The 50349-nt window shown below is 52.5% G+C and carries 55 protein-coding genes, 1 tRNA gene and 1 riboswitch; of the genes, 44 read left to right on the top strand and 12 right to left on the bottom strand.

Going from position 1 to position 50349, the window contains the following annotated elements:
* The 3 genes from ACOJWD_RS07420 to ACOJWD_RS07410 form a co-directional block, all read right to left on the bottom strand.
* On the bottom strand, nt 1–805 hold an 805-nt coding region (locus ACOJWD_RS07420; protein WP_486992589.1), incomplete at its 3' end, for a carboxypeptidase-like regulatory domain-containing protein.
* Nucleotides 806–882: 77 nt separating this feature from the next.
* Nucleotides 883–1911, bottom strand: coding sequence for a hypothetical protein (locus ACOJWD_RS07415; protein WP_486992588.1), 1029 nt, complete (start codon nt 1909–1911; stop codon nt 883–885).
* Complete coding sequence (locus tag ACOJWD_RS07410; RefSeq protein WP_486992587.1) at nt 1895–2431, bottom strand: RNA polymerase sigma factor; 537 nt, start codon at nt 2429–2431, stop codon at nt 1895–1897. The genes ACOJWD_RS07415 and ACOJWD_RS07410 overlap by 17 nt, the downstream gene beginning before the upstream one ends.
* 569 nt (nt 2432–3000) lie before the next feature.
* On the opposite strand from ACOJWD_RS07410, the gene ACOJWD_RS07405 reads away from it, so the two are divergent.
* Genes ACOJWD_RS07405 through rsmI form a run of 6 tightly spaced genes read left to right on the top strand, consistent with a single transcriptional unit; the run spans nt 3001 to nt 7107 of the window.
* Nucleotides 3001–4356, top strand: coding sequence for an Orn/Lys/Arg family decarboxylase (locus ACOJWD_RS07405; RefSeq protein ID WP_486992586.1), 1356 nt, complete (start codon nt 3001–3003; stop codon nt 4354–4356).
* On the top strand, nt 4338–4976 hold the full coding sequence (gene tmk, locus ACOJWD_RS07400) for a dTMP kinase (RefSeq protein WP_486992585.1): 639 nt from the start codon (nt 4338–4340) through the stop codon (nt 4974–4976). Before ACOJWD_RS07405 ends, tmk begins: the two co-directional genes overlap by 19 nt.
* Nucleotides 4977–4978: 2 nt before the next feature.
* On the top strand, nt 4979–5305 hold the full coding sequence (locus ACOJWD_RS07395; RefSeq protein ID WP_486992584.1) for a cyclic-di-AMP receptor: 327 nt from the start codon (nt 4979–4981) through the stop codon (nt 5303–5305).
* On the top strand, nt 5292–6014 hold the full coding sequence (locus ACOJWD_RS07390; RefSeq protein ID WP_486992583.1) for a hypothetical protein: 723 nt from the start codon (nt 5292–5294) through the stop codon (nt 6012–6014). The genes ACOJWD_RS07395 and ACOJWD_RS07390 overlap by 14 nt, the downstream gene beginning before the upstream one ends.
* Nucleotides 6011–6262 (top strand): GIY-YIG nuclease family protein, encoded by a 252-nt coding sequence (locus tag ACOJWD_RS07385; protein ID WP_486992582.1) that lies wholly within the window; start codon nt 6011–6013, stop codon nt 6260–6262. The genes ACOJWD_RS07390 and ACOJWD_RS07385 overlap by 4 nt, the downstream gene beginning before the upstream one ends.
* Entirely contained in the window at nt 6259–7107 is an 849-nt protein-coding gene (rsmI, locus tag ACOJWD_RS07380; RefSeq protein ID WP_486992581.1) for a 16S rRNA (cytidine(1402)-2'-O)-methyltransferase, read from the top strand. Before ACOJWD_RS07385 ends, rsmI begins: the two co-directional genes overlap by 4 nt.
* Here rsmI and ACOJWD_RS07375 read toward each other — a convergent pair.
* Nucleotides 7104–7352 carry an AbrB/MazE/SpoVT family DNA-binding domain-containing protein gene (locus ACOJWD_RS07375; protein ID WP_486992580.1) on the bottom strand — a complete coding sequence of 83 codons (249 nt, stop codon included), beginning with the start codon at nt 7350–7352 and terminating at the stop codon, nt 7104–7106. The genes rsmI and ACOJWD_RS07375 overlap by 4 nt on opposite strands.
* Before the next feature lie 444 nt (nt 7353–7796).
* On the opposite strand from ACOJWD_RS07375, the gene metG reads away from it, so the two are divergent.
* From metG to spoVT, 20 genes are all read left to right on the top strand, one after another.
* Entirely contained in the window at nt 7797–9704 is a 1908-nt protein-coding gene (metG, locus tag ACOJWD_RS07370) for a methionine--tRNA ligase (protein ID WP_486992579.1), read from the top strand.
* Nucleotides 9701–10474: a TatD family hydrolase gene (locus ACOJWD_RS07365; protein WP_486992578.1), complete on the top strand. Its 774-nt coding sequence runs from the start codon at nt 9701–9703 to the stop codon at nt 10472–10474. The genes metG and ACOJWD_RS07365 overlap by 4 nt, the downstream gene beginning before the upstream one ends.
* A 69-nt stretch (nt 10475–10543) precedes the next feature.
* Nucleotides 10544–11533 (top strand): resuscitation-promoting factor, encoded by a 990-nt coding sequence (locus tag ACOJWD_RS07360; RefSeq protein ID WP_486992577.1) that lies wholly within the window; start codon nt 10544–10546, stop codon nt 11531–11533.
* Nucleotides 11534–11619: 86 nt separating this feature from the next.
* The gene (rsmA, locus tag ACOJWD_RS07355) at nt 11620–12477 is read left to right on the top strand and encodes a 16S rRNA (adenine(1518)-N(6)/adenine(1519)-N(6))-dimethyltransferase RsmA (protein WP_486992576.1); all 858 of its coding nucleotides are present in this window, start codon (nt 11620–11622) and stop codon (nt 12475–12477) included.
* Nucleotides 12437–12907 (top strand): ribonuclease H-like YkuK family protein, encoded by a 471-nt coding sequence (locus ACOJWD_RS07350; RefSeq protein WP_486992575.1) that lies wholly within the window; start codon nt 12437–12439, stop codon nt 12905–12907. Before rsmA ends, ACOJWD_RS07350 begins: the two co-directional genes overlap by 41 nt.
* A gap of 140 nt (nt 12908–13047) precedes the next feature.
* Nucleotides 13048–13302 (top strand): Veg family protein, encoded by a 255-nt coding sequence (locus tag ACOJWD_RS07345; RefSeq protein ID WP_338055175.1) that lies wholly within the window; start codon nt 13048–13050, stop codon nt 13300–13302.
* 130 nt (nt 13303–13432) lie between these two features.
* Nucleotides 13433–14251, top strand: a complete 819-nt coding sequence (locus ACOJWD_RS07340; protein WP_486992574.1) for a cyanophycinase — start codon at nt 13433–13435, stop codon at nt 14249–14251.
* Nucleotide 14252: 1 nt separating this feature from the next.
* Complete coding sequence (gene cphA, locus ACOJWD_RS07335) at nt 14253–16919, top strand: cyanophycin synthetase (RefSeq protein WP_486992573.1); 2667 nt, start codon at nt 14253–14255, stop codon at nt 16917–16919.
* 29 nt (nt 16920–16948) lie between these two features.
* Nucleotides 16949–17803, top strand: coding sequence for a 4-(cytidine 5'-diphospho)-2-C-methyl-D-erythritol kinase (gene ispE, locus ACOJWD_RS07330; RefSeq protein ID WP_486992572.1), 855 nt, complete (start codon nt 16949–16951; stop codon nt 17801–17803).
* A 16-nt stretch (nt 17804–17819) separates the two neighbouring features.
* Nucleotides 17820–18593, top strand: a complete 774-nt coding sequence (locus tag ACOJWD_RS07325; protein ID WP_486992571.1) for an NTP transferase domain-containing protein — start codon at nt 17820–17822, stop codon at nt 18591–18593.
* Nucleotides 18590–19426, top strand: a complete 837-nt coding sequence (locus ACOJWD_RS07320; protein WP_486992570.1) for a phosphoribosyltransferase family protein — start codon at nt 18590–18592, stop codon at nt 19424–19426. The genes ACOJWD_RS07325 and ACOJWD_RS07320 overlap by 4 nt, the downstream gene beginning before the upstream one ends.
* Before the next feature lies 1 nt (nt 19427).
* Nucleotides 19428–20654 carry a threonine ammonia-lyase gene (gene ilvA, locus ACOJWD_RS07315; RefSeq protein WP_486992569.1) on the top strand — a complete coding sequence of 409 codons (1227 nt, stop codon included), beginning with the start codon at nt 19428–19430 and terminating at the stop codon, nt 20652–20654.
* A 104-nt stretch (nt 20655–20758) separates the two neighbouring features.
* Nucleotides 20759–21013: a septation regulator SpoVG gene (gene spoVG, locus ACOJWD_RS07310; RefSeq protein ID WP_486992568.1), complete on the top strand. Its 255-nt coding sequence runs from the start codon at nt 20759–20761 to the stop codon at nt 21011–21013.
* A gap of 152 nt (nt 21014–21165) precedes the next feature.
* The gene (gene glmU / locus ACOJWD_RS07305) at nt 21166–22542 is read left to right on the top strand and encodes a bifunctional UDP-N-acetylglucosamine diphosphorylase/glucosamine-1-phosphate N-acetyltransferase GlmU (protein WP_486992567.1); all 1377 of its coding nucleotides are present in this window, start codon (nt 21166–21168) and stop codon (nt 22540–22542) included.
* Nucleotides 22543–22589: 47 nt separating this feature from the next.
* Nucleotides 22590–23531: a ribose-phosphate diphosphokinase gene (locus ACOJWD_RS07300; RefSeq protein ID WP_486992566.1), complete on the top strand. Its 942-nt coding sequence runs from the start codon at nt 22590–22592 to the stop codon at nt 23529–23531.
* Nucleotides 23528–24082 (top strand): aminoacyl-tRNA hydrolase, encoded by a 555-nt coding sequence (gene pth / locus ACOJWD_RS07295; protein ID WP_486992565.1) that lies wholly within the window; start codon nt 23528–23530, stop codon nt 24080–24082. Before ACOJWD_RS07300 ends, pth begins: the two co-directional genes overlap by 4 nt.
* 54 nt (nt 24083–24136) lie before the next feature.
* The gene (locus ACOJWD_RS07290) at nt 24137–24346 is read left to right on the top strand and encodes an anti-sigma-F factor Fin (protein ID WP_486992564.1); all 210 of its coding nucleotides are present in this window, start codon (nt 24137–24139) and stop codon (nt 24344–24346) included.
* Between the two features lie 64 nt (nt 24347–24410).
* Nucleotides 24411–27950: a transcription-repair coupling factor gene (gene mfd / locus ACOJWD_RS07285; protein ID WP_486992563.1), complete on the top strand. Its 3540-nt coding sequence runs from the start codon at nt 24411–24413 to the stop codon at nt 27948–27950.
* Nucleotides 27904–28833 carry a peptidylprolyl isomerase gene (locus ACOJWD_RS07280; protein WP_486992562.1) on the top strand — a complete coding sequence of 310 codons (930 nt, stop codon included), beginning with the start codon at nt 27904–27906 and terminating at the stop codon, nt 28831–28833. The genes mfd and ACOJWD_RS07280 overlap by 47 nt, the downstream gene beginning before the upstream one ends.
* A gap of 94 nt (nt 28834–28927) precedes the next feature.
* Entirely contained in the window at nt 28928–29482 is a 555-nt protein-coding gene (spoVT, locus tag ACOJWD_RS07275; RefSeq protein WP_486992561.1) for a stage V sporulation protein T, read from the top strand.
* 125 nt (nt 29483–29607) lie between these two features.
* On the opposite strand, the gene ACOJWD_RS07270 is transcribed toward spoVT, so the two are convergent.
* Complete coding sequence (locus ACOJWD_RS07270) at nt 29608–30918, bottom strand: LCP family protein (protein ID WP_486992560.1); 1311 nt, start codon at nt 30916–30918, stop codon at nt 29608–29610.
* A 329-nt stretch (nt 30919–31247) separates the two neighbouring features.
* A complete protein-coding gene (locus ACOJWD_RS07265; RefSeq protein WP_486992559.1) occupies nt 31248–32456 on the bottom strand; it encodes a D-alanyl-D-alanine carboxypeptidase family protein in 1209 nt (402 codons plus the stop codon).
* Nucleotides 32457–32644: 188 nt separating this feature from the next.
* Here ACOJWD_RS07265 and ACOJWD_RS07260 point away from each other — a divergent pair, with 188 nt between their 5' ends.
* The 14 genes from ACOJWD_RS07260 to ACOJWD_RS07195 all read left to right on the top strand — a co-directional run bounded on the left by ACOJWD_RS07260 (nt 32645) and on the right by ACOJWD_RS07195 (nt 39921).
* Nucleotides 32645–34162: a putative polysaccharide biosynthesis protein gene (locus tag ACOJWD_RS07260; protein ID WP_486992558.1), complete on the top strand. Its 1518-nt coding sequence runs from the start codon at nt 32645–32647 to the stop codon at nt 34160–34162.
* Between the two features lie 75 nt (nt 34163–34237).
* The gene (locus tag ACOJWD_RS07255; RefSeq protein ID WP_486992557.1) at nt 34238–34690 is read left to right on the top strand and encodes a MazG nucleotide pyrophosphohydrolase domain-containing protein; all 453 of its coding nucleotides are present in this window, start codon (nt 34238–34240) and stop codon (nt 34688–34690) included.
* Nucleotides 34691–34717: 27 nt separating this feature from the next.
* Nucleotides 34718–35098: a hypothetical protein gene (locus ACOJWD_RS07250; protein ID WP_486992556.1), complete on the top strand. Its 381-nt coding sequence runs from the start codon at nt 34718–34720 to the stop codon at nt 35096–35098.
* Between the two features lie 76 nt (nt 35099–35174).
* On the top strand, nt 35175–35450 hold the full coding sequence (locus ACOJWD_RS07245) for an HU family DNA-binding protein (protein ID WP_486992555.1): 276 nt from the start codon (nt 35175–35177) through the stop codon (nt 35448–35450).
* Between the two features lie 73 nt (nt 35451–35523).
* Entirely contained in the window at nt 35524–35763 is a 240-nt protein-coding gene (locus ACOJWD_RS07240; RefSeq protein WP_486992554.1) for an RNA-binding S4 domain-containing protein, read from the top strand.
* Between the two features lie 57 nt (nt 35764–35820).
* The gene (yabP, locus tag ACOJWD_RS07235) at nt 35821–36096 is read left to right on the top strand and encodes a sporulation protein YabP (protein WP_486992553.1); all 276 of its coding nucleotides are present in this window, start codon (nt 35821–35823) and stop codon (nt 36094–36096) included.
* An 11-nt stretch (nt 36097–36107) separates the two neighbouring features.
* Nucleotides 36108–36509, top strand: coding sequence for a spore cortex biosynthesis protein YabQ (gene yabQ / locus ACOJWD_RS07230; RefSeq protein ID WP_486992552.1), 402 nt, complete (start codon nt 36108–36110; stop codon nt 36507–36509).
* A gap of 100 nt (nt 36510–36609) precedes the next feature.
* Nucleotides 36610–36843: a helix-turn-helix transcriptional regulator gene (locus tag ACOJWD_RS07225; protein WP_486992551.1), complete on the top strand. Its 234-nt coding sequence runs from the start codon at nt 36610–36612 to the stop codon at nt 36841–36843.
* Nucleotides 36840–37106 (top strand): hypothetical protein, encoded by a 267-nt coding sequence (locus tag ACOJWD_RS07220; protein ID WP_486992550.1) that lies wholly within the window; start codon nt 36840–36842, stop codon nt 37104–37106. Before ACOJWD_RS07225 ends, ACOJWD_RS07220 begins: the two co-directional genes overlap by 4 nt.
* Before the next feature lie 104 nt (nt 37107–37210).
* Nucleotides 37211–37633 carry a S1 RNA-binding domain-containing protein gene (locus ACOJWD_RS07215; RefSeq protein WP_486992549.1) on the top strand — a complete coding sequence of 141 codons (423 nt, stop codon included), beginning with the start codon at nt 37211–37213 and terminating at the stop codon, nt 37631–37633.
* An 8-nt stretch (nt 37634–37641) separates the two neighbouring features.
* Nucleotides 37642–37730, top strand: a tRNA-Leu gene (locus ACOJWD_RS07210).
* Between the two features lie 395 nt (nt 37731–38125).
* Nucleotides 38126–38219: riboswitch (cyclic di-GMP riboswitch) on the top strand.
* Nucleotides 38220–38280: 61 nt separating this feature from the next.
* Nucleotides 38281–38637: a winged helix-turn-helix domain-containing protein gene (locus tag ACOJWD_RS07205; protein ID WP_486992548.1), complete on the top strand. Its 357-nt coding sequence runs from the start codon at nt 38281–38283 to the stop codon at nt 38635–38637.
* 234 nt (nt 38638–38871) lie between these two features.
* The gene (locus tag ACOJWD_RS07200; protein WP_486992547.1) at nt 38872–39504 is read left to right on the top strand and encodes a hypothetical protein; all 633 of its coding nucleotides are present in this window, start codon (nt 38872–38874) and stop codon (nt 39502–39504) included.
* A gap of 63 nt (nt 39505–39567) precedes the next feature.
* Nucleotides 39568–39921: a glutaredoxin family protein gene (locus ACOJWD_RS07195; RefSeq protein WP_486992546.1), complete on the top strand. Its 354-nt coding sequence runs from the start codon at nt 39568–39570 to the stop codon at nt 39919–39921.
* A gap of 2 nt (nt 39922–39923) precedes the next feature.
* Here ACOJWD_RS07195 and ACOJWD_RS07190 read toward each other — a convergent pair whose 3' ends face one another.
* On the bottom strand, nt 39924–40595 hold the full coding sequence (locus tag ACOJWD_RS07190; protein ID WP_486992545.1) for a hypothetical protein: 672 nt from the start codon (nt 40593–40595) through the stop codon (nt 39924–39926).
* A gap of 148 nt (nt 40596–40743) precedes the next feature.
* Between ACOJWD_RS07190 and ACOJWD_RS07185 the strand changes: the two genes are divergently transcribed.
* Nucleotides 40744–41010 (top strand): hypothetical protein, encoded by a 267-nt coding sequence (locus ACOJWD_RS07185; protein WP_486992544.1) that lies wholly within the window; start codon nt 40744–40746, stop codon nt 41008–41010.
* An 81-nt stretch (nt 41011–41091) separates the two neighbouring features.
* Here the strand turns inward: ACOJWD_RS07185 and ACOJWD_RS07180 are convergent, their stop codons facing one another.
* The 3 genes from ACOJWD_RS07180 to ACOJWD_RS07170 form a co-directional block, all read right to left on the bottom strand.
* A complete protein-coding gene (locus ACOJWD_RS07180; RefSeq protein ID WP_486992543.1) occupies nt 41092–42441 on the bottom strand; it encodes an ISL3 family transposase in 1350 nt (449 codons plus the stop codon).
* Between the two features lie 237 nt (nt 42442–42678).
* The gene (locus ACOJWD_RS07175; RefSeq protein WP_486992542.1) at nt 42679–43257 is read right to left on the bottom strand and encodes a histidine phosphatase family protein; all 579 of its coding nucleotides are present in this window, start codon (nt 43255–43257) and stop codon (nt 42679–42681) included.
* 875 nt (nt 43258–44132) lie between these two features.
* Entirely contained in the window at nt 44133–44600 is a 468-nt protein-coding gene (locus tag ACOJWD_RS07170; RefSeq protein ID WP_486992541.1) for a MarR family transcriptional regulator, read from the bottom strand.
* 214 nt (nt 44601–44814) lie between these two features.
* On the opposite strand from ACOJWD_RS07170, the gene ACOJWD_RS07165 reads away from it, so the two are divergent.
* Entirely contained in the window at nt 44815–45498 is a 684-nt protein-coding gene (locus tag ACOJWD_RS07165) for a class I SAM-dependent methyltransferase (RefSeq protein ID WP_486992540.1), read from the top strand.
* A 237-nt stretch (nt 45499–45735) separates the two neighbouring features.
* Here ACOJWD_RS07165 and ACOJWD_RS07160 read toward each other — a convergent pair whose 3' ends face one another.
* Nucleotides 45736–46011 (bottom strand): hypothetical protein, encoded by a 276-nt coding sequence (locus ACOJWD_RS07160; protein WP_486992539.1) that lies wholly within the window; start codon nt 46009–46011, stop codon nt 45736–45738.
* 206 nt (nt 46012–46217) lie between these two features.
* Here ACOJWD_RS07160 and ACOJWD_RS07155 point away from each other — a divergent pair, with 206 nt between their 5' ends.
* Nucleotides 46218–46589 carry a hypothetical protein gene (locus tag ACOJWD_RS07155; RefSeq protein WP_486992538.1) on the top strand — a complete coding sequence of 124 codons (372 nt, stop codon included), beginning with the start codon at nt 46218–46220 and terminating at the stop codon, nt 46587–46589.
* Nucleotides 46590–46804: 215 nt separating this feature from the next.
* On the opposite strand, the gene ACOJWD_RS07150 is transcribed toward ACOJWD_RS07155, so the two are convergent.
* Complete coding sequence (locus ACOJWD_RS07150; RefSeq protein ID WP_486992537.1) at nt 46805–48478, bottom strand: FAD-dependent oxidoreductase; 1674 nt, start codon at nt 48476–48478, stop codon at nt 46805–46807.
* Between the two features lie 993 nt (nt 48479–49471).
* Between ACOJWD_RS07150 and ACOJWD_RS07145 the strand changes: the two genes are divergently transcribed.
* A partial coding sequence (locus ACOJWD_RS07145) for a radical SAM protein (protein ID WP_486992536.1) occupies nt 49472–50349 on the top strand: 878 nt, incomplete at its 3' end.

Raw genomic sequence — 50349 nt, 5'->3', positions numbered from 1 at the left:
CATTATAGCTTTCACCCATAAAGAGCCCAACAGGGGAGTCTTGGTAGAAATCCAATACAAAGGGATGCCCATCCAACATTCCCGTGAAGCCTTCCACCCGGTGATAGGTTTGGGTCGAAAACGTGTCAGATGACCCGCTAGAATTGGCGACAAACCCATTTGGCAGGGCTTGAGGCGTGTGTTGCCCGGTATAACGCTGAACCTGTTGCCCAGCGAAGGGCGGGGTACTGGTTGCTGTTTGCGATGAAGGGGACGCATGCACCACCACCTGTGTTTGCCAACTGACCATCCCATCGCCCACTGTCACGAGATAATTTCCAGGTTGGGGCCATTGAGCTGTAATTTGATACTGCCCCGAAGCATTGGTATAGATTGTTTTCCCTGTGGGATCATGGGGCAGGCCCATGATAGTCATTTTGGCGTGCGGCGCGCCTTGGCCGTTCGTCAAATAGACCGTGCCCGATATCGTTGTTGTTTGTTGCGGAGTGATGGGATTCGGTTGCGCGGTCACGGTTAGCTTAGCGATTTGCTGCGGCGCTGTGGATGACGGGGCGGTGGATGGGGTGTTCGGGGACGAGCTTGCCGATACAGGGGCGTTGGAAGACGGAGAGGCAGGGGAGGAGCTTGGTGAGGTGCGGGAAGATGAGGGCGATGATGTCACGCCGTTCGTGTGCACGGTGCCGGACACCGTATAGTTTCCGTGCCCAGTTGGAGTGGCTGCCACGTGGCCGGTAACTCCGCATCCGGCTAACGCGATGGATCCCACGGTGATTCCCGATAGAATGAATAAATGTTGAATGTTCACGATATCGTCCTCCTTGAATGGAATTACACGAGAAATTTTTACCCACTTTTGCCAAACGCTGTTGACCCTCTAGTCGCCTACGATGAAGGCTGGTAGGGACGCATCGAATGGGAAATCGACAACGCGGTAATTAGGCGCTGCTGCACATCTGAATACGTTGTGACTTGATAAACCGTTGTTCCACGATTCCATGTGATGATCACCTCCGTGGCGATGCGCGGGCTCCCTTGAGCCGTGACACTGGCTGTACTGTTCACGACCAGATAGCCGCGCGTCGTCGGTTGGGGTAATGACAGGGACGTGAGATCATGGGCCAGGTTTCGCGCCTGTTGGCGTGCCAGTGTCGCAGACGGAGCATTGACGACCACCTTCCAAGAGCCCATGGTCCAGGTCAGACTGGTCGCTGGAAGGGAGTTGGCCGATTCACCACTACGGGATTCTTTGCCGATGATCCCGCGGACAATGGATATGGGGGTCGTCGGACCAGGAGTGACCGAGTATCCTGACTCGATCTTGAGCGCCGCACGAACACCCTTAATACCTTCACTGGCATAATTCGTGCCTGAGTATGCGGCGAGGCGCCTGGATGAGGGGCTCGTGATGTGTGGGTTATTGACCGGCCAGGCCTGATTGGTTTTCCAAAGCTCCACTTGATAGGTTGGTGATGTGCTGCCTCCGAACACATGGGCGGTAGCCGACAGAGCGGTTGTTGGTTGCTTCGCGTACGGAATTACTTGCGGGGCTTCGAGGGGCACGCCAAAATGCGATCCCAGTGTCTTCATGGCCGCGACGATGACAGGACTCGCTTTGGCAGCCAGAAATTCGGGACCGGGCATGACCCTGGCCGCGGGTTTGAATTGGCCATGAGCCGAATGCCACGTGAATGTTCCGATCCCCGTTGCCAGGACAAGGATCCCCGCGGCCACCCACTGCCAAGCGTAAGGCTTTTTTGTCTGCTGATGCTGGCGGTGCGCAAACTCTTGGCGCCACCGCTGTTGATCAAACTGGAAATCGTCGTCAATGGCGGGCCACTCGAGACGCCCGAACCAGTCCCGTAAGGCGTCGTCTGGCAGTTCGGGAGCATCTTTCTTATTCCAACGGGGCATCATTGTCCTCCTTCCACACGTGTGCAAACCGACGACGCGCTCGGTGCAGTCGCGAACGGACGCCTGTCTCGGATATTCCGACCATCGCGGCGATTTCTGCCACCGATAGCGATTGATAATAAAACAGCCACAAGCATTCCTGATCCTCTGGCGCCAGGTGCATTAGTGCATCTTCCACCGCGAGGCGTTGCACCACTTGCTGTTCCATCAGAGGATCGCTGTACCTAATCTCCTCAACACGCAGGCTATCGGGTGCGGCGCGGTTTTTGCGACGGGCATCAATGATGAGGTGCCGAGCTGTCGTAAAGAGCCAACCGCCATGAACAACACGGCGAGGATGGCGTTCGTGCCACTGATATAGCCGCCAAAAGGTTTCTTGAGCAATGTCCTGCGCCAACTGTCGATCGTGCGTATGCGTAAGCACAAACCGGGCGATAGTATCTCCCCACTCCGCGATCCATGGGTTAATCCAGAGGGCCTCTTCGTCTGACGGTGGCCCGGTCGGTTTTGGGGAGCGCATAGATATCCTTTCGTTTCGTATGACGTATCAAGCACCAGCAACAGCCCGGCCGGCGATCGCTGACCGGATGCTTTACTGCGCATTCATCTGGTATAACGGAAGAAACGGCACCAACGTTGCAGCGGATACACAGAAAAACTTTGCGTACCTTTCAATCGGATGTGATTACTTGGCAGACACTATCCGAGGAAGAGTAGACTGTGTCAGGACCGAGGTCGTTAATCGAGCCGCCACCGCACAACACTCGACGTATCATGCTCACTGGAGTCCCTACAACCTTCTGCATACTTCCGGAAGACCAGCCAACCGTAAATCATGTCGGGACGCCGTATCCGGATGAGACCCCGGTGCCCGCGCCATATCCACCCCGCCCTTTGGGGCGGATCTCGAGATGATCTCCGGCCCTCATCCGCAGGGTACCTGATGGCCTGAAAGTTAGTCGAAGTGATGGAAAGACCAGTTAACGCCAAAAAGTGCCCTCTTCAGTCACCATCTCCACAATAAACTTCCCGGTGGCGGGGAAAACAGGATAAAATGGAGATAAACCCCACCAAGAGGGGGAGTCTTCTTTGACTACACCGGTGCTAGACATGTTATATGAATATGCGCAACAAGAGCGCCAGCGTTGGCATATGCCCGGGCATAAGGGACTGCGCCCTCCGCTGGGGGATTTTTTGGATTGGAAGTTTGACGTGACGGAAATTAAGGCTATGAATGAGGTGCCGAATCCGGTTCAGCGCTCAGAACGTCTCATGGCAAAGACGTACGGCGCCGATCATACCTGGTATTCCGTCCAGGGCGCAACCCTGCCCATAATGGTTGCGATACTGGCCTCCAATCCATTGGGCTCTACGTTGTGGGTAGATCGGTCCATGCATCGCTCGGTGCTGAGTGCCTTGGTCATTGGTGGCTATCAGGTGCGATGGATGTATCCTCAAGTGCTGCCCTTGGGGCTAGGGTTGCCACTAACGACTTTTCCTGAGGACTTCTCGGGCGCGACAGGCATGGTGTTAACGCGACCGACCTATGATGGACTGGCACAGCATCTCGGGGATGTCATCGGAAGAGCCCACGCGGCAGGGTTGGGGGTGGTGGTCGATGAAGCGCACGGCAGTCATTGGATCGGTCCACGCTATCCGTTATCCGCAGTATATGAGGATGCCGATTTTGTGGTGCACGGTGTTCATAAAAGTGAGAATACCCTCACTCAGACGGGACTATTGCATCAACGAGGAGAGCGCATTGACCCCAGGGAGGTTGACCGGTGGTGGCGTCTTTTAGCGACCTCCAGCCCATCGTATTTGCTTTTGGGAGCGCTCGACCGTTTGCAGCAAGAGCGGCATTCACTCACCTATCAGAGTCGCTGGACGGAGTTTGGCGAACGTGTGGCAGCGATGTGGAATAGACTATCACAACAAGGGATACCGACATTACAAGAGTGGGGGCGCCGTCACGGATTTGACGTGGACCCAGCCCGTCTCACATTTTTAGGACCGGGATCGGAGATTGCCGAGTTCATGCAAGACTGGGGTGAGGTCGAAAAAGTGACTCCCGGCAGTTGTTCACTATTGTTATCACCGGATCAGGATTTGTCCTATATCATGAAGGGACTAACGGCTCGGCAATGGAGCATTGAAACCGGGGCATTTTCGCCTATGTCTTATCCACAGTTAGCGACCGCCTTCACTATTCGTGATGCGTTGTCTATGCCGGGTCGATGGGTACCTTTAGAAGCGGCAGAAGGTTTGGTGGCGAAAGATGCCCTCACACCCTATCCTCCAGGAATCCCGGTAACCGTTCCCGGAGAGGTTATCACAGCGGAGCTGATCGAGTGGCTTCAGCATTGGCTTTCGACCGTTCCTTCACCGGTTGACGGAATTACCTTTAAAGAAGGGCGGCAGTCAATATGGGTCGTGGATCAGTAACCAAGGGCCTTTTAATTTCGTTAGAAGGATTGGATGGGGTAGGAAAAACTACGCAAATTGAGCGATTGCATGCGTGGATCGCAAAGCTCGTGCCGGAAGTGTTGTCTGTGAGGGAACCCGGAGGCACCATGTTGGGTGAGGCGCTCAGAGATCTGGTCTTGCACCGAGTGGAAGCCCAAAGCGGCATGGCGGAGTTTTTGGTGTTTGCGGCTGCACGCGCGGAGTTGATGCAGGAGGTGGTGCAGCCGGCCCTGGCAAGGGGTGCGGTGGTTTTTATGGACCGTTTTATCGATTCTAGTGTCGCATATCAGGCGTTTGGTCATGGTCTTAATGTCGATGAGGTGATGACCATTAATGGCATGGTGACGCATCATCGCATGCCCGACCTTACGGTCTGGTTGCGCGGCGAGCCATTCACAGACCAAGGCGCTTTGCGTGACCGCATGGAATCACGCGATACCAGTTACTTTCGTCAAGTGGATGCAGGATATGAATGGCTTTCGCAGCAATCTTCGAACCGATGGCTTATCCTGGACAGCCGCCAAAATGCGGATATTATTTTTCAAGCGATTACGCAACGCATCCAGCACCTGCTCCCATTCAATGAGAAAGGAGATTGACGATGAAGCTCATTATTGCGATTTTGCAGGACAAAGATGCCGGGCATGCCGTAACAGAGATTAATAGACGAGGATTTCGAGCCACGAAACTAGCAAGTACTGGAGGATTTTTGCGAGAAGGAAATACCACCATCCTCGCTGGGGTGGAGGAACATGATGTGGAGCAAGTACTAGCGATATTGCGCCGCACGAGCTCTCAGCGGCATGAGACCTTGACGCCCCAGACCCCCGCTCATAGTGGAGAGCCGTATGTCCCGTTCCCGGTTGAGGTCACGGTGGGTGGGGCGACAGTGTTTGTGGTAGATGTTGACCGCTATGAAAAATTCTAGTCGCGAGAGAGCCTTTGAGACCTTGGCGGACGCCTGGCGACGAGGGCAATTGGCCCAGTCAATCATCTTAAGTGGGCCGATGGGGGCCATAGATCGCTGGGCTGAATCTATAGAACGGCTATTATTGTGTGAACGTGAGGGTGATGAGGGATGCGGGTGTCGTTCGTGTCGTGCGGGATTACTCCAGCATCCAGATCGCGTTATGTTGGAGCCCAGTCCGAAAACGATTCGCCGCGATGACACTGAACAGGCGCTTTCTTTGCTGGCGTCCCGCCCGTTATGGGCGCCCGCCAAGGTAGTGGTCATTCGACCGGCGGATACCCTGGGTCGAGAAGCGGAAAGCTATCTTCTAAAACACCTTGAAGAACCTCGCGACTATGTCTACTATTTATTGCTGACGGAGGTTCCGGAGGCGATAATGGGGACAATTCGCAGTCGGTGCCAGCATTGGCGGTTTTCTCGTGTGGAGGCGTCGGGAGGAGAAACGATTGCCGCTATCCAACAACTTCTTCAAAGTGCTCCGTCTTTGGATAGCGTGGTGACGATGACTTACTGGGTTCGGGAACAATTTCTTCAATCTCAGGACGCGCGCTGGTTGGCAGCATGGGACGTATTACAACAGGCCTATCACGATCTGGAGCGGAACGGTAACCCGGATCTTGCATTAGCTCGGATCCGGCGGGCCATTCCGCAGGGGGGCTCTCTATGACATGGTGGGTATACGTTCTTCGTTGTGGCGACGGGAGCTTTTACACCGGCATTGCCGTGGATGTCATGCGTCGTTTGCAAACCCATCGTCGAGGGCAAGGGGCTCGCTATACCCGTGGCCGTGGTCCCCTAGATTTGTGGTGGACAAGGGGCCCAATGACGCATACAGAAGCGTTGCATGAGGAACGTCGGATTAAGCGGTGGACACATGCACAAAAGCAACGATTGGGGGAGATGGCGGAGCGGTGAGTGAAAAAGAGGTAGCAGCTGGCACCTTATATTTGGTTGGCACGCCGATTGGTAATCTGAACGACTGGTCTCCCCGAGCTAAGGATATTTTGGCGTCTTGCGATGAGATTTTGGCTGAAGATACGCGAGTGACAGGATTGCTTTTATATAATGCGGGGATTCGCACGCCGTTGCGGTCGTTTCATGCCCACAATACCAGACGGCGTATTCCAGAGGTAATCGACCAGTTAAATGCGGGACAAGCGCTAGCGCTGGTCAGTGATCGTGGTATGCCCGGAATTTCCGATCCTGGACAGGAATTGGTTGACGCCTTGTGGACCCTCAATCTTCCGGTGTCGGTTATTCCTGGACCATCGGCCTTGGACACGGCGTTTGTTGCTTCAGGATTTCCCGCACCGTTGGGATTTTGGGGATTTATTTCGCGTGATAATCGCGAGAAACGACGTACGCTCGAGGAGATTGCGGCCTGGCCCCATACGGCCGTTATTTATGAATCCCCGCATCATATGGCATCGACGATAACGGATCTCATTGCGGTGCTGGGTGAGGATCAAGACATCTTTGTGGGACGGGAAATGACTAAGCAATTCGAAGAGTTTTGGAGAGGGACCCTAGGTGATTTGCAGACGATGGACAGAAATTGGCGCGGTGAGTGTGTGCTTGTGGTCGGTCCCAAAAAACAAGACACGCTAGCGGTTGAACCGAATTGGATCCAATTGTGCGCTGAGGTTGATCAGTTCGTGAAAGACGGGCTTCACCCTAACGATGCGATTCGCCGCGTATCCCGTGAAAAAGGGATCCCGCGGCGAGAATTATACGACCGAATTCATAATGTGCGAGATTAGACCGCTTCCGTGTGCAAATCTTTGAGACAGGACTGACAGACATTTTTACCACGATAGGTTTCAATACCTTCCGCGTTTCCACAGAAAATACAGGCGGGCTCGTACTTTTTCAGGACGATTTTTTCCCCGTCAACGTAAATTTCCAAGGAGTCTTTATCGCTAATATTGAGCGTACGACGCAGCTCAATGGGAAGCACGACTCGCCCTAATTCGTCCACGCGACGTACAATACCGGTTGACTTCATATCAACGCACTTCTCCTTTCGACATGTCAATGCCAGTATAATACCAGAAATTCCAAAAAATAGTCAAATATAGACGCGAATTTTGTCGAATAAACTCGGATTGTTGGTGTTAGTGTCGATTGCGTGGCGAATTATCGCGGAGACAGGTTCATTTGACAGTGCGGGGAGTTCTCTGTTAAAATCGCCAGCAAGTGAGAAGCGATGAAGGGGAAGTCCATGTATTCGAGACGAAAGCGAGTTAGGGATGGTGAAAGCCTAACGTTTCGGTACCAGTCGATATGGCCCCAGAGCTTGAAGTCTGAACATCAGTAAGACTTCCGGTAGTCCCCGATAACGGACATGCGAGAGACAATAAGGGTGGTACCGCGGCCAAAGGTCGCCCCTTCTAATGAGGGGGTTCTTTTTTTGGGGCGACGCGGACATGCCAACACAGGGGGGATTCAAATGGGCCAAGCAATTTGGTATATCACGACGCCAATTTATTATCCTAGTGACAATTTGCATGTGGGGCACGCGTATACCACAGTGGCAGCAGATGCTCTTGCTCGCTTTCATCGCTTGGAGGGCGAAAAGGTATTATTTGTCACAGGGACAGATGAGCATGGACAAAAGATACAAAAGAGCGCACAAGAAGCGGGAATTTCACCGTTAGACTTCGTAAGTAAAATTGTCGGATATATCCAGGACCCGTTGTGGAAACGCTTAGGGATTTCTTATGACGACTTCATCCGTACTACCGAGGAGCGCCATCGCCAGGTCGTTCAAGAGATATTTCGGCGGTTGCTTGCTAAGGGAGACATCTATAAAGGAGTCTATGAAGGCTGGTATTGTTTGCCGTGCGAGTCGTATTGGATTGAGTCTAAGTTAGTGCAAGGCAACTGTCCCGATTGTGGCCGTGCCGTGGAACGAGTGACTCAAGAGAGCTATTTTTTTCGGTTAAGCCGCTATCAGGCGCCACTACGACAATATATTGTTGACCATCCGGACTTTGTTCAGCCAGCGTCGCGACGCCATGAAATGCTCAATTTCATTGATGCTGGGCTGGAAGATCTTTCGGTGTCACGGACCGGTGTAGACTGGGGAATTCCTGTGCCCCAAGATCCGGACCATGTTATTTACGTCTGGTTTGATGCGCTCGCCAATTATTTAACGGCCGCAGGATATCTTCACGATGACGCGCTATTTCGTGCGGCTTGGCCTGCCAATGTGCATCTAGTCGGAAAGGAAATTGTGCGATTTCATAGTGTGATTTGGCCGATTATGCTCATGGCGCTGGATCTTCCCTTGCCAGAGCGAGTCTTTGGCCATGGTTGGGTGCTCATTGGAGACACCAAGATGGGCAAGTCGTTGGGCAACGCGGTTGACCCCGTGGCACTCCTCAACCGCTATGGTGTGGATCCGGTCCGCTACTATCTATTACGTGAGGTGCCATTTGGCGCCGATGGCAGTTATACCGAAGAGGCGCTCATCTTGCGCACCAATGTCGATTTGGCCAACGACCTGGGCAATCTGCTCAGCCGGACGACAGCGATGATTAATCGATTTTCTGAGGGACGAGTGCCTACCTTGGTTGGTGAGCAAGATGATGGAGTGCTGGCAGGTGAAGCCGCCATTGTCTATCGTGATGTGCGAGAAGCCATGCATAAGTTGGCCATTTCTGACGCTCTCACGGCCATCTTTCGATTGGTGCGTGTAGCGAACAAGTACATTGAGGACCAAAAGCCATGGGATCTCTATAAAGAAGGCCATTCAGTTCGGTTGGGCAATGTGCTTTATGGACTATGGGAGTCCCTCAGGATTCTCTCGGTCCTGCTATCCCCGTTTCTTTTGGAGACGCCCGCGAGAATTCGAGAACAGCTCGGCATCGACGATCCGGTCACCAGTTATACCGAGGCGATTTTTGGTTTCGACGGCCAGGAGAGGCCCATTGCCAGAGGAGAAGCACTTTTTCCTAGGATTGAGCCGACCGTAACTGAATCGCCGCAGGAATCGCCCCCCCCAGTGGTCTCGACGGAGGAACCTGAGGAGATCGGGATTAGCATTGAGGACTTTCAAAAGATTGAATTGAAGGTGGGTACCGTGCGTAACGCAGAGATTGTGGGGGGCGCGGACCGGTTACTCAAGTTAACGGTATTTGATGGGGAAAGGGAGCGCACCATTGTCTCCGGAATTCGCATGCACTATGCTCCGACCGAACTTGTGGGACAACAAGTAGTGTTGGTGGCGAATTTAAAACCCACCAAGTTGCGAGGCATTTTGAGTGAAGGCATGCTACTGGCCGGATCAGCGGGTCAAGAGCTTTCTTTGGTAGCGCCTAGTCGACGTTTGCCGGAAGGAGCAAAGGTGAAATGACGCTGAAATTAATCGATAGTCACTGTCATTTGCAAGATGAGGATTTTCGAGATGACCGCGAGACGGTCTATGCGAACACTGTCAGCGAGCATATAGGCATGATTATCCCAGGATATACCGTCGAGAGTTCTCAAAAGGCGGTAGAGTTTTGTCGCACGCATGAGCACACCTGGGCACTGGTAGGAGTCCATCCTCACGATGCCAAAACTTGGCGAGAAGAAGACAGGGCATCTCTCGAGGAGTGGGTGAGGACCTCTCCGCGGGTGATCGGCATTGGTGAGGTAGGTCTCGATTATCACTATAATCACAGCCCGCAAGAGATGCAGCAAACGGTATTCGCCGAGCAACTGCGGTTAGCGAAGGCGCTTAATGTACCCGTGTCGGTGCACACCCGAGAAGCAGAGAACGATACGCTGGACATCATACGTTCGTTAGACTATCGCCGCGGTGTGATTCATTGTTTTACCGGTACCGAGGAATTTGCACACGCCATGCTGGAGATGGGATGGTATATTTCATTTTCTGGAGCCATTACCTTTAAGAGTGCACACGATTTGCGCCGCGTGGTGCAGAGTGTGCCACTGGAACGGATGCTCATTGAGACAGACTCTCCGTACCTTTCGCCGGTACCTTGGCGCGGGAAACGAAACGAGCCACTTCGGGTGATTCGTGTGGCGGAGATCATTGCGGCACAAAAAAATTGCTCAACCCAGCAGGTATTTGAGGCTACCTTGTCGAATACTTCAACACTGTTTTCTGTCACCGCTTGATATGGATAATGATGGAAAAACAGTAAGGATATTACAGAGGAGTGCGATGTAAATAAAGGAGGCTGCTTATTGACTAAATGGAAGACGTTAGGACTTCAAACATGGCTTCTAGGTGCTGCAGCAGTTACTGCGATGGGCGCTGGGATAGTGGGTTCGCAGTTCCGACATGTCGACATTGTGGTCCAAGGCCCCAAAGGAAAACACGACGTCTCATTATGGACATTTCGTCAAAAGGTCAAGGGGATCTTAGCTGAAGCGGGGGTTAAGGTGCATCGGCATGATGTCGTGAGCCCAGCACTGGACGCTTCTGTTGGCGCTAAGCCTGTCGTCGTCAAAGAGGCAATCCCTGTGTGGGTCAAGACCGCACATCATCATATCGAAGTCTTTACCACGCACTATTCCGTGCAAAGCGTGTTGGAGGCCGCCAAAGTAAAGCTGGAGCCGCTCGACTTAGTACGGCCTACCCTCCACGCGAAAATTTCAACTTCTACCACTATTAACGTCATTCGACGGTGGTTGGTTACAAAATCCGTAACGGAAAAAATTCCCTTTTCGGTGCAGTATCGTCCCGATGCAAACTTGTATAAGGGCCGCTCGCAAATCATGGTCAAAGGGAAAGCCGGGACACTAGTCAAAACGTTACAGATTTTGATGCAAAATGGTAAACCGATGCGTAGTACCGTGGTGAAGACAGAAGAAGTGACATCTCCAACGGCCGAGGTGATTCAATATGGTACAGCCCACCCGATTTCTCGGGGAGGTCCAGTTCTTCAGTTTTCGAACGAAGTTTCCATGTTGTCGACCGCGTATTGGCCTGACCCGGCTTGGTCGAGTGGGTATACCGCGCTGGGCTTGAAGGCACAATACGGAGTGGTGGCGGTCGATCCCAGCGTAATTCCCTTAGGGACCCGTTTGTATATTCCCGGTTATGGATTTGCCATCGCAGCCGATACGGGATCGGCGATCGTGGGCGATCGGATCGATTTGTGCTTTAATAGTGGTGCGCAGGCCATGGATTGGGGCGTGCGTCCCGTAACGGTATATATTATCGGTTCGTGACCTTGAAGTGACGGGAGGGCAAAACACTGAGCACAGAAGATTCCCGCTCACGCGTTGGATTAGAAGATGTTCTAAAAGAGCTAGGAATGGCCCCAGCACGCCACTGGGGCCAAAATTTTTTGATCAATAAGAACGTATTGGAGGAGATTGCCGTCCTCGCAGGGGCAGGCCCTGAAGTCCATATGTTGGAAATTGGTCCGGGTCTTGGAGCATTGACGTTATCGCTTTTAGAGCGCGGTGCGCGGGTCAGCGCAATCGAAGTTGATCAACGGGTCAAGGAGCAATTGGGTGACATTGCCAACCACTTCCCTGGCCAATTAGAGGTGACCTACGCTGACGCCCTGAACTGTTCATGGGACAAGGTGGTGGGGGCATTGGGCACTGCGGTTCCTGCGGTGTCCATTGTAGGGAACCTGCCTTATTATATTACGGCGCCGCTATTGGGAAAAATTCTCGAAACCTCACTCCATTGGACACGGGCCACAATTATGGTGCAAAAAGAAGTCGCCGATCGCTTAGCGACAGAACCGGGACATCGCCTTTCATCCGCCTTAGGGGTCATTTTGCGGTATCGGGCGGATGTGATCGTGGGGATCGATCGGGTCGATCCGTCCAACTTTTATCCGGCTCCGGAAGTTTTTTCAACTGTGATACAATTAGTACCACATCCTCCCTTACCGGTATCATTTGACACGTTTCGCTGGGTTGTGAGATCGGGATTTCGTCATCGCCGCAAAACACTACGCCAAGCTCTTGCACTAAGTGGTCATTCGCCCTTGAGTAAGAACCAATGGCACACTTTCTTAGAGTCAATTGGAATCGCCTCATCTCTGCGAGCGGAGGCGCTCTCCATGGAGGAGTGGTTGAGGCTCGCAGTAGCCGTAGACAAAAGGGGTGACTGGGGTGATTTTCGAAAGCCCGACCAAGGGCCGGATGAGTTTTGAAGAAATGTATGCCGATTTGTTGTTGTATTTGAATGAAGCGCCGCTTGCGCAGTATCGGTTAATCATCGGTACGGATTCTCATACACGCCACGACACCGTTTTAGTGACCGCGGTGGTGATACACCACTTAGGGAAGGGCGGTCGATACTACTTTCATCGCTCGCATCGACGGGCCATCAAAAGCTTGCGCCAAAAAATATTTTATGAAACGTCAACCAGCCTTTCGGTCGCATCGCGGCTGACGGAGATGTTAGAACAATCGGGCGTTGTGGATTTTGATGTTCAGATTCACATTGATGTCGGCAGACAGGGAGACACGAAAGACCTCATTCGTGAGATTGTGGGTATGGTGACCGGGAGTGGCTATCAAGCCGCGATCAAGCCGGACTCCTTTGGTGCCTCCAAGGTGGCGGATAAATATACTAAGTAGAGAAAATATCAGGATTTATGTCGGGGGCTATTGACCACGAGGAGCCAGCTTGCTAAAATTATCGGCCGATTTGACATTGCTAGCAACGAATGTTAAAATTTCTATTGTTGCCCTTCATCTGTGAGGAAGGAAGTGGTCTCGTGGCAGCCAAGAGTGTCTTGGATGATATAAAAAAGGAATTAGAATCGCACGTGGGTGAGAGGATTCGTGTGAAGGCCAATAAGGGCCGTAAAAAGGTCGATGAAAAAGAAGGTATTCTTGAAAAGACCTATCCGTATATTTTTGTCGTCAAGATTGAAGAGGGTCATCTTTCTGAGCGGCGTGTGTCTTATTCCTATACGGATGTATTAACGGAAACGGTAGAGTTAATCCTGCCCGAATCACTGACCAGCTAGAAATTTTGAGCCTCCACGTGGAGGTTTTCTTTTTGCATAAAGGCCATTTAAGGGGAAGAAAATAGAACGGCGTGCTAAATCAGGCACCCGTTCTTTTCCTTTTTAGGAGGCGACCTCAATCGGTCCGTTAATGATCATCGGAGGAAACGAAGACAAGGTCGGAGATCAAGTGATCTTGCGGCGAGTCGTACAGCTATCAAAATCCTCTAGAGGGAGTGCGACGCTCGGAATTGTGACCACAGCTTCCCTTGATGGAGATGGCGCATTCCATTCGTACCGGCGGATTTTTCGAGACTTGGGCTTAGAACGTGTGGTGAATATTCCTATCGAGACCCGACAGGCGGCGGATGATAGCGACTCTGTGCACCTGTTACGCGAGCTGGGCGGGCTGTTCTTTAGTGGCGGGGACCAACTGCGCATTACCAGTGTGTTAGGAGGCACTGAATTTCATCATGCGTTGCTCAGTGAACATGCCAAGGGGATGATGGTGGCGGGGACGTCGGCCGGTGCGTCCATGATGTCCGATACCATGATTGTCACCGGTGAAGCGGAGGAATCCCCTACCCGAAATACGGTACACATGGCACCGGGAATGGGTCTGTGGCTAGGGGCTGTCATTGACCAGCATTTTTCACAACGCGGGCGCATTGGACGGCTTCTTTCTGCTCTTGCTCAAAATCCTGGCATTTTAGGGGTGGGGTTGGATGAGGATACGGCCATCGAGGTGAGAATTGATGAACAAACGTTAGAGGTGTGGGGATCTCGCACAGTCACATTGTTGGACGGATCGAAAGTGACGGACACGAATGCCTCGGAGTCGCGTGCCGATCGTCCACTGGCGCTGATGGGGGTGGTGTTGCATGTGTTACCAGAGCATTTTCGGTTCGATTTGCGGACGCGAGTGCCCGAATCACCAACGGCTTCATACACACTAGGGGAGGATCGTTGACGTGGAGATTTTGGCAAGCACATTTTTTCAAGGACCCAACCGCCATGTGCTGAGACCGGCTCTAGCTGCGGAAGTGGATTTGGGACACTATGGAGAAGAGCCTTCAACCACTCGACCGTGGGTGTCGGCCCAATTGCTAGACCTGTTGCCGGGACTGTGCGAGCACCATTGTTCACGAGGCCATCGTGGCGGCTTTGTCGAGCGATTACAAGAGGGAACTTATGCGGGCCATGTGGTCGAGCATGTGGCACTTGAGACGTTGTATTTGTGTGGAGAGCGTGGTGTGTACGGAAAGACTCGCGTAGTCGCGGGATCGCGCGTATTAATTGTCTTTGAAACGGAGACGCGTGAAGGGGGGGAACACGCTCTCACCTTGGCGATGGGGCTGGTGGAGTCATTGTGGGACGGCGTGGAAACCACTATGGCTGCCGCTCTCGCTAGTCTTCGCGAGGTATTGGGGCGGCATCGTTTGGGGCCGAGTACGCGAGCACTAGTCGACGCGGCCGAAAAGTTGGACGTGCCGGTCACACGTCTAGACCATCAGAACTATCTTCGCCTGGGACAAGGCGTGCGTCAACGTCGCTTAATGGCGAGTATGACTGACGCGACCAATATCTTAGCGGTGGAAGTGGCGCAGGATAAATGTCAGACGGCCAGTGTGTTGGAATCGGCCGGCCTCCCTGTGCCATGGCATGCACACGTGCAAAACTATGGCGAAGCTCTGGAGCATCTTCAGAAGGTATCCGGACCCTTTGTCTTGAAACCGCTACGAGGACACCACGGCGAGGGGGTGGTGATGAATATCACCTCAGAAGAGGACATGGCTCACGCTTTTCATGCGGTGGGGCAATATGCGCCGGACAACCTGTTGTTGGAACAGCAGATTTCGGGAACGGCCTATCGGTTGTTGGTGGTGGGAGACGAGGTCGTGGCGGCGACCGAACGCCTCGTACCGTGTATTGTGGGAGATGGCAAACGGACGGTGAGAGAGCTAGTGGATAGCCTCAATACCGATCCGCGAAGAGGCGCCGATCATGCATACCCTATGAGCTACGTGGTGTGGGATGAAGAGATGAGGAGAACCTTGCATGCTCAAAATGTCACTTCAGAGGACGTCATCCCGGTAGGCTCTGAGGTGCGGTTGCGTTCTACGGCCAATATGTCTACTGGGGCGAGTGCCCGCGATGTTACCGATCAGATCGCCATACCCCTTGCGCGTGATGCAGTACGAGCGGCCCATGCCATAGGATTGGATATTGCGGGGATTGATTTAGTGACCACCCGGTTGGATCGCGCACTTATTGACTCGGGAGGATCCATTATCGAGGTCAATGCCGCCCCGGGATTGCGAATGCATCTTTATCCGACAGCAGGGCAGGCGCGGCCAGTAGCCGAGGCGATTGTGCGCCATCTCTACCCCCAACACAATGGACGTATTCCGGTGGCGGCTGTGACAGGAACCAATGGCAAGACCACAGTGACGCGTATGCTGGGGCATATCATGGGGCGGATGGGCTCGAGAGTGGGCATGGCGACAACCGATGGCATCACTATTGCAGGCGACACCATCAAGACGGGCGATTTTACTGGTCCGTGGTCGGCTCGTCTGATTCTGAATGATCCTACCGTTGAGGTCGCGGTACTGGAGACGGCGCGTGGTGGGATGGCACGAGCAGGACTCGGGATGGACGATGTAGATGTCGCAGTGGTTACCAACATTGGATGCGATCACCTCGGGCAGGATGGTATTGAGACATTAGAGGACTTAATTCATTTGAAGGCCTTGCTGGTTGATGTGGTGCGGCCGTCGGGGACTGCGGTATTGAATGCCGACGATCCCAATGTTCTTCAAATGCGCAAGCGCTGTCGCGGTGAGGTAATCCTGTTTTCTACCGAAGCGGACAATCCGGCCATCATTGAGCATCGTCAATCGGGCGGACGGGCGGTCTATTTAAAGTACGGATATCTTTATTATGGTGAGGGGCAAGAGGAGACGCGGCTCGTTGGGGCTCGCGCACTTCCAGCCAGTATGGGAGGGGTGGCCCGGATCAATGTCGCCAATGCAGCGGCCGCCGCGTCAGCGGCTTTGGTGATGGGTGTGAGTCCTCGCGATGTTGCCGAAGGACTAAAGACTTTTCCGGTTGGCGGGGCGGGGCTCAATCGTGGCCGACTCGAAATGATAACCGGGTGTGACTTGCGGGTGTTGGTGGATTATGGACACAATTATCCTGCTTTGACGGCATTGGGAGAAATTTGCCGGCGGTTGCGGCCGCGATCGATTGTGACGGTGTTAGGGCTACCTGGTGATCGCCGAGACGATGATATTGCGGCGTCAGCACGGGTGGTCGCCGGATTTAGTCATGCGGTGATATTACGCGAGGATGATGATAGGCGAGGTCGGAGCCCGGGAGAGGTCGCGGCGCTGATGCGACGAGCGATTGACGAGAGTCGGGTGTTGCCCGAGGCCAAGGTAAGCGTCGTTTTGGATGAAGGAGAGGCTGTGCGAGAAGCCATTCGCAATGCGCCACAGGATTCATTAGTTTTGGTGTTATACGAAAACTATCATCGAGTGCGTGAGGCCTCAGAGAGTGCTTTGAAGGCGCGTGATCAGGCTATGGGACAAATGACGGACGAAGAGGAGGTTAAGACAAAGGAATTTTCCGCCTAAATCCCGAACATCTCAACGAGGGGATAGCCATGGCGTGGATAAGTGCACCAGCAAAAATTAATCTAGGACTGTGGGTGGGATCGCGGGACGAAACCGGGTATCATCCGATTGACACGGTGATGCAAACTGTCGCATTATCCGATCAGTTAATGATTGACGTAGCGCAAGAAATGCACTGGGAGTCGTCAGAGGCGAATTTGCCGATGGATAGGCAAAATCTCGTGGTTCGTGCCTATCGTTGGTATCATGAGACCGTCGCGCCATTACCGTTAGCCACAGTCCGACTGGAGAAGCGCATTCCGGCGGGGGCGGGGCTTGGTGGCGGAAGTTCTGACGCCGCCGCCATGATTCGTTGGGCGACTGATGCCAGCCCCGTGAGCGATTTGCATGAGATTACTTGTCGGGCTGCCGATATCGGGAAAGATGTTCCGTTCTTTATTAAGGGAGGCACGGCTCGCGTGAGCGGTTATGGGGAGGCCATCACGTCAATGCCCGCGACACGCGAAATGGGAGTCGTGCTGGTCAATCCAGGGATACCCGTGGCAACTGACGCGGTATATCGGGCCTTTGATGAAGTGGGGAAAACGTCCAAGAGAGCGTTCCTGGAAAGAATTATCGAGGCGCTCCGTGAAGGGCTATATCCTTCCCAGGAGCATTTAATTAATGACTTAGAAGACCCAGCGTTTCATGTGTTGCCAGCCTTGCGATCTTTTCGTGAGGTTATTGTCGATCATGCCGATAGGGCGCCTGTGGGGTTATCGGGCAGCGGTCCCACCTATTTTATTCTCGGGGAAAATCGCGAGTGGGCCGAGTGGATGGCAGGTCGAATGGCCCGAGCGAGGATTCCTTGGGTTCGACCCACCACCCTATTGGGATCTTGGTGAGGGAAGAGGGGAAGGCATGCATGCGATAGTATTGGCCGGACAGCCGAATCACGGTATGTTGAGGGCTCTTCATTCGAATGCCTATGAAGCAGAAATTCCGGTCGGCGGGCGCGCTATGGCGGATTGGATTCTTGACGCTTTAAGTGCGACTCCGTCGGTAACCTCCATCGGTTTGGTGGGGCCGTCGTCACTAGCGCGAGAGGGGATTATCCTCGCCCCTGTCAAAGATAGCCTTTTTGCCAATATACTGCAGGGGCTGTTGACAGCACCGGATGAGCAGTCGCCGGTATTGTTTGTGACATCGGACATCCCGTGGATTACGTCCTCGATTGTCGAAGAGTTTATTCAACTCGCTCCGCCGGAAGTTGACGTGGTATACCCAATTATTCCTAGGTCAGTGGCAGAGTCTCGATTCCCTGGCACAAAACGAACTTATGTGCGTCTTAAAGAAGGGGTTTATACCGGCGGCAATCTTTTTGTGGCTCGTCCTACGGCGATCCCGCGTTTGAAGGAGCGGGCGGAAGTACTGTTAGCTCATCGCAAATCGCCGATTTTATTAGCAAGAGATGTCGGTGTGGGTCTTTTGGTGAGGCTATTATTGGGTAAATTATCGATCCCTCAGGCTGAGAACAAGGTGGGGGGGATTCTCGGCATCCAAGGACGCGCTTTAGTCTTTCCGCACGCTGAGGCGGGTGTTGATGTGGATAAGCCGGAGGACCTGGCATTGGCGGAACGAGAGCTCGGACGGCAATCCACTCAAGTGAATGGGCAAGGGTGGGAACTGGTGTGAGTGATCATCGGCAGAAGCGACTGATTGGACTGGCTCGATTATTGACTGAAAGACCCGGTGAGCAGCTGAAGCTCACAGACTTAGGCCACCGACTCAATGTGGCGAAGTCGACGTTAAGTGAAGACTTACTCTTAATTAAAGAGGCGTTCGAGAGTCAGCAGTTAGGACATTTGGATTCGCACGTGGGGGTATCCGGTGGCGTCACGTATCATCCGAATTTGGATAAAAGGCGTATTCGCAATCAAGTCAAACAATTTATTGCGGAGCTGACCCGCCCTGATCGGATGACTCCGGACGGATTTCTCTACGTCACTGACTTGTTATTTAATCCCATGCATATTGATGTGATGGGAGAGCTTCTAGCAGAGCGCTTTCGTCCTGTTGGCGTTGATCATGTAGCGACGGTGGAAACCCGAGGGATTCCGCTTGCGTTAGCCACCTCGCGGGCTCTCCTGGTCGATACGGTGCTCTTGCGACGAGACAATCGTTTGTCGGAGGGGTCTTCCTTATCTATTAACTATCTATCGGGATCATCAAGACGGGTACAGTCGATGTCTTTAGCGCGACGAGCCCCCGTGCGGGGTGGTCGCATTTTATTTGTGGACGATTTTATGCAAGCTGGCGGGACGGCTCGGGCGGCACAGGATTTATTAGGCGACTTTGGGGCGCAAGTGGTTGGTGTTGGTGTGCTGGTCGCAACGGATCGCCCGGAACATAAAGTGGTCGCGGATTTTAGTGCCATTCTTGACTGGACTCGATCGGATGATGGGCCTGGGACGGTCATTCCCGCGCCGTGGGTACAGACATTGGTGGATTGGGAGCAGGGGGAATAGGATGAAATTACCGACATTGGAGGATATCCGGCAAGCGGAACTCGCGTTAGCCGGAATAACCTATAAGACACCGTTACAAGAGTCCAGCTATATTAACGATTTAATTGGGTCACGAGTGTTCTTCAAGCTAGAAAATTTGCAGCGGTCTGGATCGTTTAAGTTGCGAGGCGCCTATAATCGCATTCGTCATTTGACGGCCGAAGAATTAGCCCGTGGGGTGGTGGCTGCATCGGCAGGTAATCATGCCCAGGGGGTGGCCTTGGCAGCAGGACTGGTGGGTACCACCGCCGTGATTGTGACACCGGAAGGAGCCTCGTTGACCAAAATTGAAGCGACGAGAGCGTATGGGGCGCAAGTACACCAAGTCGGGCAGAGTTTTGATGAGGCGTTTGAGGAGGCCCGCCGCATCAGTCGCGATAGCGGACGTGTACTCATCCATGCCTTTGATGATCCCTTAGTGATTGCGGGCCAAGGGACGATTGGTATTGAGTTGATGGATGAGCGGTCGACGTTAGATGTCTTAGTGGTGCCTATTGGTGGGGGCGGTCTGATTAGCGGGATTGCCTTAGCGGCCAAAGCTCGCAACCCGCGTCTACGAGTCATCGGAGTACAGGCCTCAGGAGCTGATGCGATGCTGCGGTCACGGGAAAAAGGGCAGGTGGCGCCGTCGCTTGAGGTGCGAACCATTGCCGATGGTATTGCGGTCAAACGGCCGGGAGACATCACCTTCCGCCTCATCGAACAGTACGTTGACGACATTGTGACGGTGGACGAGCACGACATTTCCCGTGCTATCTTGATTTTCTTGGAGCGGTCGAAACTCTTGGTTGAAGGGGCGGGAGCTGTGGGATTAGCGGCGCTCGTGTCTGGAAAAGTACCTGTTGGCAGTCAGTCCGTGGCCACTGTGGTGAGTGGAGGAAATATTGACGTCACGCTCCTTAATCGCATTATTGAGAAGGGACTCGTCGAGGAAGGACGGCAACTGCATATGCGCACGGTCATCCCTGATCGGCCAGGGCAATTGTCGCGTCTATTAGAACAAATCGCCAAAATGAAGGCCAATGTCATTCGCGTGAACCACGAGCGGTGGGATCCGGGCATCGCTCCGATGGATGTCAGTGTCCATTTGGTGCTCGAAACACGTAACCCGACCCATCGCCAAGATATTATCCAGACCTTGGTGGGAGAAGGATACCAGGTGTCGATTGAGCGGGAAGATTTTTCGTAGCAAAAATTTCGACAATTGGAGGAATTAGGCGATTCCATAGCGAATAGTCTCCTACCCAAAACATCTGGGTCAGATTCGGCATCTTTGGCGAAGGAGGAATTCCTGTGGAGATTACTGATGTACGGCTTCGGCGAATGGTTACTGACGGGAAAATGAAAGCGGTAGCTTCAGTGACCCTAGATGGTGAATTTGTGATTCACGACGTCAAGGTAGTTGAAGGGCTAAAAGGATTATTTGTGGCGATGCCGAGCCGCAAAACGCCCGACGGCGAGTTTCGTGATGTGGCACACCCGATTACCACGCAGGCGCGCGAAAGAATCCAAAAGGCGGTATTGGAGGTTTTTCATTCAGCCTCATAAATGGAAATGGTGTGAAGAATAAGGAACAGAGGAATGAATGTGTCCGAGACGACATCAAAGAGATGTCGTCTTTTCATGGTGGAAGGCCAAGTAGGATCTTTGGTATGCTAAACCTTGGCACGAAGTCGTTGAGTCACCCAGGAGGGATCGACATGGCGAAAACTGCAGCGGTCATATTAGCCGCTGGGCACGGATCGCGAATGCATTCAGGAAAAGCGAAAGCGTTACACGAATTAGGCGGAATTCCGCTGGTCACCCATGTGATACGGGCCGTCGAACAGGCCGGCTTAGGCATGCCGCTGGTGATTGTGGGCTATCAAGCGGAACGCGTGGAGGAGGCGCTCGAAGGCCAGGCCACCTGCGTCTTTCAGTCAGAAATGAAAGGAACAGGTGATGCGGTGCGTCATGCGCTTGACGCTGTTTCGGACGATGTTCAGAATCTTTTAGTCCTGTACGCGGATTGTCCGTTGGTTCCGGCGGCATTGTTAAAAGAGTTGTTGGAACGGCATGCTAAGACGGGCGCGGCCGTGACCCTCGCGACAACCATGATGGACAATCCTACGGGATACGGTCGGGTGGTACGGGGTGCTGACGGAACGATGGATCAGATAATTGAGGAAAAGGATGCGGATGCCGCGACGCGCAGTATTGAGGAGATTAATACCGGAATTGGCGTATGGCGAATCGATGGGCTGCGGCAACATCTCACCGCCCTACCCTTTCATGGCGAGGAACAATATTTAACAGAGGCCATTGGGGTGTTGCGTCGAGAGGGATCTCAAATCGAGGCACTGGTGTGGGATCAGCCATACGAGGTCATGGGGATTAATACTCGTCGAGAGTTAGCCCACGCAGAACGGTATTTGCGCCATGAGATTCTCAACCGGCTGTTTGACGCGGGAGTGACCATCGTGGACCCTGATACCACCTACGTCGATGCCGACGTAGAGGTCGGTTCGGATACGGTGATTTATCCCATGACCTTCCTCAAAGGGAGGACTAAAATTGGGCGGGATTGCCATATTGGCCCGATGACTACGATTGTGGACAGTCGACTGGCCGATGGAGTGGTGGTTGATCAAAGTGTGGTTGAACATAGTGTGATTGCGAGTACCGCCCGTGTTGGACCATTTAGTCATCTGCGTGCCGGCACCTACTTGGATCGAGACGTGAAGATTGGGAATTTTGTAGAATTGAAGAACACGCGAGTGGGGATTGGCACTAAAGCGCATCACCACTCCTATTTAGGGGATGCGACGATTGGAGGACGCGTCAACATTGGTGCGGGGACAGTCATTGTGAACTTCGATGGCGTGTCTAAGCACCAAACGTTTATTGGCGATGAGGCCTTTATAGGATGCAATTCGAATCTAGTAGCGCCCATGGAAATTGGGGCAGGAGCTTATATTGCCGCGGGATCGACAATTACGCAAAATGTTCCGGGAGATTCGTTAGGGATTGCACGGGGTCGACAGGAAAATAAGCCGGGTTGGGCGGCAGACCGTCGCCAGGTGAGCAAAGATACCTAGTACCGGTGGCCCCGTCTGACCTAAAATTTGTCTTAAAGGAGAGCCCAATGTTCGAGCGTGAAGGAGTCCTCAAAATTTTTACCGGCAATGCGAATCGTCCCCTAGCGGAAAAAATTGTGGAGCATTTAGGAATTTCGCTAGGTCAAGCTGATGTCGGTCGATTTTCTAACGGTGAAATTCGGGTGCGTCTATTGGAAAATGTTCGTGGCTCGGACGTTTTTATTGTTCAGCCGACATCTGGTCCGGTGAACGATAATTTAATGGAGTTATTACTTTTGATTGATGCGGCGCGACGCGCTTCGGCTCGACGCGTGACAGCGGTAATTCCGTTTTATGGCTACGCCCGACAAGATCGTAAGGAGCGGGGACGAGAGCCAATTTCTGCCAAACTGGTAGCCAACCTCATTACCACGGCGGGAGCTCGTCGAGTATTAACGATGGATTTGCATGCCCCACAAATTCAAGGATTTTTTGATATTCCTGTGGACAATTTACAGGGAGGACGAATTCTGTCGGAAGCGATCTATGCGAAGCACCTGGATAATTTGATGATCTTTTCCCCTGATGCGGGGGGAGTATACCGTGCTCGTCAAATGGCTAAATTCTTGCAGGCACCGCTCGGCTTTATTGATAAGCGTCGTCCAGAGCCTAATGTTTCCGAGGTTGTGAACGTCATCGGCAAGGTACGGGATAAAACGGTCGTCATTGTGGATGACATGATTGATACGGGAGGGACCTTAGCGAAGGCAGCTCATGCCATTCGGGAGCTAGGGGCAAAAGCTGTGTACGCGGCCTCGACGCATCCGGTGTTTTCAGGGAATGCGGCGCAGATTCTCACAGAATCTGCTCTGGAAGAGGTGTTGGTTACAGATACGATTCTCTTGGACAAGCCGCCAGAACGCACACAGGCCATTTCGGTGGCACCGCTACTCGCGGAGGCGATTATGCGGGTTCACGAAGATCTGTCTGTGTCGAAGTTATTCGAATGAGCAGTCGCCGGTTGATTGTAGGACTCGGGAATCCGGGGGCTCGTTATGAACGGACTCGCCACAATATGGGATTTATGGTGGTCGACGCCTATGCGGCGTTCCGGAAAGTCCAGTTTCGTCGTACCAAGTTTGGCCACGTGGCCGAGTTCCCCGATGCCTATTTGCTGAAACCCGAGACATTTATGAATCTCTCGGGTCAAGCGGTGGCACCATTGATGCACTACTATCGTTTGGGTCCGGAAGATCTTCTTGTGGTTGCCGACGATCTGGACTTGCCGCTGGGTACATTACGTCTACGGGCGGCCGGATCCAGCGGCGGTCACAATGGTCTTAAATCCATTATTGGGGCCATAGGGACGGAGCAGTTTGCGCGCTTGCGGGTGGGCATATCGCGTCCACCAGAGCATCTGGCGGTAATCGATTGGGTATTGATGCGGTTTTCAAATTCAGAAATGACCGAAGTTCATGAGGTGTGTAATCGCGCCGTCGAAGCGCTTTCCTGCGTGATCGATGACGGGGTGGATCGGGCGATGAACCGATATAACGGCTAGTCTCCGTGGTTCTCGGGCAAACTCTTTTCAGAGCGGCTTGAGAGGAGACAGTGCATGGTTCGATATGTATGCCGGCATTGTGGGCGACGAATGGGAGAATATCGTGGAGATTGGCGCGACCCTGTGCTGGGAATTAATCAGCTGGAACCTGATGAACAAGACGAATTGTTACAGTTGGACGACTCTGGCGACGAAGCCACGGTAAAAATTTTATGTGATCATTGTCTACCTGTGCCATGGGACGATAACCTGTGGTATAACTAGAGAAAACTTACGACGGGCTAGCCGCATCTAGCCCGTGTTTGGTGTGCGGGGATGATTAGTGCTCATGGGAACAACGAATTTGACACAGTTACTGTCTTTATGGCAGGGATATAAACCGTATCAGGAACTTGTCCGCCGATTGGATGAGGGGGGTCTCAATGCGCAGGTAAACGGCTTATCGGGTTCGTTACCGACCTATATCACGGCCGCTCTCTCGGAGAGCCTCGATCGGCCCCTCTTAGTGATCACTCCGGGATTCCAAGAGGCGCGGAGGATGGAAGCAGAACTGTCCTCTTTTTTGCCCGAGGCGCCTATTCACCTCTTACCGCCTCGCCCACATCTCAGCGGGGATGTACGCGCAGAAAGCTATGAGTGGCATGATCGGCGACTCCAGGCGTTAACTGCCGTAACCTTTAACCGCGTATCCATCTTGGTCGCTCCGGTGGAATCGTTACGTCAGCGCCTCGTGCCTCCGCCGAAGCAGCCTCTGGAGATACGTCCTGGGGATCGGATTGACCCTCAAGCTTTGGTTCAGCGCCTGATTCAATTGGGATATGAGCGCGATACTGAAGTCACTGAGGAAGGGCAATTTGCCTGGCGTGGGGCGATCATGGACATATACCGTCCCGGCGGTCCGCCGGTGCGGGTCGAGTGGTTTGATGTGGAGGTCGATTCTGTCAGAGTGTTTGATCCCAATACGCAACGGACGATTTCGATGGAGTCGTCCGTGTCATTAGGTCCGGCGCGTGAATTAATTTGGACAGAAGCTCGTCGGGATGCTGCGATTCATCGCCTGTCGGTCGAGTCCGATGAGGTGATGAAGAATTTAGTGGCTGTGGGAAAAACGGAAGAAGCCAATCGTGCCCATGAGCGGTTCGCTCGGTATTTGCATGACTTGTCCGAAGGGCATAGTTTTCCCGGCATCGAACGATATACTGCAGCGTTTTACCAACCAGAGCCTCTGACGGCAGTCTTTGCCACGCTTCCTGTCATTGTGTACCAAGATTTACCGCGAATTCAAGAGGCCTGGCGAGGGTTAGATGCCTCGGAGCGTCTCGATTTTGAAAGACGGCTAGAACGCGGAGATCTTTTGCCCATGGAGGTCGAAATGAGCATTCGAGAAGATCGTCTATCGGCCGACATTCGCGGACATGGCACGGTCGCTCTTTCGCTTCTACCTCATGGGCAAGGGAGTACCGCCTATGTGATGAGTCTTACCGGGCGTCCCGCTCCTCGCATTCATGCCCAGCGCGATTTGCTGAAATCGGAATTGGCCCATCTGAGGAAGTCTCGCATGAGGTCAGTATTGGTGGTGCGGGATGAAGAGAGCGCTCGGGTGATGACCCATCAAGTCATTGATCTTGAGATTCCCGTTCACGAAGGATTAGGGGTCGCCGGTGAAGTGGGAATATTGGTGGGACAGTTATCGCATGGTTTTGTTCTGTCAGAATTGGGATTAGCGGTGTTGGCTGAGACCGAGCTATCGGGACGGGAAGTGTCTCCACAAGTCGCGAGACGGCGCGAACCGCGGGCTCATGTGCGTTTGAACGAACTGAGGCCTGGGGATTACGTGGTGCATGTGACGCATGGCATTGGGCGGTTTCTCGGAATTGATACTCTGGACATTCAAGGTCAGCACAAAGACTACTTGCACGTGCAATATGCGGGTCAAGATACGCTCTACGTACCTGTAGACCAACTGGGTCTAGTGCAAAAGTATGTGGGTGTCGAAGGACAGGAACCACGCCTCTCCAAGATGGGAGGACAAGAATGGCATCGCACTAAGGAACGCGCTCGGGCCTCCGTACAGGATATGGCGGAGAAGTTGATCCGCCTGTATGCCGTACGCGAATCTCGTCCAGGCTATTCCTTTTCGGAGGATACGCCGTGGCAGGGGGAATTCGAGGCCTCCTTTCCCTATGAAGAAACGCCGGACCAACTACGCGCTATCACTGAAATTAAGCGCGATATGGAACGGGGGCAACCGATGGATCGGCTACTCTGTGGAGACGTCGGCTATGGGAAAACCGAAGTGGCTTTGCGGGCGGCCTTTAAAGCCATCATGAGCGGGAAACAAGTAGCGATGTTGGTGCCAACCACGCTTTTAGCGGAACAACATTTTACCACCGCTAAGGCGCGAATGGCGGGATACCCGATCACGATCGAGGTATTGAGTCGGTTTCGCACCCACAAGCAACAAAGAGACATCTTAGCCCGACTGCGAAAGGGGCAGGTTGATTTATTAGTAGGCACGCATCGCTTGCTGGGAAAAGACGTTCAGTTTCAAGATTTGGGGCTCTTGATTGTGGACGAAGAGCACCGATTCGGTGTGGCCCATAAAGAACGAATGAAGTCATTGCGCGAAAATGTTGACGTCCTAACACTGACCGCTACCCCCATCCCTCGCACCTTGCATATGGCCATGGTCGGTATTCGCGATATGAGTGTGATAGAGTCTCCCCCGGAAGATCGACTGCCCGTGGAAACCGTGGTGATTGAATATGAGGAAGCGCTGATTTACGATGCCATCCGGCGTGAATTAGATCGCGGTGGCCAAGTGTATTATGTGCAGAATCGTATTATGGCGATGGATCGCATTATTGAGCGTTTGATGCGGATGTTTCCCGAAATGCGGTTAGGCGTAGTGCATGGGCAAATGGATGAAACGCGGATTGAGGACGTGATGGCACGGTTTATCGACCAAGAATATGATGTCCTTTTAGCGACCAATATTATTGAATCCGGGTTAGATATTTCCAATGCGAACACGCTGATTGTGGAGGACGCTGACCGGATGGGCTTAGCGCAGCTTTATCAGCTCAGAGGGAGGGTGGGGCGGTCTAGCCGACGAGCCTATGCGTACTTTACCTTTCGGCAAGACAAAATGCTTACGCCGCAAGCAGAAAGGCGTCTCGAGGCCATTAGAGAATTTACCGAACTCGGAGCGGGCTATCAGATTGCGCTAAGAGACTTGGAGATACGGGGGGCGGGAAATCTCATTGGGGCTGAGCAGCACGGGTTTATTGCTTCAGTCGGGTTTGACCTATACACGCAAATGCTCAGTCAAGCCATTCGGCAGCTCAAAGGGGAGGAGGTCTCGGTTACACCGGATCCGTCCATTGAAATCGAGGTAGATGCCTACCTCCCTGAAGGGTATGTCTCGGACCCTCGTCAAAAGATTGAGGTGTATAAACGGTTGGTGTCTTCCAGAACCTTAAAAGAGGTTGACGAGCTAGCGGATGAAATCGAGGACCGCTTTGGAGCAATGGAAGAGTCAGTGACACGCCTGATCCAACTCTCACGTGTGCGAGTCATGGCGAAGGAATTGCGGCTGGTGTCCGTGTCTCATCGCTCAAACCGCCTTCTCGTGCGTGGAACGGGTGAGAGTGCGGTCAGTAGCGAAGCGATTCGCCTCTTGGCGGCAAAGTTTCCGGGCCGATTGCTTCCCGCCACGAATCGCGCTCCAGAAATTGGCATTAAAATGCCGATGCGGTCAACCGCGCTCGATGCCCTCAATACTGCAGAAGTGGTGTTGACAACGATCAAGGGGGACGATTATGCACACGTTCCGGAGCCATTGGGTGGGAAGCCTCACCGTTCTTAGCGTACTGATACTTAGTGGTTGTGGATCGTCTGCCGAGACTCGCATGGTGGCGCACATTGGTTCAGTGAAAGTGACGCAGTCGACGGTCGACAACGCACTAAGATCGAGTGAAGTGATTCAAGATCTGCGTCTAGAGAAGGGTCAAACGGTGTCTAGAGCGCAGATCGAAGCGGTAGCAGAGCAAGCGTGGGTGGAGTCCTGGGCACTACGGCATCACCTGACGACGATGGCAGATGCCCGTGAGGCGGCCCAACAGCAGATTCACCGAGACTTCTCTAATCGTGCGGGAGCCCAGACCCTTAACACCCGACTGAACGAGCATCATTTGTCGCTCCAAGCCTTTTCCGATTACGTGGCGGGGCAAGCGTTGGTTAGAGCAGCCTATCGTCACGTGACCCACGATGTCGAATCACCATCCAGTCACGATACGTACCAATACTATCTTACAAACCCTCAATTTTTTGTGGCTCCATCGGAGATCTTGCTGCGCGATATTACCGTGCATAAGCGAGCGACCGCCCAGTCTCTGATGAAAAAAATACAGGACGGGGCCAGTTTTAGCGCACTGGCGAGTCGAGAATCTATTGATAGTGCGCGTTTAGAAGGCGGTAGTCGGGGGTTTATACCCCTTGGAGCGACCTCAACTCTGCCGGCTTCATGGGGAGACGTGGTGTCCTCGATGCTGCCCGGACAGATGAGTATAGTCAAAGGACGTTTGGGCTACTCTATCATCGAAGTTCAAGCATCTCGAGCGGGAGTGGCAATTCCATTTAGCACTGTGCAACCGGAAATCGAGGATCGGTTGATGCAGCAAGCTAAGGAGCAGGCGTTTGACCATTGGGTCGACGGGCAGATGAAAACCCTCCATCTGATCGTGGAGTAACTTCTACCATTCGGCAAAATTGGAAAAAACGCATAATCCGGAATTGCCCTCGATATACTACCTCTGAAGATGCGAAGAGAAAGGGGGCGCTCATTTGAAGGCTACGGGAATCGTCCGGAGAATCGACGACCTAGGTCGCGTCGTAATCCCGAAGGAAATTCGCCGAACCCTCAGAATTCGTGAGGGAGACCCACTGGAAATCTTCGTTGATCGGGACGGTGAGGTCATTTTGAAGAAATACTCGCCGATTGGGGAACTCGGGGATTTCGCCAAGGAATACGCCGATTCATTATACGAAGCCATCGGGCATATCGCGTTAATTGCGGACCGTGATGCCGTGATTGCGGTGTCGGGGGCTCCGAAAAAGGAGTTTCTGAACAAGGCGCTCGGCGCACTGGTGGAAAAGTCGATGGAAGACCGCAAAACGCTGTTCTATAATCGCGGCGATCACCGTCCCAAAGGCAGCATCATTGGGGATGAGGATGAGGACAAGTTTGTGGCGGAAGTGATTGCACCCATTATTGCAGAAGGCGATCCCATCGGAGCGATTATCATCTGTAGTCGCGAGCTAGATACCAAAATGGGCGATATGGAAATCAAACTAGCCGAAACGGCTGCGGGCTTCCTGGCTAAGCAAATGGAGCAATAAAAGAAGCCTATACCTCACCTACAACACCATGGAAGTCCGCAATGATCGACTGACGATCATTGCGGTTTCTGTCTTCCGTGAGGAGTGTGTCATCGTGTCCACACCAGACGATGAGGGACACCACTTTAGGTGGGGATTTTCGCACTGGCCCCGACCGTGACAACCATGGCCAAGTCGGGTTGATCGTGATACGGACTATCATCAATGGTGGTGTTGGAGAGGCTGCCTAGACCCGCGGCAATCTGATCAGCAAAGGTCTTGTCTCCGGTGAAGTTGGTAATGGTGTTTCCTTGGTCATCATGATGATTGGCCCAAATCACCTCATTGACCGAGTAGCCTTGAGAGATAAGCCAGGCAGCATAAGCCTTGGCGGGGGCGAGTGAATCGGTTCCGCTCCGGACTTCGAAATGAATGTTCTTTTTTTGAGCGGCAGTCCAGTTTTTACCGACCATCTGTTCTGCTAAAAGGTGCTCCCATTGGGTATTATCTACCCAATAATCTAACTCGATGTGCATATACGGATCCATGCGGCGAGTGGGCGTGCCTGGGATGGTCGCAAATTGCACGTCAGAGAGAGAGACCTTGCGAGCTAGTACAGCTAAGGACAACAGCTGATTGGTGTGGAGGTTGGTATAGACAATATCTTTACGCAGCTCTAGGGCAATCTCCGGCAGCTTTGGTAAGTTTGCCGGCTTTAACAGTTTATGCATCAAATCTTTCACAACCTCTTGTTGTTGGAAGCTGCGCGCAATACTCCCCAACGGTTCGTGCCGAAACCGCGCAAATTCTAATACCTCTTGACCGTCTAAGTGCTGCACCCCGGGATTTAAATTGATGTCCAGGTAATTACCCGTGCCCCCATAGTGCATGGGTTTTTTGACATCCACCGTAAGTCCACCCAGTTGGTTAATAATATCGGCGAAGTTCCACATGGTGGTTTCGAGATAGAAATCAACCGGCACACCAAGCATATGTTCGACCTCTTTGACCGCAAGCTTAGGACCACCAAAATAGTTTGCTTCATTGAGCTTGGTTTCTCCCACATGGGGAATATCCACTAAACTGTCTCGCGGAATGGATAACACATGGACTCCGCCGGTTTTAGTATCGAGGCTAATGAGCATCATGGCGTCCGTGCGATCGCGGACCTTCGGGTTTTTAATATCTTTGCCATTAATGATGCTTAGCGCATTGCCGAGAAGCAGTATCGTCACATGGCGGCGTGTAATGGAATAATGGCGGTTGAGTGATTGGACTCTGGCTGTGGCTAAAGCCTCTCGGGGATTTAAGGCATTGTAGCCGTAATAGACGGCTCCCCCGGCCAATAGCAGCAATGCGAGTAGGATGACGGCCCGACGCCGTTTTTTGCGACGCTGGCGTACGCGTACAGTGCGGTCCGTATTGTGGGGATCGTTATTGTTAGGATCTTTCTTCATGCGAAGTTCCTCCTTTATTTGGCAAACGACAGTCAATGGCCATATGTGGATGCCTACAATAGTGGCAGCGATCACTGTCCATCGATAAATCGTGCAATGCCATTAGGGTGGCGAGGCAAGGGCCGACCCCTGTGCCCCCGATTGTTGAGCAAAGTTCGGATGGGAAAAGGTCAGTTTACGATCATGAACGAATGGATCACAACACGCTGAGAAGCCATGATGAATCCCGACGTGTCTTGATCGAACTCCGTATTGATGATCGTAAACTGACATCGACAAGTCCCTTCTTAGTCTTTTGATCTAGTGGCCACGCGTACACGACAATTACATCAATGACGCTCGAGACGATACGTTAATGACGGTTTTGCAAGCGCACTGGCCGTCTTGACTGGTACAGTGTAGGTTTTTCCTCCTGCGGCTGTTACAGTGAGGCTGCCTATGGTTGTGCCTCGGGCAATGGCGCTATCGGCCTTGATGGGATTTAAATGCATGACCGCATGATAGGTGAGCCCGGGCCAACCTTGAAGGCTGATGGACCGCGCGGCGACGAGACTGACGGGAGCCTGCCAAGGCACGCTAATACTTCCCACCTTGGTTCCGGGATGAATCACCGTGTAGTCGCCTAAGTCGTGGCCAACAGCGTCAAGAAGACTCTTCGAGTCGTTCAATGCCAGAATTAATTGGCTTTGTGTCTGGGTTCCTTCTTGGCCCACGATGCCTACGTAGACCACGTCGGTTTGTGCACCTACTGTACGGTTACCGGCAATAATCACACAGCCTCCAGAGTTCAACGTAGATCCGGTCTTCACACCGATAATTCCGTCATGGCCAATAAGGTAGTTGTAATTTTCGACGGTTTTGCCATCCGTGGTCATTTGCGGCATGGCGACAATTTCGGCAAACGTGGGATTCTTCATCATGATTTCTGCAAGCTTCACTTCATTGGCCGCGGTACTCACTGTTTCAGGATTTAGTCCACTTGGACCCGCATAGTGTGTTTGGGTGAGCCCGAGCGATTGCGCGGCTTGGTTCATCATTTGGGTAAAGTGGGTAGTGTTTCCGCCAACCCAGTCAGCTAACATGGTTGCGGCATTGTTTCCGGAGGCGACTAACAGTCCCTCAAGCAATTTGCGTTCAGAAACTTTTTCCCCTGCTACAACAGGCATCACGGACTGTTGTGTTGCAGCATCCGCTTGATAAAGGGTGGCATCTTGAGCAGTCATCGTGAGGCTTGGGCCTTGAGCATATGCTCCTAGGGGATGAGCTTTCAAGACCAAATATGCCGTCATCATTTTCGTGACGCTACCAATAGGGGCGGCCGTCGTGGGACCTTCTTCTCCGAAGCTTCCCACATTAGGGACATCCACCTCAGCTTGGACCCCCTTGGGCCACGGTAAGCTGGGAAGATGGCCAGAAATGTGATTGGTCACAGGTACGCTGGCTACCACGTTCGGGGTGGAAACCGGTCTCTCCACTTGTATAATTCCTATCGCGACAATGACAACAGCTACGATAATCGCTACATACGATGTGCGCAAAGCGAATGCTCCTCTCTCTTGCTTTCATAAGTAAAACGCCACAGAGGCCTGACAAGTTACGACAGGATTATAGAACTTATTGTGGCTCAGGGCGCCGATCTCCAGAAATTTCAAGCGGCATGGAGGGCTTGGTCTTTTTCGTTTCGTCTGAGGCATATGGATAGCTCAGAGGAAATCGGGAGGACTGTATGGGTGCACATTCCGTATGGAGGGGAGCCTTCTGGCTCTCGTTGGGATCATTTGTCTCTAAACTTATCGGAGCGGTGTATCGTATTTTCTTACCGCGCGTCTTAGGCGATTACGGGGTCGGATTGTTTCAGATGGCCTATCCTCTTTATGCCATTTTGCTCGCTATCTCCGTAAATGGTATTCCGACGGCTTTGGCCAAGCAAACGGCGGAAAAAATCTCCCAAGGGGATTTTTTAGGAGCCGAGCGATTGTCCTCATGGGCGCAAGTGGCGTTGGGGATTGTCGGTATGGCGTTGGGGGGAGTGATGGAGTTATGCGCTCCCTGGATTGCTAGCGTATTGTTTAACGAGCCAGCCGCGACGTGGGCGATTCGGGCATTGGCACCGGCGCTGGCCTTTGTGGCTTTGGAAGCCAGCTTTCGTGGGTATTTCCAGGGCATTCAAGATATGCGTCCTACGGCCTTGTCGCAAATTCTTGAGCAAGTGGTGCGAGTGATGGTGATGTTTCCCTTAGCTTATCACTTCTTACCACGAGGCGTAGACTTGGCCGCTGCGGGAGCCACCATTGGTGCTCCGGCTGGGGCGATGGCAGGCATGTTGTTTTTAGCTGCGGAGCGGTTTCACCGAAAATCGTGGTCGCTCCACGGTCGATTTCCGGGAAGAGACCTCTGGCGCCTTTTCACTATTGCGCTACCGATGTCATTTTCGGGGTTGCTGTTTCCTCTTATGCTAATGGCGGATTCGATGTTTGTTCCGATTCGTTTGACATTAACTGGTCTTACGCTTCCGCAGGCAACAGCGCGATTTGGCCAATTGAGCGGGGAGGCTATGCCACTCATTAACCTCACCATGGTGGTGGGGGCAGCCTTAGCGGTGTCTCTGGTTCCTGCTATCGCTAAGGCGACGCTTGCCGGTGAACACGATGAAGCCAATCGCAAGGTTGATGCCGCGATTCATTTGGTGTGGCTACTGGGGCTTCCGATGGCCGGAGGACTCATGATGTTGGCGCATCCGCTCACGCAAGTGCTGTATGGTCAAACGGGGGCGGCGGGATCCTTGCAGGTCTTAGCGCTAGGATCGGCAGTACTAGCGGTTCAACAAGTTATGGGTTCGTCTTTACAAGCGTCAGGGCATGGGTGGATCCCGGTGCGAAACTTGATCTATGGGGCGGCTATTAAATTTTCTTTGACATGGTGGTTAACCGCCTTACCGTCATGGGGCATTCGTGGTGCGGCGGTCGGGACGGTGGTGGCTGCCCTGGCGACCGCCTATTTGAACTGGCGTGATTGGGTTAAGCTCGCGGGGACGGGAACGCATCCGTTGCAGAGCTTAGTGTGGCCTTTGGCAGGCACCGTGGTGATGGCGATGGGGCTAAGTCTATGGATCAATGCAGGTTGGGTGCATAGTCGAGTGGTACTAATAGCGGTAGCCGTGCCCTTGGGGGTGGTGCTCTATGGCGCTGTTCTGATTCTCTCTGGGGAACTCAATACCTTATCGTACGTTCTGAAAGAACGTTAAAATACAAGACTTGCGAGGACTTTTGCTATACTAACCCTGTGTTGAGATATAACTCCAACATATGGGAGGCCACAAATGGCACGGTGGCGACTACAAAGTTGGGATGACGCCGATTGTTTTGAAATTGGTGGTCCCCTGTCAGGCGCTGACGTCCTAAGGCATTTCGGCTCACTCTTTCCGGAAGACTCGGAATGGGTAGTGACAAGAGCCTCTGGACATAAGGAATATATGCGCCATAGTGCGCTTAAGGCACTTGACCTGAAAGCCGGGGATAGTTTAACGTTGCCAGGAATTCCGGTGGCGGCCGGGCCTCTCATCTATGTTATGACTCGTCTCCTTGGTCCCCATGGCTGCCCTTGGGACAAAAAGCAGACGCCAGAAACCCTATTGCGCTATCTGCTGGATGAGAGTTACGAGGCGGCTGAAGCGCTGATGGCCAAGGACATGGATGCGTATATTGAAGAACTTGGAGACGTTTTGCTGCAGGTGGTCTTACAAGGAGCGCTGATTGAGAACACAATTTTTTAGGATATTGCCCACAAGCATGCCCAGAAAATGGTGCGCCGACATCCTCATGTGTTTTCTGAGGAGGATTGGTCCGACTCGGATCAAGTGCGGGCACAGTGGGATAGCCTCAAGGCCACTGAACCTCCACATCAACGTGAAGCCATGTGGGTGTATCCGAGTTTGGTGGCAGCAAAACGGTTATCGAAATTGGGAATAAATCCGGAAAGCAAGGTATACAAAGAAATCTTCGCGCTCCTTGAGGTATATTTTGACAAATCCGAGGGGACAATAGAGGAAATTCTGGCAGATGCTGCCTGGGCAGTCGCTGCGGGAGGCCGTATCCAGCATCAAGATGCCGAATGGGCTTTGTGGAAGAAATTAGCGCAACTAGCCAACGAAAATGGCGAAATCACGAAGAATTTGCGGTAAAAAAAGGATTTCTAGGCGCTTTGGCGAATTACTGGATGCGAAAATCCGTTAACGAATTTGATTAGGAGGGAAAATTTTGAACAAAGCAGAGTTGGTAACCGAAGTTGCAGAGCGAGCAGGAATGACTAAGAAAGACGCGGAACGTGCGGTCAATGCAGTCGTGGAAAGCATTGAGTCGGCGCTAACGAAAGGCGATCGGGTTTCCTTAGTGGGATTTGGTACTTTTGAGGTGCGTGAGCGTGCAGCACGCGTGGGTCGCAACCCACGCACGGGAGACACCTTAGAAATTTCTTCAAGTCGGGTGCCGGCGTTCAAGGCAGGTAAGGCGCTGAAGGATTCTGTAGCAAAATAGCCTTATTATCTTTTCGAGGTCGTGCGGGATCGCTGGCACGGCCTCTTTTTCTTATCAAGTGGGAGGTGGCCATGTGCGCATTGATAAATATCTGAAGGTGAGTCGTATCATTAAGCGGCGTACGGTCGCAAAGGAGGTTCTCGACCTGGGAAGGGTGTCGGTCAATGGCCGAGTCGTGAAGGCGGGCTACGAAGTCAAAGTAGGGGATGAGATTACTCTGGAAGTCCCCGGCGGTCCTCGCCGTGTCGTGGTCGAAGCCATTCGTGATAATGTCCCAGCGAAGGACGCCGAGACGATGTACAGAGAGGTCTAAGGGCATCGAACGGGTCATACCTTTTTAGTAATAGGGTGTGCTAAGAGGGGTGGCCGCATGGAAGAGAAGAAGGAGCATTCGATTGCGCTTATCAACCGTCAAAGTCTCTCGTTGGAGGGAGTTCAGCATGTGGACAATTTTGACGATGACACCATTGTGCTGTCAACCACCATGGGGTCGCTCACCGTGCGGGGACATAATTTGCGCATTCAAACCCTTGATTTAGATCAAGGACACTTTATTGCGGTAGGCGAATTTGATGCGATTCAGTATGGACGAAAGAAGCCGGGCCGAGGAGAAACCAATTCGGCCTGGAAAAAGATGTGGCGCTAGGAGGAGAAGTGATGGCCTCGGATGCGTTGCTGATTATTGCGATATGGATATTGACCGGAATGGGATTGGGGTTGTTTGCTACCGGATACGGGGCCTGTCGAAAGGTCTACCGTTTGGTTCCGGGATCATCGGAACTGTTTGACTGGCTATGGTTTCTTTTGGCTGCCATGGGTTTTCTTATCATATTATTTTGGACAGAGTGGGGAGACTTCCGCATTTGGAGCGTAGGATTTGTCATGGTCGGATACGGACTATGGACATGGCTTGCAGCACCTGTGGTGCTGCAAGCTTTAGTGTCCATCGCGCGTGCTGAGGCACGTATGGTGCACTATGCGCTGGCGCCTGGGAGATGGTTTCGGGGGTTCGTGCGCCAGCGGATTCGAAAGTCTAAAAAACCTCCTCGAAAGGAGTGACATGCGACCTGTGGATATCCTATAATGTAAAAACATCGTACAAATATCGTAATAAAATTGTACACAGGTTGTGCACACTTTGTGGATAAGTTGAGGACTTATGCAGATAGAAATTCGTGGTATGGAACGACTATCTTTCCGCGAAAGGCAAGTCGTGGCGCTGAAAGAGACAGGACAATCCAATGACAAGGTCGGCAAGAAGCTGGGACTCTCTCCTGCGACAGTAGCTACACTCTATAACCGAGCGAAAGCGAAAGGTTATCAAGTGGTATTTGTCATTGATGGTGACCCATTAGGGGTGTTCGGTGAGGATGAGGAAGGTGATGACCAATGAGTCAATCCAAGAAAGTCAAAATTCGATGGAGGCGCATAGCCACAATTTTTATCGCCGCCTACTTAATCTATTGGACGGGCGTCTCGGTGCATCATATGATTGCGATTGGCCAGCAAGATGCGGTATTGACGCAAAAGATATCGTCGGTTCGAGCGCAAAATCGGGTGCTGAGTCACGATATCAGTGCGTTGCATAATTCCACCACCTTGAAGCAAATTCTAGCGGGAGATACACCGTTACCGACGGCCAATACGGCACCTTGAAAAATATGGGAATCTGAACTGGTGTTACCGTTGACATTTTTCCGGTCTCCAACATATAATTAATTGATTCTTATTCGTTCCCATGGGAGGACCTCGACGTCTCAATGGCATCTGAAGTGGAAGTTGGTCAGATAGTGGAGGGCACCATTAGCGGGATTACCCACTTCGGCGCCTTTGTTGTGTTGCCTAATGGTCGCACCGGGCTGGTACACATTTCCGAAGTCGCAGATGCCTATGTTAAGGACATCAAAGACTACTATAAGGAAAATGATAAGGTGCAAGTGAAGGTGTTGTCGATGGATGCCAATGGCAAAGTGGCATTATCGATTCGCCAAGCCCAACCGAAGTCTGCGACAAGCCCCTCAACGCGTGACAGCGCGCCTCGGCGAGAACATCGAGGTGAGCAGCGGCGTGCGCCGCAGGTGTCTTTTGAAGATAAGATGCAGCGGTTTATGCGCGACAGTGAAGACCGGTTGCAAGACTTGCGCCGTAATAATGACTCCAAACGTGGAGGACGGGGCGCGTAATATATTTTGCCGGGATGGCGGAATCGGCAGACGCAGAGGACTTAAAATCCTCCGATCCGGAAGGGTTGTGCGGGTTCAAGTCCCGCTCCCGGCACCAATTTTTGAAGGACCCGCACAAGGTGTAATGGCGGGTTTTTGTTTTGTCTCAAAGTATTTTTGCGTAGACGCCACGCTGGGGGGACATACGCGATGTATAACGGTGGATCCTATTTTTGCGAGCGCTATTTGTCCGAAACCTCGGTTGCCCTGAGCTCTGAATTTCGGGTATTCGTATTCCGTGATTGAAACCGGTTCCCCTTAGCCTGTTGTTCATCCATGGACGTTCTGTTGAAATGGCGACATCGTCGACGGGGTGTTGAAACACCCGACCATGTTGATCACTCCGCAAACGGGGTGTTATGTCATGGTGCATTGAGTGCTTTTCGGCTTTAATCAAGCTCTCATCGTGCTGGCGTAACTTGTCCGTCTCTATCAGCGTTATATCATTACCAACATTTCACAGGGCACACCCGTGCGGAAGCCGGGGTCGCAAAGTCATCGGGTCTTCCGTCCTGATCCTTCGGGACCAGATAGCCGGACCGCCTCTTATGGGAACGAGCGTCGCTCTCGGATCGTCGGTAGAGTGCCCTCCCTAAGGAGATGCAAGGATGATCAGGGGCTTACAATTGCGTGAGCGGATTATCGTCGACCCCAACCAACAAGGGATATGGCGTGCGCATCACTTTGTGCCGTTGCCGACACGGACCTACCGGATTTTGGCGTGCTTTTTGGACCATCCGCATCAAATTCTTCCCGACGCTCTGCTCCTCCGTGTCGGGTGGCCTGAAGATATTCGAACGGCCGCCGATTTATTTCCCCAGATTCACCGTATTCGTCAGGCTATTGAACCTAATCCCCGTCGCCCTCAGCTCCTTGTGACACGGCGGGAGGCGGGCTATCTCTTACAGGTTGCGCCGGTCGTGGTGGAATTCGATCCTTTCTCCCCTTCTGCATGGTCTTCATGAAGGTTCGTATCAGATTCGTATCAGGTTAATTCCGGATACGTTTCAGGTTATTATCGGCCAAGAATCAGATCCGGCGCGTATGCTCAAATCATCCTCTCAGACAGGGGGATCACGTCACTACAGGCGCTCGATTGATGGAGATCATAAGATTAAGGTGGTAATACCGAGTTGGTCATTAATAAACGGCCCACCGGGGACGTGTACTACCATATCTACTACGAGGAGGTTACAAATATGTCTTGTCCCAACCCATATCCCAGCAAACCAGATTATGCGACGTTTCTATCCGATTATGGCTCATATATTTCGACGGCGTCATCAGGTACAGGTATACCCGAGTCTGCCATTGCCAGTCAATGGTATGCAGAATGGGGAATCCCCATTAATAACCCAGCTGACCAAGGATCCATCTTTAGTCAGTGCACTAATGGTACATGCGGAAGTTTTCCGGTATTCTGCACATTAGGCGATGGAGTACAAGCGTACATCGACCAAGTAAACTACAGTTATAATGGTGGTGCTAACGCTTTTACCAACATCTATGGCAAGCCCGTTAATTGGGCGGGGGCATGGGAAGATGGATTTTCAGGCAGTCTAAGCGCCTCGGGAATTCCCACGGATAACGGATGCTCGCAAACCTCGACCAGCCGAGCGTGGCCTGGTGTTACAGACATCCCATCCGGGGCGAGCGAAGAAGAGATTCAATCATACCATGAACAAGCCGGTTATGCTGCCATGGAAGCAATGGGAGCTTCGCCATGGGATTCTGGTCATTATTGGTTGTGTGGTCAGAGTTATGCAGGAGAACAACTCACCGTCATTGCGTATGACTCCGGCTGGTACTCATCTCTCGATTATGTGAGTTAAATAGTCAAATAGCCGAGTCCAGGGGCAAAGCCCCTGGACTCTTGAAAGGAGAATCTGCTTCCTATGCCATTGGAATTATTTACTCAGCCTTTATGTCCGTATTCACAAATGGTCAAACATGTGCTTAACCATCTCAACATTCCATTTATTGAACGGGACATTGTGTCAGATCTCGAAGCGCGTAGGGATTTCATGCGAACAGGCTCCAAGATTCTTCCTGTCTTGCGAGACCACAATGTTGTGATCGAAGGGTTTAATTCCCACAAACTGCGACGCCTTCTCCATCACCGCTATGGCTTGGCAATGCCATTATGGGTAGATCATCTCGCCGTTCCACGCTTTCATAAACTCATTAGCCAACCATCACCATACACGATTTTTGTGATGTCATCAACAAGAAACTCAACCTTACACTGACGTTAACGAATGATGTGGTTAGTCTGGGCAGCTGACATATGCAGAACCTTTTCCCACACGGAAGCGGTGTATCCGTCGACACCCGATGGTTCATTGTCGCTGACGGGAATAATGCCGGCGAGAACCGCTGGCTTCAACGGCACAAATTCTGCAACAATCGTTGTTGGTGGAATATCCGCAATGTCTCCCTGAGGACCGGGCCATTGGGTGCCACTAAACGTTTGGGGATACAGAAATACTGTACCTTGTAAGGTGATATATAACGTCAACGGTATTTTTTGTCCTAGACTGGTCTGAATATCCGAGGTAATTTTAGTCTTCTCATTTTTGTAGAGATAAGGAATCCACCCCGGGGGCACACGCCAGTGATTAAAAGAATCTTGACCGTGCCACGAAGCAGGAAACTGGTTTAAGGACGAGCTGCCATAAAGAGGCCAGGGATGGCTAGCCAAAGCAGATTGTGGTAAATGACTCGGTAATATCCAGGGGATGGTCAAAGGAGGATTCAAGGACGTCGCCTGGCTGGGTGCTGGCGTGTTATGACCATGCACGGTGAGGTTCCCATGGTGGGGTCTTGCCCTTGCTGTTGAATTGAAATGGTTGTTGATGCCACACCCCGCCAACGCGAGCGTGCCCAGTGCTAACCCCAACGTGTGGAAAAGGTATTGTCTCATGCAGATGCCTCCTCGCTAGAATGCTGAATCCGATGATGATCCGTCGTATTTGAATAACGATGGAGAGCGTCGATGGGTTACATCTCAGAAGGAATTGGCGGTAGACCGACAGGCTTACCAGAGATTAGAACAGAGAGGAGAGAACCCGATGCTCAACTGGCCCATACTCGGTACCACCACGGGGGCTGTCCTGTGCGTCCATGCGGTCCTCTTTGTGACACGCCGATTGTTCCCCCATGCCCCGACGATCCTGGTTGCGCTGGGCACCGCCGAAATCATCGTCTGGGGATACGGAGGGTTGACTTCGGGGTGGTCGCTCACGGGCATGCTGTTGTGGACGAGTAACGGTCTGATTGTGACGGCGATTGCTTTGGGGGGGTTAACCGCCATCCAATCGGTAGTGTCTCGGGCGTAAGCCAAGCATTTTACATTGAAGTCAATCACACGTATCATGGGGACCGTAAGGTCTCATATTGACGGCGGTCATGGCACATCCTTATAGAGTTCCGGTATCGATGCGATGAACTAATGTGCGCAAATCCGTGCCATAGACGGTGTCGGCTGTGGCCTCCCAAAGATCATCGTCGAGTAGGGGGCGCCCCACATTCCCTACAGGGGGCCAGCGGTCCGCGAGGGTCCTCGATTGTCGTGTCAGTTTAGGGCGACGCGGTACCTTTTTGATGGCGCCTTCCGCCCACAGCATCTTGGCGCGTAATACCTCGAAACTATAGCCGCGGCCCATGCGATCGGTCGCGCGAATCAAACTGTTGAGGCTCTCCGTGTATGCATTTGTGACGGGATGGTCAAAATACGCCAAGATTTCCTGCTGCCAGTTTCTCCATGCGGTAAGGACATCTCCAAAGGCCACGCGTGTCTGCCCCGATAACGCCTGCTCCCATGCCGCAAACCGTTGCTCGGCGTGTGCACGAGTCGTGGCCGTATATAGATCAAAAAAGGCTTCTTTGGCCTGATGGACCGCTCCGAGGATGGGGTAGTTTTGGACCCATGTCGATAACAAGAGTTCCTCCCGTTCGTTAAGCTCGGCTTCGCGCTTTAGCAAGATAAACCGGTCGTGCATCAACCCGCGCCGCTGGGCCGGGGAGAGCGCGGTCCGCAGTTGTTTCCGCACTTGTTCGACGGCGGCATTAGCCATCTTCACCACGTGAAACTTATCCACGACGATCGTTGCATGGGGCAACACTGCGCGGACCGCCTCTTTATACGGGCGCCACATATCCATCGTGACCACGGCGATGCGGTCCCGGTTCGGCATGTGGCATAGATAGCGCATGATCGTGTCTTTATTGCGATTGACTAAGATGTCCACAAGCGTCCTTTCCTGGACATTGGTGATAACGGCACGGGGCCGGATCAGGTGAATTTCGTCGAGTCCCAACCATTTGGGCGTTTCCACCCGACGATCCTCATCCCAACGAGCGACCGCCTCTTTAAAGATTTGGCGGACGGTGCCTTCGCTAGTTCCCACGTCTTCGGCCACGTGCACGAAGGGTCGCCGTAAGGCTTCCTGGGCCACCCAGGTCACCAATCGCTCGGTCATCAGCCGCTTGGCATCCACCGCCGGCAACGTTTCATAAAACGTTCTTCCGCAAACCTTACACCGAAAGCGTCTGGTGTCCAGATATAACGCCACCCGCTTGCCATGCATGGGAAGGTCCTTGATCCATTGCGTTCGGCGACCAAACCCCACGATGTGAACAGCGTGGCAATGCGGGCATGCTGCCAGCCCATCACTCGTTTTTGCAGAAACGTGGTAGGCATCGTCTATCTCACGAACATCCGTGATCACGTATCCAGGAAGATTCAAGAGATTCGGAATCGATTTCAATGGCGGTCCCCTCAAGGGTATTTGTAGCGTCGATCAATCATGACCTACGATTTTAGCATAACGTGTGGCGAACAGGAGATCAATCATAGACTACGATTTTATAACGAGTTGTTTGATGTCAACCAAAAAGTTGGATCAACCACGGAATACGAATACCCTGAATTTCTTGCCTTCAAGACCAATCCGTCTCAAGGGGTACCATAAGTCGGATCGCGCGATGTGCTTCCACCGACCGCATTAGGTGCCATTTCGGACAGCAAGATCTGAGAAGAATCCTCGCTTCACAGTCCAAGAGTCTAAATCCACAACGGACAAATCGGGCCATTGAATCGATTGCCACTCTCTTACGGTCATTGGTCGCTTGAGTAAATAGCTAAAGAGGACGGTTAAGATTCGCCCGTGAGAAACCATGGCAATGGTATGACCGTCGGCGTCTCTAGCAATTCGTCGGACGCAACCTACGATACGCTCCATCGCGTGACAATGGTCTTCGAAGTCGGGATCGGAATGCCCTTCAAGGTATTCCCCGACACGACGAATAAACTCACTAGTAGGGTGAATGGCGGGCGCAGGTAGCTCGTGAAGGTCGGCCATCATCTGAGTGGGAACACCGATCATTTCACTGATGATACTGGCCGTTATCACTGCTTTTAATTCCGGACTGTGATAAATACATTTAACATCATTCCAAGAATTACTATCAGACACCAAATGCCTGACGGCTGCACGGCCTTCTGTCGAAAGATCCCATTCCGTTGAGGGTATGCGGGGGTCTACAGTCACCGGCGCGTGTCGAACAATATACAGTTCGGCCATTAAACTCACTCCTACTCTCGAGGATCTTTTGGAGAGAATAGCGGTTCAAACGAGCAGCTTTGGTCTCAATGGGTGCTGATATATCGGCACGTTGCAAGTGGGCGCCACTTGAAGCTCGTTCCAATGAACCTTTGGGCGGGCATTCTTTAAAACTTCATGGCATAACAATAGCAGAAGAGCTCCCGCTCCGTGTCAACGGTGCTCGAAAACGCTTGATACGCTTTTGATGGTCCACCGGAGGCAGGATGCCGACACAGTATTGCACCGTGGTACACGCTTTTGTGTGTGATGAGCCTTTCGCCCGCACTAACCCAGCAATCCGTACTTGTGGTCATTGCTCTAACGTGATCCGCGCGGACGGTGAGTTGCTCTCGCCCCTTTGGGATCTATCGCGTATTCACTCGCCATAGGCAAGCTCATCGCACGTCCCGAAAAAGCCGGATCGCTATGCATCGAACCCCTCAATGGTTATGACTACTTTCGCCCGCTGGGGTTGGCTACGTGACGGGCCGGCAGACGATGTTAATGACAGGCTGGGTGTTTATGTTCATACCGCTAAAAAGCTTAATTCAATGGCTGGATCTAAGTTTCAGAGTGGAGAGACATCTCCCCATCTCATGCGCTCCATCCAAACCGCATTGAATAGTCTCCTCCGCATGAGCCACTGTATCCCGATACGGGGCACAACATGGAAGGTCCGGGCGGTCAGTCACTACATATGAGTTGTTTTGCTCTGACCACTCCAGGATATTTACGGTGTATGGCAGCATCTCTTCAGGGCAACGGAATGGTGTCTCGGACACGGCTCGCATCTGCGATCTCTGTACACTAGGCTGCACCATTCTAGCAGCAGATGCAAAAAGTTAGCGCCGCGCCTAGTCGCCGGCCAACTTAGCAATCTCCTTCTGATGCAATTCAATGGACGCTTTCAAATATTCCACCAAGAATTCTAGTTGCTCTGCCGAGTAATTCGCCAAAAGCAACTCAAAGGCGTGGCCCATGGATTGATAGATGGCTGCGGTGGTTGTGAGTGATTCAGGAATGACTGAAACAATGACTTTTCGTCTATCTTTTGTATCTTTTGATCGTCTGGCCATGCCTTTTCGTTCCAGCCTATCGATCACGTTCGTCACAGCCCCTGTCGTGAGGCTGAGTCGAAGTGCAATCTCACCCGCTGTCATCGGGCCTTCTTGAACGAGAATGCTCACGGTTTTCATGTCGGTGATGCCCACACCGCATTTCGATGCGGCCATCTGATGAAACAAGGCGGTTTCCGTGCTGGACATTTGGCCTAGATACTGTAACTGGTCTATCAACTCTCGGCGGCGGTCATCTGGGTTCATGCGGTTTCCTCCAATGCGAGAATCAAGAAAGCTTGAATAAAAAGTATCTTAATAACTAAGATAAATAATGAAATAGGTAAGAGTCTTGATGTATAAGAGGTTAGAGATTATAGACAGTATAAAGAACCCATCGTCCGTGTTCAACAGGAACGGGGACACCCCGACACCAGACAGTCAGATGATGTGATTAAGGTGAAAGTAGGAGGACGGCGAAATGCGCTTGATGAAGAGTGCTCGGCAAAAGAAGGACGTCGGTATTTATGGATGGAATGCTCGATGGTATGACAAGAATAGTCGTAAGTTTCGGATGTCTGAAATGAAGAGGTATGCGGACTTGGTTGAGGCGCGTTTGGATACAGGTGCCACTATTTTAGAAGTGGCTCCCGGCCCAGGCTACCTTGCCATTGAACTGGCGCGGCGCGGTTTTCGCGTAACCGGAGTTGAACTGAGCACCGACTTTGTTGAAATTGAGAAGAGAAATGCCGCGCAAGCCAACGTCTCTTGCGAATTCAAACAGGGCAATGCATCTGCTCTGCCAATAGCCAATGGCGAGATAGATTTTGTCATCTGCACCGCGGCCTTTAAGAACTTCAAGGAGCCACTCAATGCGCTTAACGAGATGTACCGTATACTCCGTCCTCAGGGTATGGCGCTCATTGCTGATATGAATCATGCCGCTACCAATCAGGACATCAACGATGAAATCGCAGCATCGGGTATGACTGGATTTGATCGTCTCTTCGTGAAGGCCGCATTTAAGACATTTCTCAAAGGCGGTGCCTATACGAAGGAAGGCTTCGAAACGCTCATCAGGCAAACCGGCTTTTCCCGCTATCACGTCATTAAACAAGGCATTGGATTACAGGTTTGGCTTTTTAAGGGAGGACAAATTGAATGAAGGCGTCATGACAAAATTACGCGTGGGGATGGACCGTTTTCGGATTTGCGGCACACATTGGACGAGACGCCGTGCGTTTGGACCTGCGTGAAACACTGACACGTGTATGATGCAGCGAGACTTTTTCCATAGGGGGAGGTGCCCTCCACAGCGTAACACTAGACGAGGCTTCGTCTCTGTCTCGGGCGTGGGAAGTCGTCAACCTCGAGCGAGGTGCTCTCTTAACCTGAAATGGTCTTATGCGGTCGGCGGTTTAATCGCAGAGTTTTGGACTGCCCTCACACCACCCAGAGCCACTGTCGCCACAATGAGACCGTTGCTGGTCCACAACAACATGTCCATGGCAGACCACGGGCTTGTTGTTGCTCCATAGGCCCAGATAAGAGCTTCGGCGGCTAGGATGGCCGCTATGGTCCCAGATGCCTTGGGCCAAATTCTACGAAGTAAAAATAGCACCGCGTGCACGACGGCAACAGCACCGGCTATGGTCCCCAGTTCCGTCCATGTCAGCATAGGATCCCCTCCTGGATGTGATTGCATCGTGGTTGTCTTTCTTCATGTCGATCTCTCAGAGTAGATACTTCACCGAGGAGCGAGTCTAATCCATGATATGCAGGTGACGAGATTGTGTCTTCGGGTGGTTTGTTAGGCGAGAGACAGATGATCGGCATGGGCACCTCACCAACTCATGTGCGGCATAGTCAGTCGTCAACGAGGGCATGTTTATCATCATGGAACTCTCCCGAGAAGTGCAAAAAATGTTAGATCAGATTCACCGGCTGACGTTTGAGTTAGAGAGTTGGACAGCGCAATTAGCGCAACCAGGCGATGCAAGTGACACGCGGTATGTTGGAGACGTGGAGGCCGCGTATCAACGTCTCAAGGCAGGGATGGGTCGAAGCTCAGATGTGCTATTGCGAAAACTCAGCGTACCCTCTTCACCTGGGGGAGCTATTTTGGTGGCGTGTTTAGACGGAATTGCGGATACGGAGATGGTGGATCAAGACATTATTGAACCGATGTTAAGCACCAACGTCTCTCCGCAATCATGGGATCAGGGCATGTGGACTTGTCAGTCAATCGACGACTGACGCGGACCTAGTAGCCCGTATGTGCCTTGGGCGGAACAACGCTCCAATGATGGCGTGGGGTAGCTGGATTTAGAATGACCAGACGATGAAAATCATGGATGATTCTTTGCATAGAACACCCCAGTCTACGGAAATTTAGGCCCCTGCTGCTCAAGACTCCCCATGACGGTGCTTTGTTGTACATAAACCCTCAGCGTCACTTTGTGGTTCACCACCTAGGACGATATCTGCGAGTGAGTCAAAGAATGGGTTAAGTTCCACACCGTGAGGCCGCCGTCTAGATTGAACACACGTGACCACCCGTTTTGTGACAGGATACGGGTCGCCAGATAGCTGCGATGTCCACTACGGCAACAAGCCACGACGGTTTGCCCGGAAGGAATTTCGTGTAGTCGTTCCCGAAGTTCATTGAGGGGGATATGCTGTGCTCCCTCAATTCCGCCGCTTTCTTGAACCTCGTCGGGATCACGAACATCGAGCACGATGGGGGGATTGGAACTTTTGAGCCATTCACTAAGAGAATCAACCGATATACTTTGAATTAAGCCCTGATGGCGATTAACAGCGCTCATTCCGGTAATGACGATAGGATCCTTGGCCGCACCAATCGGTGGAGCGTAGGCAAGATCGAGATTAGCCAGGTCGTCGACTGTCATTCGCCCCTGAATAGCGGTGGCCATCACATCGATGCGTTTATCGACGCCCGTCTCGCCGAGAGCTTGTGCTCCTAAAACGCGGCCTGTGTGCGGGTCATAGAGTAATTTGAGCAAGATGTCTGTGGAACCCGGGTAATATCCGGCATGATTTCCTCTTAGGGTATGCAATGTCTCATACGGGATGTGTTCGCGTGTGGCTACCTTTTCCGTGAGCCCGGTCATCCCGATGACATAAGGAGAGAGGCGCACGATGCCCGTACCGAGCGCACCCGGAAGAGTGGCATCTCCGCCCGCGGCGTTCGTTCCAGCAACACGGCCTTCTTTGTTGGCAACCCCAGCGAGCGGCCACCAGCGCGGTTTGTTGGTTGCTAAGTCCCATTTCTCTACGGCGTCTCCCGCAGCCCAAATGCGTTCTTCTGAAGTTTTCATGTGGTGGTCGACCCGAATCGCCCCCGTGGGGCCGAGTTTGAGGCCGATGGATTTTGCGAGACTGAGCGAGGGACGCACACCCAGCCCGACTATGACGACATCAGCGGCTAGGCGTGCGCCAGAGGCAATGTCTACAATAGGATGGCCCAACTTTCCGTGAACTCCCGTAAAAGGGCTAGATAGTGCGAGGTGTATTCCTAGGGTGGGTAGAAGGGCTTCAAGGGCCCGCGCCATGTCGAGGTCGACCGGGGGCAAGACGTGGGAAGCTTGGTCGACTAACGTGACCTCGATTCCGAGGCTGTGGAGCACCTCTGCCATTTCCAGGCCAATAAATCCCGCACCGATGATCGCCGCATGTCGTACTAGGTGCAGATCGAGATATTCGCGAAGGCGCACAGCGTCTGGTACCGTACGGAGGCTAAAGACGTCCATGCGGTCGATTCCTCGGACGTTTGGGAGAATAGAGGACGCTCCGGGCGCTAATATGAAACGGTCGAAGTGATCTTCATAGGTACTGTTCGCTTGGACGTAGCGCAATTGGCCGCTTCGAGGATGGATGTCGATAACTTCAGTGTTGACATGGACGCGGATACGAAAGCGATCCCAGAGGCTTTCCGGAGTTTCTAATAACAGGTCCTGAGTGCTTGAAATTTGCCCGCCCACATAATATGGAAGTCCACAATTCGCGTAAGACACATAGGGACCTTTTTCAAAGATTACAATCTCCGCGTGTTCATCAAGACGTCTTGCTCGCGTTGCGGCGCTAGCGCCACCCGCGACTCCACCAATAATAGCAATGCGCATCACAATTCTCCTCAGTTGTTTTTATTAAATATACCCATATAGGTATATTGGGGTGAGGGCCAAAGGGCGCAGAATGAACGGGTCAGATGGCCAAACTTCAGCATAATCTCGGGATAGCGGCGTAGAAGCTGGCACAAAATCACGCAGCATCGGCGTCATGATTCAAGAGAAGTTCGGAGGACCACCGTGATCGGCTGTTGACCAAGAGAGCCGTAACTAAAGAGACCACGAGGTGCTCTGGGGATGAGCATACTCGACGGATTAGGTAAATTAGGATACCCATGGTGCGCAGAGGTTGCGGCTCTTTTTTGATTTCGATCAATGAACCATTACTGCCACTAGAAGTGGTTAACGATGTCGCCGTAGCGCCAAAATGCCTACGATGACGAGTGCCCAGATGGTGAGTTGCCAGAGGATCATAGTGACCCATGGGGATAGGTGTGAGAAGAAGTTTAGCAAATTCCAGGACACCTCCGTTCGAGTCAGCATAGTATCGTTACGAGTTTCTATCGTCCGCCGTCTATTGGACCTTTCGGGGATGTCCGTTGGTCCCGAGAGTGGTGGGGATCGAACCACAAAAAATATTTGGTTATGACGACCTTAGAACAGGTGTTCTCATAAGTAATTTCTCTTTCCGTCCGTTTCATCGGGGGTATAGCTGGTTCATTTCCCTCCACTACAGTTGAGTGTTGCCGCAGGAAGTGCGCTTGCCGTCTTTTCTGACCGCTACCTGCATCACCTTCGATTTCACCAATGAAAGGGCATGGCCAGTATTTGATGGATTGCGTGAAGATCTGAGCCGCCCGCAGTAATGGCTACCTGATAGAGGCCAATGACGAGATCGGTGATGTGATCTTGGCGATTATCGACGGACGCTGGTGGTGTCGTGTTGTTGGGGGATTAGGTCCAGATGGTCCTCCCTTTCGGGACAAAGAGCCCTAACCAGCGCGAAGCGTGATCTCTATACTCAAAGCAACGACAGATGGAGGGAAGATGATAGCCGTGGACCCGTACTCGGATGCTCCGCATGTAGTGACGTGGGAAGTGACACGGGCTTGCCAGTTGCATTGTCGCCATTGCCGAGCCCGTGCCATTCCCCGCAGAGATCCCCAAGAACTCGATTATCCAGAGATGCTTCCTGTACTTGATGATTTGCACCAGGGGTTTCGGCATTCACCAATTTTAGTGCTTACTGGCGGCGATCCGTTGGAACGTGATGATTTGGATGACATTATTCAAGCTGCGGTGCAACGTGATTTGCTGGTATCTATCGCTCCGAGTGTGACGCCGAAGCTCACTCAAGAGGTTGTTCGGCGATGGAAGGCACTAGGTGTACGGTCGATTTCCTTGAGTCTTGATGGGATTGATGCCACTACCCATGATGCATTCCGTGGCGTGCGGGGAACCTATGACCGCACGGTCATTATGGCCAAGACCATTGTGCAGGAAGGGCTCCGATTACAGATTAACACGTCGATTAGTCAGCAAACGGTGCATCAGATTGAAAAGATGGCTGATCTCGTGAAGAGCCTGGGCGTATCTAGTTGGGAATTGTTTTTCGTCATTCCAACGGGCCGTGCTCGCGTAATGGATGCCCTTTCTAGCCAACAGATCGAAGACGTGCTGGAGTGGGTTGCTGATTTTGCTCCGCAAGTCTCGTTCCGCATCACGTCGGTGGGAGCGCCTCAGTGGTCGCGTGTCCTCCATCAGCGGCATCCCGAGTCGGCGGCGCCTCGCGAGGTCGCGCGAGAGGCACGAGGATTTGCCTTTATTGACCATCAGGGGTTCGTTTATCCGAGTGGCTATTTGCCGGTGGCGGCAGGTAACGTTCGAGATAAGCCATTTTCTCAGATTTATCGGCATTCAGAGTT

The organism is Sulfobacillus sp. TH-112 (assembly GCF_057473405.1).
The sequence above is the reverse complement of the archived record's forward strand: the minus strand, read 5'-3'. Positions and strand labels throughout refer to the sequence as shown.

Bases quoted from the DNA above. Each gene is read 5' to 3' on its own strand.
- glmU (WP_486992567.1), top strand. From the start codon at position 21,166: ATGGCGAAAACTGCAGCGGTCATATTAGCCGCTGGGCACGGATCGCGA.
- ACOJWD_RS07165 (WP_486992540.1), top strand. From the start codon at position 44,815: ATGCGCTTGATGAAGAGTGCTCGGCAAAAGAAGGACGTCGGTATTTAT.
- ispE (WP_486992572.1), top strand. From the start codon at position 16,949: ATGGCGTGGATAAGTGCACCAGCAAAAATTAATCTAGGACTGTGGGTG.
- ACOJWD_RS07395 (WP_486992584.1), top strand. From the start codon at position 4,979: ATGAAGCTCATTATTGCGATTTTGCAGGACAAAGATGCCGGGCATGCC.
- ACOJWD_RS07160 (WP_486992539.1), bottom strand. From the start codon at position 46,011: ATGCTGACATGGACGGAACTGGGGACCATAGCCGGTGCTGTTGCCGTC.
- ACOJWD_RS07385 (WP_486992582.1), top strand. From the start codon at position 6,011: ATGACATGGTGGGTATACGTTCTTCGTTGTGGCGACGGGAGCTTTTAC.
- ACOJWD_RS07410 (WP_486992587.1), bottom strand. From the start codon at position 2,431: ATGCGCTCCCCAAAACCGACCGGGCCACCGTCAGACGAAGAGGCCCTC.
- yabQ (WP_486992552.1), top strand. From the start codon at position 36,108: ATGGCCTCGGATGCGTTGCTGATTATTGCGATATGGATATTGACCGGA.
- ACOJWD_RS07255 (WP_486992557.1), top strand. From the start codon at position 34,238: ATGGCACGGTGGCGACTACAAAGTTGGGATGACGCCGATTGTTTTGAA.
- ACOJWD_RS07155 (WP_486992538.1), top strand. From the start codon at position 46,218: ATGTTTATCATCATGGAACTCTCCCGAGAAGTGCAAAAAATGTTAGAT.
- ACOJWD_RS07195 (WP_486992546.1), top strand. From the start codon at position 39,568: ATGCCATTGGAATTATTTACTCAGCCTTTATGTCCGTATTCACAAATG.
- ACOJWD_RS07270 (WP_486992560.1), bottom strand. From the start codon at position 30,918: ATGAAGAAAGATCCTAACAATAACGATCCCCACAATACGGACCGCACT.
- ACOJWD_RS07290 (WP_486992564.1), top strand. From the start codon at position 24,137: ATGGTTCGATATGTATGCCGGCATTGTGGGCGACGAATGGGAGAATAT.
- ACOJWD_RS07175 (WP_486992542.1), bottom strand. From the start codon at position 43,257: ATGGCCGAACTGTATATTGTTCGACACGCGCCGGTGACTGTAGACCCC.
- rsmA (WP_486992576.1), top strand. From the start codon at position 11,620: ATGGCCCCAGCACGCCACTGGGGCCAAAATTTTTTGATCAATAAGAAC.
- ACOJWD_RS07390 (WP_486992583.1), top strand. From the start codon at position 5,292: ATGAAAAATTCTAGTCGCGAGAGAGCCTTTGAGACCTTGGCGGACGCC.
- ACOJWD_RS07365 (WP_486992578.1), top strand. From the start codon at position 9,701: ATGACGCTGAAATTAATCGATAGTCACTGTCATTTGCAAGATGAGGAT.
- ACOJWD_RS07260 (WP_486992558.1), top strand. From the start codon at position 32,645: ATGGGTGCACATTCCGTATGGAGGGGAGCCTTCTGGCTCTCGTTGGGA.
- yabP (WP_486992553.1), top strand. From the start codon at position 35,821: ATGGAAGAGAAGAAGGAGCATTCGATTGCGCTTATCAACCGTCAAAGT.
- ACOJWD_RS07300 (WP_486992566.1), top strand. From the start codon at position 22,590: ATGTTCGAGCGTGAAGGAGTCCTCAAAATTTTTACCGGCAATGCGAAT.
- ACOJWD_RS07340 (WP_486992574.1), top strand. From the start codon at position 13,433: ATGATCATCGGAGGAAACGAAGACAAGGTCGGAGATCAAGTGATCTTG.
- ACOJWD_RS07170 (WP_486992541.1), bottom strand. From the start codon at position 44,600: ATGAACCCAGATGACCGCCGCCGAGAGTTGATAGACCAGTTACAGTAT.
- ACOJWD_RS07280 (WP_486992562.1), top strand. From the start codon at position 27,904: ATGCACACGTTCCGGAGCCATTGGGTGGGAAGCCTCACCGTTCTTAGC.
- ACOJWD_RS07150 (WP_486992537.1), bottom strand. From the start codon at position 48,478: ATGCGCATTGCTATTATTGGTGGAGTCGCGGGTGGCGCTAGCGCCGCA.
- ACOJWD_RS07190 (WP_486992545.1), bottom strand. From the start codon at position 40,595: ATGAGACAATACCTTTTCCACACGTTGGGGTTAGCACTGGGCACGCTC.
- ACOJWD_RS07375 (WP_486992580.1), bottom strand. From the start codon at position 7,352: ATGAAGTCAACCGGTATTGTACGTCGCGTGGACGAATTAGGGCGAGTC.
- ACOJWD_RS07200 (WP_486992547.1), top strand. From the start codon at position 38,872: ATGTCTTGTCCCAACCCATATCCCAGCAAACCAGATTATGCGACGTTT.
- ACOJWD_RS07415 (WP_486992588.1), bottom strand. From the start codon at position 1,911: ATGCCCCGTTGGAATAAGAAAGATGCTCCCGAACTGCCAGACGACGCC.
- ACOJWD_RS07185 (WP_486992544.1), top strand. From the start codon at position 40,744: ATGCTCAACTGGCCCATACTCGGTACCACCACGGGGGCTGTCCTGTGC.
- ACOJWD_RS07205 (WP_486992548.1), top strand. From the start codon at position 38,281: ATGATCAGGGGCTTACAATTGCGTGAGCGGATTATCGTCGACCCCAAC.
- ACOJWD_RS07215 (WP_486992549.1), top strand. From the start codon at position 37,211: ATGGCATCTGAAGTGGAAGTTGGTCAGATAGTGGAGGGCACCATTAGC.
- pth (WP_486992565.1), top strand. From the start codon at position 23,528: ATGAGCAGTCGCCGGTTGATTGTAGGACTCGGGAATCCGGGGGCTCGT.
- ACOJWD_RS07225 (WP_486992551.1), top strand. From the start codon at position 36,610: ATGCAGATAGAAATTCGTGGTATGGAACGACTATCTTTCCGCGAAAGG.
- mfd (WP_486992563.1), top strand. From the start codon at position 24,411: ATGGGAACAACGAATTTGACACAGTTACTGTCTTTATGGCAGGGATAT.
- ilvA (WP_486992569.1), top strand. From the start codon at position 19,428: ATGAAATTACCGACATTGGAGGATATCCGGCAAGCGGAACTCGCGTTA.
- ACOJWD_RS07250 (WP_486992556.1), top strand. From the start codon at position 34,718: ATGGTGCGCCGACATCCTCATGTGTTTTCTGAGGAGGATTGGTCCGAC.
- ACOJWD_RS07220 (WP_486992550.1), top strand. From the start codon at position 36,840: ATGAGTCAATCCAAGAAAGTCAAAATTCGATGGAGGCGCATAGCCACA.
- metG (WP_486992579.1), top strand. From the start codon at position 7,797: ATGGGCCAAGCAATTTGGTATATCACGACGCCAATTTATTATCCTAGT.
- ACOJWD_RS07325 (WP_486992571.1), top strand. From the start codon at position 17,820: ATGCATGCGATAGTATTGGCCGGACAGCCGAATCACGGTATGTTGAGG.
- tmk (WP_486992585.1), top strand. From the start codon at position 4,338: ATGGGTCGTGGATCAGTAACCAAGGGCCTTTTAATTTCGTTAGAAGGA.